Origin of the sequence: Chryseobacterium sp. KLBC 52 (assembly GCF_003347605.1) — a bacterium.
Taxonomy (GTDB): domain Bacteria; phylum Bacteroidota; class Bacteroidia; order Flavobacteriales; family Weeksellaceae; genus Chryseobacterium.
Genome location: NZ_QDFZ01000005.1, coordinates 1 through 57,671 on the forward strand (window position 1 = coordinate 1; position 57,671 = coordinate 57,671).

Consider the following 57,671-nt stretch of genomic DNA (forward strand, 5'->3'; position numbering starts at 1 on the left):
ATCCACGTACATTAAACGCACACAGAAGGATTACAGTTTAAGTTTAAAACTTCAAATCGTGAAAGAAGTTGAATGTGGAGCATCCACTATTACTAGTTGTCGTAAGAAATATGGTATTCAATCTCATGGTACTATTTTAAATTGGCTGAGAAAATATGGTAACTTTGATTGGGAAAACCAAAGACCTTATGCCATGGAAAAAACACCTGAACAACGTATTATGGAATTAGAAGCCCAGGTAAGGCTTCTTGAAAAGCAAAAGGCTTTTTTAGAAAAGCAGGCTTATATTGCAGATAAGAAGTCCATATTTTTTGATATGATGATTGATCTGGCTGAGAAAGAATATCACATTGATATTCGAAAAAACTCACCACCCGAACAATCGATTACTTCCGCAGTAAAGAAAAAGAAACTTTGATTTTTACTTGTGGATTGTTAGGGTTAAATAGACAAATCTATTATAGAAGTATCAAGCGTACGAAAGTTTGTAAAGATAAAGCTTCAGAGGTAGTAAAGCTGGTAGAGAATCTTCGTGTTAAGATGCCCCGGTTAGGAGGCAGGAAATTATATTTTATTTTACAGAGATCCTTAAGCTCCATTAAGGTAGGGAGAGATAAATTCTTTGCCATCTTAAAAGCTAATCATTTATTGATTGAACCTCGCAAAAGCTATCACATTACAACCAACTCTCATCATCGTTTTAGAAAGCATAAGAACCTGCTCCTTGACTATCAGATAACAAAGCCCAACCAGGTATGGGTTGCAGATATTACTTATATAGGGAACCGAAAAAATCCAAGCTATTTAAGTTTAATAACTGATGCGTATTCTAAGAAAATAATGGGACACTTTGTTGCAGACAATTTAAATACACAGAGTAGTATTATAGCTTTAAAAAGAGCTCTAAAGAAGTATAAAGGTATGAGAGAATCTTTAATCCATCATTCCGATCGTGGTTTACAATACTGCTCGAATGAGTATCAAAGACTTTTACAGAAACATCAATTAAAATGTAGTATGACACAAAACTCTGATCCTTATCAAAATGCAGTAGCAGAGAGAATAAATGGTATTTTAAAGCATGAGTTTGATATTGATAAACATGATATAAACAACAATTTAAGGAAAAAGATAGTAAATGAATCTATCGAAATCTACAATAATTTACGCCCACATTTTTCAAATCATTATCTAACTCCAAACCAAATGCATAAACAGTCACAAATTAAAATGAAAACCTATAAAAACAAAAACCAAAGCAATAGTAAAATTACTCTGGTTTAATTATTTATTTTTGTACTATAATCTGTATCAGATTTTCAGGACTAGTCACATTATTGAAATATAATATCTTAGAATCTCAAAGTCGCTGCAACAGACCAGGTTCTTCCAAAACCAAGGAATCCTGTATTGCCGTCTGCAACACCCTGATATACTCTGCCAGCTTCCTGATATGTTTTTCCGGCATCCGGACCATTGGCAATTTTATCGCCTGCGAAAATATTGGAGCTCAATTCAGAAATGTAATATTTGTTGAATAAGTTGTACACGTTCGCTCTCAATGTTAGAGATTTTTTCGCATCCAAGGTAAATTTGTAAGAAGCACCAACATCAAATAAATGGTAGCTTGGCAATTTTACAATTCCTTTTTCTCTTGCCGCTTCAGTAAGGAAGTTGATCGGGTTGAACTGAGCATAAAGCTTGTCGTAATATTCCCAATTGGCATCAATACTGAATGCTTTGGTGATATTGTAATCAGCTCCAATGCTAGCAGTTGTTTGAGCAGCATCTCCAACTTTCAGGTCTTTGATATTGATCACTCCTGTAGCTCCAGCTATTTCCTGGTTGGTTTGAACATCCAGAATGTTGAAATTAGCATTTCCTTTATATTTCCAGTTACCCAATGATACCATTCCTCTTAATCTAAGGTTAGTAAAAGGTCTTGCCTTTGCTTCCAATTCTATCCCCTGGTGTACCTGTCCTACATTCAGTGCATTATAGAAATAAGCATTTCCAAGGCTTAACTGAGAGAATTTCGCAACATCCGCTGCTGTAGCATTGAATGTTCTTGAAATAAATCGGTCATCCCACTGCGTTCTGTAAGCATTGATGTTCACATCGATATAACGTGATTTGAAACCATATCCTAATTCCACAGAGAAGATTCTTTCATTCTTTGCATCATTATAGATATTCTGGTTGGACGGGAACAAAGCATTGAACAATGGCTGTCTTGAAATAACTCCTGTATTGAAAAATACATTATGGTGGTCATCAATATTATAGTTGGCACCTCCTTTTACGATATAACCTGTTTTGTGATACCATTTTGTTTCCTGATTTCCCGGAGTATATAACATATAATCTCTTCGCTTATAATATTGCTCGGAAACAGATCCCTGAACGGATGCACTAAGCTTTTCAGAGCTGTATTCAACCATTCCATAAATACCAGCCCATTTTACAAGTCCTTCGTTGTGAATAGAAACTTTCTGAGCATCTTTAAGTTTGGTAAGAGGTTCAGGTTTTACCGTCTGGTTGATATAATATCCTTTTGGAGCATTAGCTGTACCAGGAACAAATAAAGCATCAGATCCTAACATATCCGTTACAATATCATATAAAGCTCCTTTGTACGTTTTAAGATCGATACCTCCGTTGAAAGTCCAGTTGTTTTTCTTGTAATTAAGGTCTGCAATTACCCCGTACCAGTCATGAGCATTAATACTTTGTTTTCTTACGATACCGTTGGTTCCGTTCAGAGTTGCTACATATTGACCGTTGTAATCACCGGGAGATCCTGCAGGAGCAGTGAAGGTTGATTTCTGGAAGCTGTTTCCATTATAATCGGTTACCATACCGCCTCTGTTGTAGCGATAAATCATATCCCAGTTGATCGTACCATCTCCGCCAGCACCATAATTCATGAAATTCATGGTTTGTCCGGCTGCGTTTTTGATAGAACCGTTAAGTCCGGTACCACCGCCGCCACGTCCCCATGAACCATAAAGAACGGTAGATAATTTCAGATTGTCATTCATGGTCCAGTCCCAGTTCAATGAAGCGATAGGTTTGTGATAGAAATTAGGAGCTAAATTGAATTGAGAACCATTCAGCATTCCTGTTTGTGGATTGTATCTTCTTCCGTACGTTTCAAATTGCTGTAAAGTGGCAACATTGGCTCCGGTTGCAGAAGACCTTCTCGTATCGTGTACCTGTGGTGCTCCGGTTGCAATTAAATTGAACGCATGTTTTTCATTAGGCTTAAATCCTGTAGAGAAAAACCATGAGTAACCTTCTCCTTTCGTTCCATTGATGTATCCGTCACCTTGCCAGCGTGAAAGCAATACGGTTGTTCCCCACTTGTTTTTTAATCCCGAAGAGTACATTGCTGATATTCTGGAGTAGTTGTCATTTCCAACTTCCCCTTTAATCATTGCCTTTTGCTCAGAATCGGTAGCTTTGGTTACAATATTGATGGTTCCTCCCACAGAAGGAACAACAAATTTAGATGCTCCCAAACCTCTTTGAATCTGAATATTACTGGCAATATCAGCCAAACCGGTCCAGTTGGACCAGTAAACGGTACCTCCCTGCATGTCATTCACCGGCTGTCCGTTGATGATCACAGCAATGTTAGCTCCATCAAAACCTCTCATGTTGATTCTGCTGTCTCCGAATCCTCCACCTACTTTGGTCACGTACACGGATGGAGTAGACTTCATAATTTCAGGGAATTCTCGGTTTCCCAGTTTCTCCTGAATTTCTGCAGCCTTAATATTGGAAACTGCAACAGGTGTTTTTCTCTCTTTGGCTGTTTGGGAAAGGTTTCTACCTACCAACATAACCTCATCAATAGATTTAGATTTCTCTAAAGAATCCTTCGTACTCTGCCCATAATAGATGGCAGCCGTAGGTAATACAAGCGCTATAATTAGTCGCTTTTTAAAAGTAATGCTCATGAAATAAACTAGCGTGTTTGATTTTTAAGGCTGCAAAGATGGATAATTATTTTTTAATTAAGTATTAAATCTTAACGAAGTGATTTTATTCAGTTTTTAGAATGTGCTTTATTTCTCACTTTTTGGTATATGTTAATTATTCCACATCTTTCGTTTACAATTTGTTATAATAGAGAATAATGAAAAAAATGGTTTGTTTTTAACGGGTAAAAATAATTATGCGGTTCTCCACATTTTTAAACAAAATTAAAAATTGTTGGAAAATATACTATAATAATAGTAAGTAGTAAAAAGCATAGGTGACTTTAATCATAATTTTTATACTGTTGTTTTGATAACTTGTATTACCATTTTATTCAAAATCGTATTATTTATGAAAAAAAAATTTTTTGAAAGGTTTTCAGACCGTGTTGTCTGTATAACCGGAAGTCCGGGTGCTTTTATTACAGCAAGTTTACTGGTTGTTGTCTGGGCTGTATGTGTTACCTTATATACTCTGATAATTTTAGATACCACATCTTTGTATTTCAGGTAAAAATGGTCTTATAGTTGCAGATTTACCACCAATCAAACACTAAATTATTATATTATGGAAACTAAAACGGCAACCAAAAAATCACCAGCCAAAAAAACGACAACAGCAAAAGCAACAACCAAAACTCCTGCTAAAAAAAATGCAGCCAAAAGTTTGGAAGATCTTTTTGAAGATGCGCTGAAAGATATCTACTGGGCTGAAAAAGCACTATTGAAAGCGCTGCCGGCAATGATGAAAAATGCAACCAGTGAAAAGCTTAAACAAGGAATTGATAAGCACATCACGGAAACGGAAGGCCATGTGGAAAGACTGGAAGAATGCTTTAAAGCATTAGGGAAAAAAGCCCAGGCAAAGAAATGCGATGCTATGCAGGGACTACTGGATGAAGGAAAAAGCATCATGGAAGAAACAGAACCCGGAGCAGTAAGAGATGCAGGAATTATTGCAGCAGCACAGAAAGTTGAACATTACGAAATCGCCACTTATGGAACACTTGCTTCATTCGCTAAAGTATTAAAAGAAGAGGATTGTCTTAAAAACCTTTTAAGCACACTGGAAGAAGAAAAAAAATGTGATGAGCTGTTAACCAAAGTTGCTGATACCAACCTTAACAGCAAAGCAATGTAAATACAATCTTTAAAAAAGGAGACCTGATTTTTTCAGGTCTTTTTTTATTGAAAACCAGAAAGGTTTAAAATGCAGCATTTTTATTATGATTGATTTTGTATCAGTTTTAGTATATTTGTAGATATTATTTGTATCAATTTTGTTTTTGATAATGAACTGTAATTGAATACCAAAACTATTATATTATAAAAGAAAACTGTATTCTGCCATTTATAAAGTTTAAAAATGACACAACTTAGCCTGTTTGACTCAGCAGATCTGTACGAATTTCCAAAAGACCTTCTGGAATACAGAGAACATTTCCTGAGCCAGGACGAAGCAGACCAGCTTAAAAACCATTTACTTGAAACAGCTCCCTGGGAACAACGCACCCAGAAAATGTACGATAAGATGGTCCTAACACCTCGCTTAACCGCCTGGTATGGGGATCCGAAAACGGATTATCCATCAGGAGATGGTGAAGTGGAGAATAACCTCTGGACCCCTGAACTGTTTTCCTTAAAAGAAAGGATAGAAGAAACATTCGGTTATCAGTTCAATTCTGTATTGCTTAACCTTTACAGAGATCACAATGATTCAGTTGCCTGGCATCGGGATAAGGAAAGCAGATACGGAAAACGTCCCGTGATTGCATCGGTAAGCCTTGGGCAGACCAGGAATTTTGATTTCAGGAAAAAAGACCATCATCAGAGTAAATACAGTTTACCACTTCCTCACGGTTCATTATTGATTATGAAAGGAGATCTTCAACAAAACTGGGAACACCGTATTGCTAAGTCTCTAACCTCTATGAAAGAGCGCATTAATCTTACATTCCGGTTAGTTAATAATTCGTAAAATATTTATTCATAACGTTTTATGATTGGTTTAAAAGCGTTGTGATCAGTTTTTTGGCAGATAAATTGTTGCATTTATAAACAAAGTCATTGTTTGACTTCATTTATATCACCACTTAAAATTTATTATTATGAAAAATCTTGTAGTAACAATTTTTGCATTGACTGCTTTAACGGCCTGCAAAAAAAACGAGCCGACAACCACGAGTCAATCTGAGGAAAGTACCACAATGTCTGCACCTGCAGAATCCGGAATGACGGTAAGCGACTCCACAAAAATGACAGACACCAGAGAACAGAAAAGTACTCTCAGTGATCAGGACAAAAAGTTTGCAGATGCTGCAGCTATAGGAGGACTGATGGAGGTCATGATGGGAAAACTCGCCGCAACAAACGCTGAAAATTCAGTAGTAAAATCTTTGGGAGCAATGATGGTAACCGATCATTCCAAAGCGAATGACGAGCTCAAAAATTGGGCTTCAGGAACAGGGTACACCTTACCAACAACTTTGGATGCCGAAAAGCAGAAGATGTATGATGATCTGAAAGCTAAGAAAGGAAAGGACTTTGACAAAAAATATACAGATCTTATGGTCAGTGATCACAAAGAGGATGTAGAAGCATTCAAAAAAGAGTCTTCAGAAGGAACAGAGTCTTCATTAAAATCTTTCGCAGCGAAGACCCTTCCGACCCTTGAACATCATTTAAAGGAATCGGAAAAAGCTAAAAATGCAGTCAAATAATATTCAGCTTATATGACCTGCATCATAAATATGAACAGAAAGTATTTAATAATTTTGATTTGATTAAATATTATTTTGTTCTTGATTATAGTAAGCTCCTCTTTTCAGAGGAGTTTTTTAGATTATTCTTTCTTTTTGTATTCTTCAATTTTCTTAAACTGTCTGTAAGAATCTTTAAGAAGACGAAGCTGTTCAGATACAATCTCAGTACTTTTTGGGCTGAGATCACCTGTGTCCAGGGCATTTTGATAGGCTTCGATAGCTGCTTTTTCGCCAAACACTACATTTTCTAAGGTAGACTCTATCAGATTTCCCATAGTAAAAGAATTTTTAATGTCAATCCATGTTCTGTGAACAGCTCCTGCCAGGGATGTTGGGTCCTCCGGAATACCTTGCTTTTCTGTGATGAGGTTAACCAGTTCATTTTTCATAATTTTAGTCTGCGAAATCATATGTTCGTACTCATCTTTTACATCCGGATACATTTCCCAGACTTTTCCATCAACTTTTTCAAAACCTTCCTTTCTGTCGTTGGTAATGTGAAGTAAGTCATTAAGTACTGATATTTCCTGATTGTCCATAATATAATTTTTTAGGTATCCATAAAATTATAATTTACTTCAGCGACTCTTTATAATCGTGATCATATCCTGTAAATAAAAAGCCAAAGTCCTTTCTTTTTCCACCAAAAAAACGCACCTTTGCCGAACAATGGGGTGCTACAGAACAGTGGCTGAGATGATACCCAGGAATATACTTCCACACCTGATCCGGATAATACCGGCGTAGGGATTGCTTACTGATCATCTCATCATTTGATTTCTAATAATTAGTATGATGCAGGACATTTTAAAACAAATTACCTTACCGGAATGGTTCGGAGTCTTATTTTCAGTCATTCAGGTTTTACTGGCCCGTAAAAACAACGTCAACAACTATCTTTTCGGAATCGCGGGGATTCTGCTTACGCTGTATGTGATGCTTACTTCCAAGCTCTACGCTGAATTTACCTTAAACCTTTATTATCTGATCATGAGCATCTACGGATGGTTATACTGGAAATTCGGGAAACAAAAATCCGAAATGGAAATCTCTGTTACCACCACCACAGAAAAATGGATTACCGGAGGGATTGTTTTGGGTACTTTTATCTTATTCTGGTCTTTTCTTACTCACTTTACCGATTCGGATGTTCCTGTTTGGGATTCTCTGGTAAGTGCTTTTGCGTGGGCAGGAATGTGGCTGATGGCGAGGCGCAAAATTGAAAACTGGGTGATACTGAATGTCAGCAATATCATTTCGATCCCTTTGATGATTCACAAAGAATTATATCTCTATGCTGCTTTAACCTCATTTTTATTTCTAGTAGCTATTTCCGGATATATAGAGTGGCAAAAATTGATTAAATCCAAAGCTAATGCTGAGCACTAAAGATATCAGACAAGAACTTCATGGAGCTTCCAGAATCTCTGATGAGGTAATGCAATATATTCATGAAGAAGGATTACTTAAAATATGGGTTCCCCAAAAATACGGAGGGCTGGGCTATCGTTTTGAGGAAGGACTTAAAGCATTATTTGGATGGGCTCAAACCGATGGCAGTTTTGGCTGGATGCTGACGCTGTGTGCCGGAGCCAATTATTTTTCCAGAAATGTAAAACCTGAAATTGCTGAATTATTGTTCACCCATTCTGAAACCTGCTTTGGTGGCAGCGGAATGGTGGGAGGAACTGCAGAAAAAATAGACAACAGCCACTATCTGATCAACGGTTCATGGAATTTTGCAACAGGAGCACCTCATCTTACCCATTTTACATTGAATGCCAAGATGACGGAAAACGGGAAACCAATACTGGATGGCAATGGCAATGAAATAGTTCGGTCATTCATTATTCCGAAAGAACAGGCTCAAGTGATTCCCAACTGGAAATCTATGGGAATGAAAGCCAGCGGCACCTATTCATTCACTGTTGAAAATGCTATTGTGAGTGAAGAATACGGTTTTGTTTACGATATCTTTTTCACCAATGATATCCTGGACAGCATTCCGTTCCGGGTCTTTGCAGACTTGACGCTGTTGGTCAATTATTTGGGAATGGCTTCTCATTTTATTGAAGAGGCCGTATTGATTCGTCCTGAGATCCATTTCAAAAGTTTCGCAGAGTCTGTTGAAAAGCATTTGGAAAAAGTATTGCAAATTGCCGGAGAAGTAGAAAATATACTCGGTGATCACAAAGATATTTCCGAAGGATATCAAAACGAAATTCACCAATATGGAGTAGAGCTGGTTCAAAAACTATCCCATCAGATCCTTACGGTCTACACCCAGTTAGGAATCCGGGCAACGGATACTAATTCTGCAGTATATCAGGTGTTTTGTGATTACTTTACAGCTGCTATGCATTTTAATTTCAGACCTTCTGCCAATGATCTGGATTTTTCTTTCTGAGTATAAAATTGCTTGTTAATACACTTTTTATCGCATAGGAATATTCTTTTATGACTGGCGTCATAAAGTAATTTTTTGTTATTTCACTATATTTGGAATAATAAAACTAACCATGAAATAAGCCAACATAAAAACTTGTTAAACTAAAAAATAGAAGATTATCAAAGATTATGAAAGACTTATTTTCATTAAGCGGCAAGAGGAAGGATCATGTTATTATGCACCTAAAAAATGAGATGTATCCCATGATTGAAAATGATAACTGGATTACGGTTACAGTTAAAAAGTGGTGTCATACAATGATTGTATCCTATTTGATTTGCAATGGTTTAGTTGCTTTAACGATTGTAAGAACAAAATTTCTTCCATTTTATGAAAAATATACCGTTTTGTAATTTTTTCTTTTTTGAGAATATAGTTATAAGATCTTAAATTCTTCATTATTTAAAACAATACTGAAATGAAATTGAAAATATTATCCATCGTTTGGGGCGTTGTGGATTTAAACAGAGCAATTGCATTTTGGTGTGAAGCTTTGCATTATAAAATAAAGAATGAGCCTGATGCTGATTTCGCCATTCTGATCCCAAAGGAGGGAGATGGAATACAGCTGTCATTAAAAGTAACCAGTTCGGAAGAGCCCAAGAGACATCATATGGATCTGATAACGGATAATCAGCAGCAGGAAGTAGAGCGGCTTCTTAGTATCGGGGCTGGAAAAATGCCAGGCTGGAATTACGAAGACGATGCTGATTATGTGGTTCTTCTGGATCCGGAAGGAAATTCATTTTGCGTTGTACAGCAAAACAAATGATACCTGAAAAGCATCTATTCTGTAACCCATTCTTCACGAAGAACTGCATAAATAATATCATCCACCCATCTATTTTTCCAGAACAGACTTTTCCTGAAATGTCCTTCCTTTCTTAAACCGATTCTTTCCATCAGTTGAATAGACGCTGTATTGTCAGGATCCACTGAAGCTGTAATTCTGTGTTTGCTCAAATCATTAAAAAGATAATTAATAACACCCTTTAAAGCCTCGGAAGCATATCCTTTACCATGAAAAAAGGTACTCAATGTAATTCCCAATTCCACCTGTGCATTTTCATCTCCTGTAAAATGAACTCCAATATCTCCAATTACTGCTTTTGAATCTTTATCTGTAATCAACAGTTGGTACCAGCTTTCAGGCTGATTGAATTCTTTTGTATTTCTTTGGATAAAACTTTCTACTTCTTCCAGTGTTTCAGGAATCCAGCCTTGAAATTGATTCGCTTCTGCATCGGAACGGTAATCAAAAATGTCCTGTTTGTCATCAATCGTAATATCCCGTAAAAGTAATCGTTCTGTATAAAGTTGCATGATTCTAATATAATTTCAGACAAAAATAGGATTAATTGGGAAGCTACTCAATGGAAAGTGATGGATTTTATAGTCATTGAACCTGTTTTCTCTAATTTTAATTCAATAAAAATGATAAAATAGTTGCAGATATCATTTAAATACTTACTTTTGTACCGCCTTACAATAAAGACGGGGGATTGGCGCAGTTGGCTAGCGCGTTTGACTGGCAGTCAAAAGGTCACGGGTTCGAATCCCGTATTCTCCACTACAGCAAAGCCCTTTTCTTAAGGGCTTTTTACATATTCAGGATTTTGAAACGCTCCGTTTTTTCTGGAAAAATAGAATAAGATGTCAGGAAAGTGACTGTATAAAGGATAAGCAGCGAAACTCTGAAGAAGTTATCCAAGAATTACAACCTGATACTGTCAACTTTAAAAATCTTCACAATAAACCTTAAACAGGAACAAAGTAGGGGAATCATTATTAGAAAAGATAATTAATTCAATATCTTTGAAAAGAATAAGCAGATGATGATTCTGCTGTATACAGAACCTTGCATTTCCTAATAGAATATGGAACAGATTAAATTAATTGTGACAGACATGGATGGTACATTTCTCAATTCCAGCCATGAAATGAGCCCTGAGTTTTCAGAAGTTTACAAAGAACTGAAAAAAAGAAACATTGTATTTGTACCCGCAAGCGGAAGACAGATGCCGGGCATTACCCATTATTTCGGAGATATAGAAAGTGAGATCGGTTTTATTGCTGAAAACGGAGGCTACGTGATCTATAAAGATCAGGAACTTTTTGCCGATACGCTGGAATACAAATATATTGTTGAAATCATTAAAGCTGTCCGTGAAATACCAGGTGCCAAAGCCGTATTATCAGCTAAGAAAATGGCTTATTATGAAACCGAAGACCAGGAATTTGTAGATTTCTTCTCAAAGTATTACACCGAAAATATGAAAAAGGACGACCTGACGGAAAAAATTGATGATACCGCCTTTAAAATAGCAGTGTATCACCCTGAAGGTTCTGAAAAATTTTTGTATCCGGCTCTTAAAAGATTTGAAGAATTTGGTCTGGAAATAGTTATTTCAGGAGCGCACTGGCTGGATGTGATGAATAAGGATATCAATAAAGGAAACGCTCTGAAAATCCTTCAGAAATCATTAAACATTTCTCCTGAAAATACAATGGCTTTCGGAGATTATATGAATGACATAGAAATGCTGAAGAACGCCAAATATTCTTACGCAATGAAAAATGCCCACCCGAATGTAAAAGAGGTCGCTAATTTTGAAGCATGTACCAATGACAGCTTCGGAGTTCTTAAAACGATAAAAGATTATCTGCATGTGAATTAATTCATCCCTAAAAACTATAACCCAATATGAATAGGAGTAAATCAACCCAAAGGAAACCTGCTAAAGCATGCTATGAGCATATCGGCGGAAAATTAGGCCAGCTTCTTTTAGAACAATTCCTGGAGAAAGGCTGGATTGCTAAAGAAAATCCGGCAGACCGCCACTACTACATTACGGATAAAGGACAGGAGGAATTTACAAAACTTGGTCTTGACCTTTCAAAAATAAGGCTGAATAAGAAGTGAAAAAATGGTGAAACTATAAAGTTTTGCATTTCAATGTATTCTATTGTATTAAATAATAAAAAGATGAACCTTTCAAGGGTTCATCTTTATTGTTTAGAAAACAATTGGAATTTATGATCTGATAAATTCCAAAAGGTCTTTGTTGATGGTTGGATGTTCCGTAGTCGGCATGCCGTGAGGGAACCCCGGATAAGTGATCAGCTTTCCGTTCTTTAATAATTTAATTGATTTCAATGCTGCATTGGCAATAGGAACAATTTGATCATCTTCACCATGCATCACAAGGACAGGAATATCCACTGCTTTTAAATCTTCGGTTAAATCTGTTTCTGAAAAGGCTTTGATCCCGTCATAATGAGCTACGATTCCTCCCATCAGACCCTGTCTCCACCAGTTTCTCTGAACACCGTCTTTTACATGGGCACCTTCTCTGTTGTAGCCATAGAAAGGGAAAGTCAGATCATAATAAAACTGGTTCCTGTTGTTTAATGTCTGTTCCCTGATATTGTCAAAAACTTCCATGGAAACGCCGTCAGGATTATTCTCACTCTTAACCATTACCGGTGGAATGGCACTGATCAGTACTGCTTTCTTAGCTCTTCCATTGGAATATTTATTGACATAACGGATGACTTCAGCACCGCCTGTTGAGTGACCGATGTGTACAACCTCCTTCAGATCTAAAAAATCAACCAGTTCTGCAGCATCAGAAGCATACTGTTCAATAGTGTGATTATAAATATTCTGACTGGAACGTCCGTGGCCTCTTCTGTCATGGGTAACCACTCTGAATCCTCTCTGTAAAAAGAAAATAACCTGTGCGTCCCAGTCATCAGATGATAAAGGCCATCCATGGTGAAACATCAGTACAGGTCCCTGTCCCTGATCTTTGTAAAAAATTTCTGTTCCGTCTTTTAATGTTAGTGTGCTCATATTGTTTATTTTTAATGTTATGATGGATTGTATTTAAAATAATAGGATTTGATTAATAGGCAGTATTTTCACGTACCAGCTGGAAAAGGTCTTCGGCACTGCCATTGAATTTATTTCCGTTAATGAAAAAAGAAGGAGTTCCGTTCACTCCGCTCATGATCCCACTTTCAAAATCTGTATCTACTTTTTCTGCCAATTCCTGTCTATGAATATCTGCTCTGAATTGAGGAATATCTAAACCCAGTTTTTCTGCAAGCTTTAACGGGAGCATGTCATTCAGAAATTCCTGGTTTTCATAAATAGCATCATGCATTTCCCAGAATTTTCCTTGTAAAGAAGCCGCTTCTGCTGCCAGTGCTGCCGTTCTTGCATACTGATGCATTTCTGACAGAGGAAAATTTCTGAATACAAATCTGATCTGGTCTCCGAATTCTTTCATTAACTCTTTAAGAACCGGATAAGCTGCTCCGCAGAAAGGACACTGATAATCTCCATATTCTACAATGATTAAGCTGGCATTTGAGTTGCCCTGGGTGTGGTCAGCATTGCTGACTGATGGTTTAAGTGACATAATTATTTCGTGTTAAGGTTTTCTAACGCTTCTAAAATTCCGTCTGCACCGGGATTGATCGCGGTGGGAGAGAGGTAGCTCCACTCGATGATGCCGTCTTTATTAATGACAAAAAGAGCTCTGTTGCATTCTCCTTCTTCGTCATTGTAAACACCATATTTCCTGGCTGTTTCTCCTTTGGCTTCAAAGTCTGCAAGCAGTGGGAAGTGCAGGTTTCTGGATTGTGAAAATGCCAGGTGGCACCATTTGCTGTCTACGGAAATTCCGAAAATCTCCGCATCATATTTTTTGAAATACTTCAGCATTTCGTTGTATAATGCCATCTGGTCACTGCACACCGGACTCCAGTCTGCAGGATAAAATACAAGGATAACATTTCGTCCTCTGAATTCGGATAAGGTAATTTTCTGATCCGGGGTTGCAAATAATGTAAAATCAGGGGCAATCTTATTTTTTTGTAGCATAGGTTAGTTTTTAATCGTTGGTATTATTAAGGTACAGATGAGTAGTAAGCCGGCCGGAAACATCAGCGTCCAGTTTCCTAAATAAAAGAGTAGAAAAGGAGCTGCTGAAGCACCGGAAAGAAAGCCTGTCCATAAGAATAATAAATGGAAAATATTCTCTTTGTATTCATCCCTCTTGTCGGCATCATTACTCATCATAAGCAGGGCAGCAGTTTTTGCCAGGCTGTTTAAAGTTCCCGTCACAAAATCGGTATTGATCTTTTGATTACCCACCGAAGTGACGATGGTATTCATAAGGCCCATCGAAAAACCGATTACTGCTATAGACACTCCATGGGCAATATGCTCATAGTAATCAGTGATACTGTAAAGGATCATGATGCCGGAAACTGTGTAGAAGATCATCTTTGTGCTTCTGAACTTCTTTGATAATGATAGACACGTTCCTGTATAAATCCCTGCCAGAAAAAAGCTGATTACAATGGCAGAACTGATGATAACACCATATTTTTCACTGAAAACTGCTGCACCTAATTGGGTTGTATTGCCGCTCATAAAAGAAACATAGGTTTTCCATTGTATCAGCCCTGTAGCATCTGTATATCCTGCAATAAAGGCCAGAAATACTGCTAGTTTCTCCTGTATTCTGACAGAAATATCAGAGACACGGAGCTTTGTTTGCGGAAGCACAGGTGTTATTTTCCAGGTTTGATGAATACTTTCTTTTGGGGAAACTTTTCTATTTCTCCTTCTTTCAGTCCAAAATTGGTGATCACCACATCTTTAGGGTTTCCTGCCAGCCATTCACTGAGATCAATCGACTCGTAGGTACCGCTATTAAATCCGATCAACACTTTACAGACTGTATCTCCTGTATTTTTGATATAATGTCCGGCTCCCATAGGCACATATCCTACATCACCTGCATTGAACTGTTCGGTAACAGAAACTCCTTCTGCCAAAAACACCGACATTTCTGCCTGTCCGGAAATAAAATACTGCCACTCGTCTGCATTCGGATGCCAGTGCATTTCTCTTAAAGCTCCGGGTTGCAGCTCCAGTACAGAACCTGCCATTGTTGTGCTGATAGGAAATTCTTTATGGGTAACCAGTCTTTGCAGACCTCCACCGGGAATGATTCTTGGCTGTTGGGAATGCAGAGGATATCGGTGAAGGCTTGTCAGCTCAATGTCTGATTCCTCGGGACGGGCTGCTGCATTCACGGAGAGTTCGTCAGGAACAACTCCTGCTGCAAAGTAAACTTCTTTCTGAGGGAGTTCTGATACCTCGTCAAGACTCAAACCTAAATTTTGTGCAACGATTTCAGGAGGCATACTTGAAACAAAATCTGTAACACTGAAGGTATGGTCTTCCGAAAAATTACCATTATCAAAAATCAGGATAAAGTGGCATTCCTCTGTCCCGGTAGCCTGGATGGAATGTCCATAACCTTTCGGGAAATACCACACATCACCAGGTTCAAAATTATCAGTATAACTTTGCCCGTCCGGGTGAATAATCGTGGTGCGTACTGTTCCTGAAATTACATAAGCCCATTCTGCAGCGTTGGCATGCCAGTGCAGCTCTCTCATACTCCCGGGCTGTAATCTCATGGAAACCCCGGCAATACCTACAGAGGCCGGAAATTCCTTTACAGAGGCTCCTCTTGTTGTACCGCCGTCATTGGTGCGGGGTTCTTTTTTTTCTAATTCGTATTTGAAACTTAATGATGAAGGATTCATAATATTATTTTTTTGTGATTAATTCTTTGTTTTTGCTATTGTAAAGCTACCCTGAAGTCTTGCTTTTTTTTAAGATCATTCGGTGAAAAGGCAAATTGAGTCGTTGGAAATATAGCTGTAGTGCCCATATTTAAAAGGTTGGTTATATTGACCTGTTAATGCTTTGTTTTCTATGCTATTTGCAAAATTTGGAGTTTCTTCATGATTGTGAGCATCAGAAGCAGCTTGCCTTGATGCAGCGGCATCTGCGAGGTTGATCCCGTGTTCTTTCATATATTCAAACATTTCAGGTGTGGCTGTCGCATGAATTTCATTGGTGTAAAGACAGGTATTTTTATCAATCTCTGTCACTTTCAGTTCCCATAAGACCTGAACTTTTGTGCGTCCGTTTTTAGTAATTGAATCAGAGATGGAAAGCATGCGGCAATAGTCAGGACGATAAATATCTGCAATATAATGCTGTACCATCAGTGCATCTCCAATGGTTTCGACATTTAAAGACACTGGTTTACCATCAAAAGTCAAAGAAATAGCAGCTCCGATATGCTGGGTAGAGCAACGCTGATATTCGGCATCCGGTAGGTTAAGCAGCCAGTCTGCAATATTCACTTTTTCAATAGGTGCATTGATGATGGCACTTACGCTGGAATGGGAGAGTGCGTTTTCGGGAGTTTGTAAGATTTCCATAGTCGTTGGTTTTGATTGTTTTATTATTAATGATGTAAAGCTACCAACAGACCATCATAATTTTTACTGCTGTTCGGTCAACAGGCGAAAAGTATCGTTGAATAAGCTGACACAGTTTAAATGTTAAGGAGATAAACATTATGAAAAACAAAAAAATCACTGTGGGTTACAGTGATTGAGGAAGGGTAATTTTTATAGGTGGTTATTTATACAGCCATTTTCTGATCAGCCTTGTATAATAGGGCATTACGGCAAATACCATCAGAAAAACAATGATTCCGGAATTGATGAGCCCGTCAGAATAATGATTGGCCGGAATAGCAAAGAACCGTAAAACAGGAATTATCAAAGCCGGAATAAGAACAGACAGCGGAAAAATCGCAGACCATGTCGCGAGAAACTGTTTCCAGCGTACCGGAACTTTATTGCCTTCATTTTCCCCGGTAAAAAGAAAATCCAGACCGGATCTTATCTGGTAATGGTCATTTTTTCTGAAGAACGGACTGGCTTTCCCTATCAGTTCTTTCCGATCCTCTGACTCCATCCAGTTTTTAAGATGATTAATCGTATCAAAACGGATAATGACGGTATACACAAAAGTGAGATCAGGAATAGGGCGAACAATCTGTAGATCGATAAAGCCTTCAGAATGTCTTGTAATAGGGATAATTTCATCCAGCCATTTTTCATACTGAGGTTGTTTCCCATCCAGAATATGATGAGTGATCACTACGGAAGCACCTTGATTTTCCATCATTGATTTTTACGGTTTTGTTTAATACGCTCTTTTATACTGCCACGGAATTTCTGTTTCAGCACCTAATGCTATGGCTGAATGAATGGCAAAATAAGGATCTCTCAGATGCTCACGTGCGATGATGACCAGATCGGCATCTCCATGGGCAATAATCGTATTGGCCTGTTCTGCTTCTGTAATCATTCCTACAGCTCCTGTTGAAATCCCGGTATGTTCTTTAATGGCTTTTGCAAAAGGAACCTGATATCCGGGAAATACTTTATCCTTGCTTACATTGGTAAATCCTCCGCCGGACGCCGTAATGAAATCTACACCGTTTTCTTTAAGGATTTCGGAAAGTCTGATACTGTCTCCCAAAGTCCAGGCTTCCCCCGATTCTATATAGTCGGTAGAAGATATTCTTACAAAAAGAGGCATTGCAGCAGGAATAACTTTCCTGATTTCCTGCACGGTTTCCACAAGAAAACGGATCCTGTTCTCAAAACTTCCGCCATATTCATCCTTTCTTTTGTTAATCACTGCAGAATAAAACTGATGAAATAAGTAGCCATGCGCTGCATGAAGTTCAATGGTATCAAAACCTGCTTCGATGGCACGAAGGGCTGCTTTAACAAATTTCGTCTTCAGCTCCTGTATCTCATCAATCGTGAGCTCTTCCGCAAAGACACCGTTGAATTCCTGTGCTGAAGAAGATTTTACAGTCCAGCCTCCTTCTTCCCGGGTGAGGGGTTTCATTCTTTCATTCGGGTGCTTAAGGCTTCCTTTTCCTCCTGCATGCCACAGCTGAATTCCTATTTTTGCGTCCTGTTCATGCACAAAATTCACGATGTTTCTCCATGCATTTTTCTGTTCCTCGTTCCAGATTCCTACATCGGATAATGTAGCCAGACCTTCTTCTGAAACGGCTGTACATTCGGTGAGAATTAATCCGGCTCCGCCAACAGCACGGCTTCCGAGATGGACAAGATGCCAGTTGCCCGGAACTCCGTTTTGTGCGCTGTACTGCTGCATGGGGGATAAAGCAATCCTGTTTTTTATCGTAAGATTGCGAATGTGTATCGGTGAAAATAAATTCATTTTTTTCTTTTTTTAAATTGTTTTTGAAAATGTGTGAGCTTCGGAAACTGCTTTTGACAGAACTCCCTGCACCTCTGTCAGTATTTTTTGCAATTCAGGGGTTTCTGCTGAAGCTGTTTCAAGAATATCAAGTTTTTCCTTTAAAATAGGATGTAATCCCATGATGGTAATACTGGATTTAAGATCGTGGGCCCATAGTTTCACATCCTGAAAATCCCCGTTTTCATAAGCTATAGTCAGTTTCTGTACATGATTGGGAATGTTCTCAATGAACTGTTGGGTGACCATTTGTTCGAAACTTTTGTCGCCGCCGCTTACCGTCTGCATATAAGTGAGATCAATATAATGATAGTCAGCTGATCGTATTTCGTTTTTCTTTTCGTGACTGCCGTTTTCTTTAAGACCGAATTTTGAAATCAGCATAAAAAGCTCTTCTTCATTCACAGGTTTGGAAATATATTCGTTCATCCCGCGGCTCAGGCATCTTTCTCTTTCACCAGCAAGAGCATGGGCAGTCATCGCGATAATCGGAATATCCAGGCTCAGTTCTTCCCGGATTTTTTGGGCTGCTGTATATCCATCCATATGCGGCATCTGTATATCCATTAAGATCAGGTCGCATGCATTGCTTTTCAGATAACTTACTGCTTCAAGACCGTTCGACGCAATATTAAAATCAATATTCCATTGAGAAAGCAGATGTTTCATCAGGCTTTGATTAATCACATTATCATCAACCACCAGAACTTTCAGAGGCGTGTTGGATTTATCTTTAAAATAATGCGGATCAGCGATTGGCAGCACGGTAAGTTGCTCTTCAGCAATACCGTAAGGAATATAGAAATGAAATGTAGTTCCTTTACCCTGTTCACTGTTTACTTCGATGTTTCCGTTCTGCAGTATAATTAAGCTTTTCACAATGGATAAGCCCAATCCTGTTCCGCCGTAATTTCTTGTGGTCGAATCTTCTCCCTGGTTGAATCTTTCGAAGATTTCTGTGAGCTTTTCTTTGTCAATTCCAATTCCCGTATCTGAAATTTTAAATCCGAGAACAGCAGTTTTCTCAGTTTGCTGCTTGCTGTAGATTTCAACAGAAATATTTCCCTGATGGGTAAATTTTATAGCATTTCCGATGAGGTTCACTAAGATCTGGGTCAGCCTTGTAGCATCTCCTACCAAAGTGTCAGGTATCGAAGGATCAATGGTACTCGAGAGGGTAAGATCTTTTTCCTTTGCTCTTTCTGCAAAGAAGGTTTCTACGGAATTAACCAGCCCATTAATACTGAAAATTCCGGAGGTAATGCGCATCATCCCGGCTTCTATTTTGGATAAATCAAGAATGTCGTTGATGATCGCCATCAGATTTTCCCCGGAACGTTGTATGGAAGAGACAAATTCTGCTGAAGTTTCATCCATCGGACGTTTTTGAAGCAAATTGGTAAAACCGAGAATTCCACTTAACGGAGTCCTGATTTCATGGCTCATATTGGCCAGGAAATTTTCCTTGGTCTGCGCTGCTACCAACGCTTTTTTCTCGGCAATATCAAGTTCATTGATCAGCAGTCTCTGACGTTTAAACTGTCTGAGGATATGATATCCTGCAACAGAACCACTCAGGATCAGTAAGACCAGCAGTGAAATATCATAAAACCTTGCTTTTTGTCCCATTTCTTCACTTTTCTGGCTGAGTTCAACCATATTCAGCTTTCTGCTTTCATATATTTCAGCCGTGATTCTGGTAATTTCATTGGAGATATTTCTCGCACGTGGATTGGCAATGGAGGTATTGTCATCCATATTTCCCAAAGTCATATAACGCTTCAACAGCCTGTCTTTGGTTGTTTTCTTTTCCATCGCAAGAACGCTTAACCGGTGGATCAGTTTTTCTTCCTCAGCATTTACATTATCTCTGGATAGAGAATCCAGGAAATTTTCGATCTGATTGATTTTTTGATCGATGCCTTCGAGATGCGTGGTGTCATTTGTTGCAATAGAAGCTCTGATTCTGCTTTCCACCCCCAGAATATCCCGGTCAATCTCCCGTAAATGATTGCTTGAACGCAGTTCGTTCAGCAAAGTATTATTATTTTGAATCAGCGCCTTGGTATTTCCCGCAGAATTGAGCTGAACAGCGATCAATAGGAGTGAGCCCGCAATAAATGTCAGGATAATAAAATAGCTGAATCGCTTGTTATCCATTACTGAAGATATATTTTTCATAATTAACGGTCTGATTTAAAATAAATACAGATGGAGGTTGATTACCCCTCAATTGTTAAGGGATTAAGATCAAAAGCAGAGTGAGATTTCTGATGGCCTGCTACGGCTAAAAGACATTCATTCTCGTGTTGAGTGCTTTTCTATATGCATCTGCCACGGGAATGAATTTACCATTAATCATAATACCGCCGTCCTGAAGGGTGTCGATTTTGCCAACAGAAACAATATAGGAACGGTGGACTCTTATAAAATGATCCTTTGGGAGACGTTCTTCGGCCGTTTTCATTTTACCATGAATGGCAAACATCTTTTCTTTGGTATAGAACTTCACATAATCACCCATGGCTTCTGCATAGAAAATGTCATCCAGCTTTAAGCGTCTTGTGATATTGGAATCTCTCACAAAAAGAAACTCATCCCTGGTGATTTCCACATTTTCTTTTCTGCTTTCAAGAATCGTCTGAGCCTTGCTTACTGCCTGCAGAAATCTGACCGGCATAATGGGCTTCAGAAGATAATCTGCAATATTAAGCTCAAACGCTTCCAATGCATATTCTTTTTTTGAGGTCGTGAAAATGATGATAGTCTCTTTACCGGAAAGCGTTTTCGTGAGTTCAATTCCTGTCATTTCCGGCATTTCTATATCGAGAAATATGAGATCGACAGAATTGGACTGAAGGTAATGATACGCTTCTATGGCATTGGAAAACTCGCTGACAATGGAAAGATCCGGAACCTGTTTTGCGAGATGTGCCAATGTTGTTCTTGCAATATCATTATCATCCACGATTAAGGCTTTCATAGGTATAGTTGTTTATGATTTACACAAAGATAATTATTCCTTTTTTATTTTGTGTTATCTGAAATAGGAACGGATCATCCAGGCCATTTCCTCATGGGTTTCCATAAGACCTGTAATGAAATCACTGGTACCATAATCTTTATACGTTTCTGCAAATGGAGTAATATTTCCGCGGAGAAATTCGATGATGCTTTCATGATCACTTAATAAATCTTTCATGTACCCTAAACCATCGTTTGTTCTTTCGCTGTATTCTGTTAAATGAGTCAGTTCCAGATAGGTTTTCATTGTTGCCGGAGCATAATGCCCGATTTTACGCATTCTTTCCGCAACATTGTCAATCAGTTCATCCAGTTGTTTATACTGTTCTTCGAAGAATATATGGTGGGCATGGAAGTTATCGCCGGTTACATTCCAGTGAGCGTTTCTTGTTTTGATGTAAAGAAGCGTTTCGTCTGCTAATAATTTTGCTAATTGTTCTGCAACGGCTTCTGTATTTTTTTCTGTAATTCCGATTTTTGTTTTCATAATAATAAGATTTTAGTTGAGCATTATTGCTTTTTCTGAGGTAAAGGTCTTTCATAATCTGATAAAACGATCTTTATTTTCGGCGAACGGGCAGAATCAATCGGTGAGAAGTGGATAATTTCCGCTTTCTTTAAGTTTCAAAATAATATAACAGATAATCTTATGTTCTAGTCCCGTATTCTCCACGTGGTACAATTCATAAAATCTTTATAAAGTACAAAAAGATAGATAAATCCTGCAAAAATTGATTTTTTGTAGGTTTTTTTTGTAAAAGAAATGATATAGCTTTCAAATAGACTCATAATTTTTGTGGCAAAATCGTGGCAACTTTATTTTTTTTAAGTTCAAAAAACAAATCTACTCGTATAATTTATGTTAGGATAGCCATAGATGGCAGCTTCCACGAAAAGAAAATGGGATATTAATCACTGAGACCAAAAAGAAGGAAAAGCCATAGATATAAAAGAAGATGTAAGATCCTTAAATGCTTTACATTTTTATTCTTTCTCTCTAAAATTCTATTTGAAATATTTTAACATGAAATATACCTCTTACCAGTCCGGGATAATGGATTTTATTTTTTTAAGTTGTCTGATTTGTTATATCATACAGCTTATTATTTGATAGGAACGTTTGTGGATATTTTTCCACAAACCTGTACATGTATTTCCACTGCATTTGGAAAATTTTTACCTCTCTATTAGCATACCTTTACCTCGTCATAATATCAGTTACGATATGTAAAACAATAATGAATGGTTAAAATTTATACAAAATTATTTGTAGCCGTATTAGCTTTAAGTCCAACTTTTGCTTTTGCCCAGGCAGGAAATGTTGGTATTAATACTGCAAATCCAGGTTCCACTATGGATATTAATGGATCATTAGCAGCAAATTATAATGCTGTCAATACAAACTCTTATAATTTGAATTCATCAGATTTCCATGTTTCTTATAACGGTAGCTCCAATGCTGTGTTTAATCTCCCTTCTGCAGTCAGTGGGGCCGGGAATTATAGAGGACGTATTTATAGGATTAAAAATAATACAAACTTTAGTATTACAGTAAATTCTGCATCTCCAGAGACTATTAATGGAAATCCCAACGTTCTTGTCCCAGCAAATCAAAGTGTAGAGTTAATCAATACCGGGCTTACGGGGGCTTCTTCTACATGGGAAATACTTTCAAAAGGAAGTTCTTCTACAGGAGATTATATTATAGTAAAGCCAAACGCTATTCAAACAGTATCTACTGGATCGGATGTTACATTTGGTTCTGTAATTGCAACCAATAATATTACTTATAATGCTGGTATTTTTAATTTGAAAGCCGGGAAAACCTATGTTCTCCGTTGCCAATTGCATGCTACAGAGTTCTCACTAGCTGGAGGTTTCTTCGTCTATGAATGGGTTGATGCTTCAAATAATTCCGTTCTTCCCTCCAGTACAACCGGTGTTGTTGATGCAATAAATAATTATCCTGCTACTTCAATAGGAGGCCAGCCAGAGGCCTATGCTATTTACAGGCCTACAGTTGACACCTCTGTAAAAGTACGATTAGGAGGAGCAGGAACAGCTCAGTTGAATCCTCAAATAGGATTTATGACTGTTACAGAACTTGCCGGAGGTAACGGAAACGGAGGAACAACGATTATTAATAACAACATTACCGCAAGCAATGGTCTTACATTATCAGGTACAGATGTAAAATTGGGAGGAACCCTTTCACAAGCTACAGATATAGCAATGGCGGGAAACAATTTAAGTATTAATGGTACAGGAAAAGTTCTGATGGGGACCAATACAGTGCCCACGGGCGCATCAAATGCAAAAGTTATTATTGATAATGGGACTACCAATGGTGCTCTTCAAATTAAAGATGGTACTCAGCAGTTGGGGTATGTCCTCACCAGTGATGCCAATGGTTTAGCAACATGGTCCTCCACTGTTACTACAGCGTTCGCTAATAATTGGACACCATATACCGGAACATTGATAAATCCTTATACGGGCGGAACCGGAGCTGCAGGATTGAATACGGGAGTTCAGGTCACTATCCCTGCAAAAGGGTGGTATTTTTTCCGATGTGGAGTTGCTATCAATTCTGATTGTAATGATTACTTTTTTTATATTAATGGTATTGGTGATGTCTGGAGAAGCTACTGTGGATCAAACACTGCTGCATTCATGTTTCCAAGAGATCAGAACCGTGTATTATATTTTGCTACACCAGGAACCTACACTGTGTTAGCTGGTAAAACAAATGGAGTAGTTCCAGCTTCATTTAACGCTGGAAACCCTTCTTTTTATCTGGATTTTGTAAAATTCCAAAATTAAGATAGCAGCTTTTTATTAAGGTCCAGCGATTCTAAAAACACATAAAAAAACTGTAAGGATTATTTCTTTGCAGTTTTTTCATGGATGAAAAATGAAAATCTTTTTAATACTGTGGAAAAAGTAGTGATTTTATGTGATTTCTATTGTTTAATTTTACTATTCTTTTTACTTCCCAGGATTTTTAAATCCAAAAATACCAACAGAATACCCTAGATTTGAAAAAAAAATAAAACATGGAATTTTCTCCTTTTAATCCTGTGATCAAGCTTTGTCTGCAAGGGATGGGTTTTGAAGACAAAGGAATGCCTGAAGAAGCAGCTCAACTATTTTTACAAGCCTGGGAGAAAGCTTCCGATGATCATGAAAAGTTTCTGGCAGCTTATTATGTATCACGTCATCAGAAAACCACTGCTGATCGGTTGAAATGGCTGGAAACTTCCTTAGAGTTTGCCTTGAAAATTAATGATGATACCGTTAAAAGTGCCTTGCCCTCTCTTTATCTGAATATTTCCAGATCCTATGATGATGTAGGAGATACTGAAAAATCAAAAGAAAATGCTGAATTGTCAGAGTTAGTGCAAAATCATCCTTCTGATAAGGGCCCTTTTTACCATGGAACAAAAGCCGACTTGCACATGGGAGATTTCTTGACAGCGGGAGGAAATTCTAATTATAAATCTGAATTCAAAATGAATCATATTTATTTCACCGCTTTAGCCAATGGAGCAGGGCTAGCTGCTGCTCTGGCAAATGGTGATGGAGCCGAAAGAGTATATATTATAGAACCCACCGGAAGTTTTGAAAATGATCCCAATGTAACAGATAAGAAATTTCCGGGCAATCCAACCCGTTCTTATCGTTCGGAAATGCCCTTAAAAATTATCGGAGAAATTACAGAATGGAACAGACCAACTCCCGAAGATCTTCAAAAATTTCGCGAAAAACTTGAAAACAGTAAGGGAGATATCATCAATTAGCCTTTACGTGTGATATAAACTATGGAAAACAATGGATTATGACTACACTCATAAAAGCCTGTGAGGATATTTCATACATTTGGGATAAGTTTTTCATTCATCCAATAATAGTTTTTAGCCTCTTTTGTAGAGGCTTTTTATGTAAAATGCTAAGGATTTTCTTTTTAACAAAAAAACAGCCACAATGAAAATATTGCGGCTGCCTTTTGAAATCAAATATCAACTATTATAAAGATCTGGAGCGGGCAATATTAATAAGGTACACAAGGTGTGCGTACATGCTTCGCTTTACAGACTCTACTTTTATATCTCCGGTGGTCTGGTTGATGGTAGTGACCAAATCCGTATTACACTGACCCGCAAAGTTTCCACTTCCTAAATAGTTCACTGTATTGGTACTTGGATAAGAAATTCTGGGATAGTCAGGTGCTGTCTGATTAGCCACAGCAGCTGTGTTTGCAAATCCTTTATTGTCGACATATCGGGCTGTCCATGTTCCTAGAAATTGTCCGTTTCCTGTATTAATTCCTTGTCCTACAATAATCTGAGTGTCTACAGGGTTACTGAATCCCGCACAAGAAGAGTAATGGTTTACAGAAACTGTACAGGACGAAGCATTGTCGCCAGGTAGGAAACATTTTCCTTCGTAGACTGTGAGTCTTTGTTCACTGGAAGAAGTTGATGTGTTCAATATAGCCTTTGGAGCAAAAATTTCTTCAGGGGAAATAAGCGTTAAAACTCCCTGTGCATCTGCCGCAACAATCTTTTTTTCAGCATTTGAAAGTCCTCTTACTCTTACCAGGCCATTTACGTCTAAAGTATGACTCGGAGTGGCGGTATTAATCCCAACCTGTGCTGTTGAACTTCCACAAATAGCAAGTGCTGCCAAAAATAATGTTTTTGTTTTCATGTAATTTTTTGAAAAGGTTAAATTTTTCACTAAGGTAAGAAATATCTTTAAAATAGAAGACAAATGGGCTGAAATCTAGTATAAACTAATTGTAAATGAATAGTAAACATATTAATACCAAGTTTTACGTATAAATTTAAAATAACTCAAAATTTATAGAGACTCTATTTGTTTGAAAAATATTTGTATTTTAGCCGAAATATGTTGTTTTTTAATAAACATATTGGGCGCTAATTAAAATTCAGATAATTTGAATGAAAAAATTAGTAGATTTGCACGAACAAAAAAATAATACATATTAAGCAATATTCTCTCTGACTGAATTTTTAGAAGAAAAGTATAGGAGAATAACAGGATTTAGGTTATAAAACTACTGAAACTATGAAGAAACTTTTTTTACTTTTATTAACGGCGTTTTTATTTATCGGTTGCAGCTCTGATGATGATACTATTTATGATTATGTAGGAACATGGTCTGGTTCCTATGAAGGAGCAGATAAAGGAGTTTGGAACTTTGTGGTAGATGAAAGTGGTAAAGTGGTAGGAACAATGCATTCGGATGTTAATAATGAAAACTACAGCATTACCGGAAATTTAAGTGAGACAGGAGATCTTAACGCCAGAGTAGGACTTCCTTCACAAGGAGATTTCAAAGGGACGTTAACAACAGAAAAAAAAGGAAACGGAAACTGGTCCAACTCACTTCCAACACCTTCCGTATCAGGAAGCTGGAAAGGAGAAAAGAAATAAAAACAAGAAAGTCTGCAGAATATACTGCAGACTTTTTTATTTATACAAATCCCATATGGGTAATCTTATCATTTTCATTCTTTAATGCTACAAAATAGATTAGAATGTCATCTTCAGAGAAATACTTTTTAAAAGACTTGTCTTGTTGCTGATTCCAATGGACTATTTCTTCACTACTTTCTATGCTATAATTTTCAGCATCCAGTTTCATCGTCATAATCACAGCATATTCTGATCTACAGAGTTCATTTTTATACAGAACATGATCTTTCATTCTTACACAATCAGAAATATCATGAAACGTGCCTAATTGAAATTCTCTCAGGAGTTTTCTTCCATCTTCAGTCTTTAATCCATTTTCAACTGTTCTTTTTCCTCTTTCAGAAAGGGTATCTAAATCTTTGATGGTAGTCATCACCTTTGCAAACTTCTGGTAGAGGAGGGGATCACCTGCTTCTTTAATATATACTTCCAGGCTTTTCCTAATAATCTTCCCTATTTTGGAACAATGCCCGAATTCAGAACTATTCTGTCTTACTTTCTCATAGGACGGATTTTTTTTAAACGCAGCTTTATTGAACCCGCTTTTCTTCCGAACCACATTTTTGCCATTCAGAGTATAAAATACCAGATCGCCCACTGCTCCGGTGATCTTGATTACACTTTCATAGGTTGCCATATCTTCAAAATAGAAATCAAATATACAGATAAATAATGAAATTCAAAACTTTAACATATATTTATCATATAGTTGTAGTATAGTTATATCGTAATTAAATTATAAAATGTATATTTGTGGTAGATTTTGTTAATTAATTATAAATCAGAAGAATATGGGAACGGAATTATTTCAACAAAAAATAAAAGTAAAACAGATGGTGGTTGTCCTGACAGCCTCTGTTTTTGTGGTTTCCTGCGGATCCTCGAAAAGTGTTTCTGCGAGCAAAAAATCAAATACAAAGGCGGTAGCGAAAGCTGAAAATCTCAGAAAACTGGATTCAAAATTTAGTGGCAGTGTTTCCAGATCCATCAATGATATTTTGAAAGATGCAGAAAAGTATATCGGAACACCTTATAAATTCGGAGGAAATACTTCGTCAGGATTTGACTGTTCCGGATTTACCGTAAAAGTATTTGAAGAAAATGATTTTAATCTTCCCAGAAGATCTTCTGATCAGGCCGATGCCGGAAAGAATATTGATATCAAGGATGTAAAACCAGGTGACCTGTTGTTTTTTGCAACAGCCGGAGGAAGCAGAGTTTCTCATGTGGGAATTGTTCATGATATTGGTCCTGACGGAGAAGTGAAATTTATTCATGCTTCCACCTCAAAAGGTGTAATCATTTCATCCCTGAATGAAAAATACTGGAATAAGGCCTACCTTCATGCTCAAAGAGTTCTGTAAATCTTTAAAACGTACTAACAGGAATTAATATTTTGTCATGCAGGGAAGGGTTGAAATTCAATAGAAACGGGCTTTAGCCCGTTCAATAGAAAAATCAAACAATCAATTGGCTTTAGCCAAAACTTATAACTATATTCTTTAACCACCCCGTCAAAAATTCTTTGAATTTTTGCCACCCCTGCGGTGGAGGGGAATTGCCAGGTTTACAGCTTCGCATTTCTGCAAATCAATAATATTCTTGTCATTGCAATAGCATTGCATCACGAAACTTTGCAAATTTGCCCAAAACTATTATCAAATGGCAGATTTCATCAGATTTTTTATCCCTTTTTACTTCATCATTTTCTTTTTGGTCTCTTTTGTAGGCATTAGCTGCAAAGTGGCTAAACAAATTGGTAAAAATCCTAATGTTCTTCCCAAAGATGATTCCGCATACGGATTGGTGGGATTATATTTTAAGCTGGTTTTATTTGCTTTGTTTATCTATACCATACTTCTTTTATTTTTTCCGAAAGACATTTTCTCTGCTTTTAAAATCAATATTCTGGAATATGACATTTTTCAGTACGCAGGAATTGTATTAATGATTTTCGCCTTGATTTGGGTGATCATAGCACAGTTACAAATGAAAAATTCATGGAGGATTGGAATTGATAACTCAGCAAAAACAAAACTGATAACCCACAGATTATTCAGTTTTTCAAGAAATCCTATATTTCTGGGAATGACGGTCAGCCTTGCCGGATTTTTCCTTGCATTCCCGACTGTCATTGCTTTTTCTTTTCTTCTGATCGGAAATATTTTAATGCAGATTCAAATACGGATGGAAGAAGAGTATCTCCTAAAAGAGCACGGACAAATGTATCTGACCTACAAAAAGAGGGTGAAGCGCATGTTCACGCTTTATTAAAACATAATGTTAAAAACAGTTTTGCTGAACTTTTTTGTATCTTTGGGCGGTATAATTTTAAATAAGAAACATGTCGTTACAACAAACTATTGAAAATATCTGGGACAACAGAGAATTATTGCAGAATGAAGACAGCCAGAAGGCGATCAGAGAAGTTATTTCTTTAGTTGATAAAGGGGAACTTCGTACTGCAGAACCTACAGAAAACGGATGGCAGGTAAATGAATGGGTAAAGAAAGCTGTAGTAATGTATTTCCCGATCCAGAAAATGGAAACTATTGAAGTAGGTCCGTTTGAATTTCATGATAAAATGCCTTTGAAGAGAGGTTATGCTGAAAAAGGAGTGAGAGTTGTTCCGCATGCAGTAGCGAGAGAAGGTGCTTACATTGCTCCTGGAGTAATTATGATGCCATCTTACGTAAACATTGGTGCTTATGTAGATTCCGGAACAATGGTAGATACATGGGCAACGGTAGGAAGCTGTGCACAGATCGGTAAAAACGTTCACCTGAGCGGTGGTGTTGGTATCGGTGGGGTATTGGAACCTTTACAGGCTGCTCCGGTAATCATTGAAGACGATTGCTTTATCGGTTCAAGATGTATCGTTGTAGAAGGAGTTCACGTAGAAAAAGAAGCCGTATTGGGCGCTAACGTAGTACTGACTGCTTCTACAAAAATTATCGATGTTACAGGAGATACACCAATTGAAATCAAAGGAAGAGTTCCTGCACGTTCAGTAGTTATCCCTGGAAGCTATACAAAACAGTATCCTGCAGGAGAATATCAGGTTCCATGTGCCCTGATCATCGGTCAGAGAAAAGAATCTACAGACAAGAAAACATCTCTGAATGATGCATTGAGAGATAATAATGTAGCTGTTTAAGATTAATATTTTAATCTAATACCACAATCTTGAAAGAAAAATTTCTTAAAATACTATTAAACCCTAAATATATATTTGGGGTTTATCTTATTATATCCGTTGTTACAGCAATTTCCAAATACCTGAGAGGAGATTATGCGATCAATAACTATCTGATTTTTAAAAATGTATTCTTTAATACCATTCATCAGAAAAACTTATTTATCCATTATCCTGATCTTTATTTTGATCTGAACCATTATGGTGTATTTTTTAGTGCATTGATTGCACCGTTTGCCATGATGCCGGATTGGCTGGGAATCTCACTCTGGAATATTGCCAATACTTTCATTTTTATCTACGGAATTTATAAACTGCCTTTTTCAGACAGCAAGAAAGCGATTTTCGGATTGCTTTGTCTTCAGGAATACATTACTGCGGCTTTAAGTCTGCAGTTCAATGTAGCACTGACAGGTCTTTTACTGTTATCTGCAGTCTATATTTACGAAAGAAAAGAAGTGAAATCTGTAACCGCAATTTTAATAGGAATATTTGTGAAAATCTACGGAATCGTAGGATTAACGCAGTTTTTCTTCATTAAAAATAAAACTAAATTTATTCTTTCAGGAATTGGAATTGCCCTATTGTTTTTTGTACTTCCGATGGCCTATTCAAGCCCGCAGTTTGTCATTCAGTGTTATTCGGACTGGTTTCAGTCTATTGTAGAAAAGAATAGCGAAAATCAGGTGTTAGGAAATATGCAGGATATCTCATTAATGGGCTTTGTGAGAAGAATTTTAGGAGATGCATCCATTTCAAACCTTGTGTTTTTAGCAGGCGGATTGCCTCTTTTTGCTTTACCTTATATCAGAATTAAACAATACAAACATTATGCTTTCCAATTGATGATTCTGGCTTCAACATTACTATTCCTGGTATTGTTCAGTTCAAGTTCAGAATCTCCAACATATATTATTGCGGTGGTAGGAGTACTGATCTGGTTTTTCCTTCAGAAAGAAAGAACCCCATTGATCATTGGATTGTTGGTTTTTGTCATTATTTTTACCTGTTTCTCCACTTCGGATCTGTTCCCGAAATTTGTAAAAGAGAATTATATCATCAAATATTCATTAAAAGCCGTACCTTGTATTGTAATCTGGTTGAGAGTGACTTATGAACTTCTGACTAAAGATTTTGAGAAAAATTACAGCCTGAATTAATACATATGAAGAAAATTTCAATTGTAATTCCCGCTTATAACGAAGAAGGAAACGTTGCCATGATCCATCAGAAAATCAAAGAAGTTTTTGATGGTTTGAACAATTATGACTTTGAAATCATATTTGTGAATGATGGCAGCAGAGACAATACTCAACAAAAATTAGAAGAACTTTCCAGTCAATATGATGAAGTGAAATTCATCGAGTTTTCCCGCAATTTTGGTCACCAGCCCGCTGTAAAAGCTGGAATGGATAATGCGCTGGGAAATGCAGTTATTTCTATGGATGGAGATCTTCAGCATCCGCCGGAGCTTATTCCTGAAATGATTCAGAAATGGGAAGAAGGCTATGACGTAGTTTTTACCTTTAGAACATATCCCAAAGAGATTTCATTTTTTAAAAGAAAAACATCAGACCTATTTTATAAGCTTTTATCAAGCCTCTCAGATGTTAACTTAACAAAAGGGGGTGGCTCAGATTTCAGATTGCTGGATGCTAGTGCCGTTGAAGTCATGAGAAATTTTAATGAAGACGACCTGTTTCTTAGAGGATTAACGAGTTGGATGGGTTTCAAACAAACAGGAATCGACTTTACTGCAGCGGAAAGACTCTCAGGGAAAAGCAGCTACAATCTTAAAAAGATGTTTACTTTTGCCTTCACGGGAATCACTGCTTTCAGTGTGAAACCTCTTTATCTCGCGGCTTATCTGGGATTTTTATTCTCGGCACTGTCAGTCATTGGATATGGAGCATACGTTATTCATTCATTTATTGCCAAAACAGAGATTTCAGGTTGGGCATCCTTAATTATGACCATTGTTTTCTTTGGAGGACTTCAGCTGATCATCCTCGGAATCATGGGAATTTATTTAGGTAAAATATTCAAACAGGTGAAAGACAGACCAAATTATATTATTAAAAACAAAAATTTTTAGAATGGTTTTATTGAGTTTTGATATTGAAGAATTTGATATGCCATTAGAGTATAAGGGTGAAATTCCCTTTGAAAAGCAGATTTCAATTTCACAGACAGGATTAGAGAGAATTCTCGATATCCTTAAAAAACATAACGCTAAAGCTACTTTTTTTTCCACAGTAGTTTTTGCAGAAAACAGCAAACATCTTATTGAAAGGTTGCTACATGAAGGTCATGAACTGGCTTCTCACACCTGGTTTCATTCAGAATTTGAAGATAAACACCTGAAGGAATCAAGAGAAAAACTGGAAGAATTATTTTCCACAAAGGTTACCGGATTAAGAATGCCGAGAATGATGCCTGTGGATGAAAAAGAAGTGGAAAGAGCAGGGTATTCTTACAATTCCTCTATCAATCCTACGTTTTTGCCAGGAAGATATAATAATTTAAAAGTATCCAGAACCTATTTCAAAGAAGGAAATGTGACTCAGGTACCGGCTTCGGTTTCTCCTAATTTCAGGATTCCTTTGTTTTGGTTAAGCTTTCACAATTTCCCTTTATTTTTCTACAAAAAACTGGCTTCGGATTGTTTGAAAAAAGATCAGTATCTGAACATTTATTTCCATCCCTGGGAATTTGCAGAAATTAAAGATGAAGCCTTTAAACTTCCTGGATTTACTGTAAAAAATTCAGGAAAAGATATGGTGGAAAGATTTGATAGGTTTGTAGGATGGTTGAAAGAAAAAGGACATACATTCGGTACATTTCAGGAATTTCAAAAACAGATAGAACGATGAAGATTGCCTTTGATGCAAAACGGTTTTTCCACAATACATCCGGCCTTGGAAACTACTCGAGAGATCTTGTAAGAATCCTTTCCGAATATGAACCGGAGAACGAATATCTGTTACTCAATAAAAATAAATCGGAGCGCGGAAAAGATATCCTGGAACGCACTAATGTTCACTTTATTGAAACCTCAAAAGGAAACCTGTCCCGTCAGCTGAAAATGGGTAAAGATGCCCAAAAACAAGGAGCAGATATTTTCCATGGATTATCAGGTGAACTTCCTCTGAAATGGGATTCAAAACCTATAAAAAAGGTTGTTACCATTCACGATTTAATCTTCGTAAGATATCCGCAGTATTATTCTTTTTTTGACAGGAAAATCCATTTCTGGAAATTCAAAAAAGCCGCTGATACCGCTGATAAAATCATTGCGATTTCAGAACAGACCAAAAGAGATATTATCCAATATTTAAAGGTTCCTGAGACTAAGATTGAAGTTATTTATCAGGGATGTCATCATGCTTTTAAAGAACAGCAGTCTCCTGAATTGATGGAAACTGTTAAAGTGAAATTTAAGCTTCCCGAAAGGTTTGTACTGAATGTAGGAACTATTGAAGATCGTAAGAACCTTTTGAACGTCGTAAAAGCAATCAACAGTACAGAAATTCCACTGGTTGTGGTGGGAAGAAAGACCAAATATTACCAGAAAATAGAACATTTCCTGAAAAAAAACAAAATGGAGCAGCAGGTGCTTTTCCTGGAAGGCGTTTCTATGGATGAGCTGGCTTGTCTCTATAAACTGGCAGATATTTTTGTCTATCCGAGCTTCTTTGAAGGCTTCGGAATCCCTGTCATTGAGGCACTTTTCTCCAAAACAGTTGTGGTGACAAGCAATACCAGCTGTCTCCCGGAAGCAGGTGGAAAGGACTCCGTGTATGTGAATCCTGACAACAATCTGGATATCCGAGCGAAAATCAAATTTCTCTGGGAAAATGAATCTGAGAGAAAACGCCGTGAGGAAAAGGGTTTCGAGTTTGTTCAGAAGTTTAATGACGAACCCATTGCCAAAGAGCTTATGAATTTTTATCAAAAAATTATCTGAAAAAACGTTGCATTTTAAAAATAAATCCTACATTTGCATCATAATTCAATACAATGAAACCAATATTTTTAGCATTACATCATTATCATCATCATCTCTGTTAGGCGGAATTGATTGATATAAGTATGTGCTAAAATCAAAAATAATAAAAACCGTCTGAGTAAATAGACGGTTTTTTTGTTTCCTGAATTCTCCTCAGAAATTTCAATAGATCAGTTTTTATTTGCTCGGACCCAAAAAAGGCAAAATGAGTAAATTAAAAATTGCAATCCAAAAAAGTGGCCGGCTTTACGAAGAATCTCTTCAGCTTCTCAAAGACTGTGGAATCTTTGTCAATAATGGTAAAGACCAACTCAAAGTTTCAGTAGATAACTTTCCGATGGAAATCATGTACCTTCGGAACTCAGACATCCCGCAATATCTAGAAGACGGAGTAGTGGATGTCGCCATTCTTGGCGAAAATCTTCTAGTTGAAAAAGGTAAAAACATCAAAACGATCCAGAAACTTGGTTTTTCAAAATGCCGTGTTTCACTGGCTGTTCCTAAAGAAGTTGACACCGATGATATCTCTTATTTCCAGGGTAAAAAAATTGCTACTTCTTACCCCAATACCCTTAAAAACTTTTTAGAAAAAGAAGGAATCGTATCAGACATTCACGTGATTTCGGGTTCTGTAGAAATCGCTCCTAATATCGGCCTTGCGGATGGAATATGTGATATTGTCAGCTCCGGAAGTACGTTGTTCAAAAACGGATTAAGAGAAACGGTTACTTTACTGAAATCGGAAGCTGTTTTAGCTCAAACACCCCAATTATCATCTGAGAAAGAAGCCATTCTTGAAAAATTTGTATTCAGAATCAAATCGGTTTTAAAAGCAAAAAACTCAAAGTACATCCTGATGAATGTTCCTAATGAAAAAATACAGAAAGTAGCCGGTGTTCTTCCTGTATTGAAAAGCCCTACAGTTATTCCATTGGCAGAAGAAGGCTGGAGCAGTATTCATTCTGTGATTGATGAAGAACGTTTCTGGGAAGTCATTGATGAACTCAAAGAAAATGGCGCTCAGGATATTCTAATCATTCCAATTGATAAAATGGTTATTTAAAAAAATCATAATGGTAGATGTTGATTAACGCAAAGGCGCAATGAAAATAAAGTAAAAGAAGTATAACTCCAACACTTGCTGAAAATCTTGGATTTTCTTGCGCCAAAAAGGACATAAAGAATAAAAAACTTTGCGTCTTTGCGATAAACCAACAAAAAAATTCATACAGAAAAAATAAATAAAAAGCACGCAGATTATGCAGATAACGAAGATTTCTATGATAAATTGATACACAATCATCTGCAAAATCAGTTCAATCTGCGAGAGATTAAAAAAAATATCCTGAAAAAAGCATGTAAGCTATAAAGAGTCTGAATAAAATAGCTTCAGCTATGATCTTAAATAAGACTTAACAACTTAAAAGGATCTTAATGGTTCAAAAACTTTTAAAATAGTACAATGAAAATATACAGATATCCCACAAAAGACACCTGGAAAGACCTGTTAAAGCGCCCTGTTCTGGAACAGAAAGAAATTTCAGGTCTGATCACAGAAATATTCACAGAAATTGAAAAAAATGGTGATGAAGCTTTAATAGAATTCAACAAAAAGTTTGATAAAGCAGAAACCCCGAGCATACAAGTTTCTGATGTCGAAATTCAGGAGGCAGAAAATCAGATTCAAGATGAATTGAAACAGGCCATTCAACAGGCGAAGGAGAATATTTCAATATTTCACGCCTCTCAAAAGCAGGAAATTCAGAAAATTGAAACCACAAAAGGAGTGGTTTGCTGGCGGGAAAACCGTGCAGTAGAGAGAGTCGGGATCTATATTCCGGGAGGAACAGCTCCTTTATTTTCTACAGTATTGATGTTGGCAGTTCCTGCAAATCTGGCCGGATGTAAAGAAATAATCCTTTGCACGCCACCGGATAAAAATGGAAATGTTAATCCCGCCATTCTTTATGCTGCAAAACTTTGTGGAGTTTCGAAAATCTTTAAAACAGGCGGGGCGCAGGCTGTTGCAGCGATGACTTTTGGGACAGAGACTATTCCTGCAGTTAATAAAATTTTTGGTCCTGGAAATCAGTTCGTGGTAGCGGCAAAAGAATATGCACAACGGTATGGAGTTGCCATTGATATGCCAGCCGGTCCGAGTGAAGTTCTTGTCATAGCTGATGAGCAGGCTATTCCTGAATTTTGTGCTGCCGATCTTCTTTCACAAGCAGAACACGGAAGCGACAGTCAGGTGGTTTTTATAACCACAAACCTTAAAGTATTTGAAGAGACGATAGAAGCTGTTGGGCAGCAAGTCAAAGACTTACCTAGAAATGAATTTGCAAGCCAGGCTTTGAAAAACAGTTCTTTTATTTTAGTAAATTCATTAGACGAGGCTCTTGAGTTCAGTAATTTATATGCTCCGGAACACCTTATTCTGGCCATCAATGATTTTGAAAAATATATTCCAGAGGTTCAGAATGCAGGTTCGGTTTTTCTTGGAAACTATTCTTGTGAAAGTGCAGGAGATTATGCCAGCGGAACGAATCACACGCTGCCTACCAATGCCTATGCAAAGAATTACAGTGGGGTGTCCCTGGATAGTTTCGTAAAGAAAATAACATTCCAGTACCTTTCAAAAGAGGGGCTTCAGAATTTAGGAAAAACAATAGAACTCATGGCAGAAGCAGAAGGTCTGTTTGCTCACAAAAATGCAGTGTCGATAAGATTGAAATAATTAATTGTTGGAAAACGCAAAGACGCAAGAGAATTATAATGAGAAACCTTTTTAAGAAGCAATGATTTTATCTCCGATAAAATTGAATACCAAATATTTTGATCTCTCACAGATTCTCCAAATGAAGAAGGCAAATATAAAAAATCTGTGAAATTTGTGAAATCTGTGGGAAAAATAATTAATGATCTGAAGATGTTTTCTTCACTATTCTTAATCACTCAATACATCTTAATGGTTTAAAAATAGTTTTAAACAAACAATACAATGAAAAATAACAGTATCAAAACTTTAGTAAGAGAAAATATATTACAATTACAGCCCTACATCAGTTTCAGGGATCACAATGAATTTAATGCTCCGGTAATGCTGGATGCGAATGAAAGTCCCTTTGGAGAATGCAACCGTTACCCGGATTCTACCCAGAAAAAGCTTAAAACCAAGCTTGCGGGGCTTAAAAAAGTTTCACCCTCACAGATTGCCATAGGAAACGGAAGCGATGAGCTGATAGACCTTATTGTCAAAATTTTCTGCGAGCCTAAAAAAGATGCCATTCTGATGATGAATCCGTCTTTTGCGATGTATGGTTTCTATGCAACAATTAATGAGAATAAAGTCCTGAAACTGGATCTCGATGAAAACTTTGAAATCGTTAAAAGTGATTTTTTAAAAGCAGCAGAAGATCCTTCATTGAAAATTTTCTTTTTATGTTCACCTAATAACCCAACGGGAAACAGTGTGGATGATATTGAATTTTATCTTCAGAATTTCAATGGAATTGTAGTGGTAGATGAAGCATATATTGAATTTTCAGAAAAAAAATCAAGTCTGGAGCTGTTGGAGAAATATTCGAACCTGATTGTACTTCAAACTTTTTCCAAAGCATGGGGAATTGCCGGAGCAAGGGTAGGTATGGCTTATGCATCTGAAGAAATTATCAGCTTTATTAATACCGTAAAAGCGCCTTATAATGTGAATGTTCTGAGTCAGGAATTGATTATAAAAACATTAGAGGAAGAAAATAAGCTTCAGGAGAATGTAAGTCTTATTCTGGAAGAAAGAGCATGGCTGAAGCAGCAGTTTGAAGGAATTACATGCATTAAAAAAGTGTTTTCAACGGATGCCAATTTCTTTCTGATCAGAATGGAAAATGTAGATAAAGTGTACACAAGAATGCTGAAAGAGGAAATTTTAACCAGCAGAAGAGATCCGGCTATTTCTGGATGTATCAGGATTAATGTGGGGAGCCGTTCGGAAAATGAAAAACTAATTAATCTTTTAAAAGAAATATAAATATAAACCATTAAGAAAGATGAAGAGAATAAGAAAAATTAAGATTCATCAAAGATGAATAAGCAAGAATATAGCTCAATTATTAGCTTTAGCTATGCTCTTAATAATTCTTAATCTCTTAAAAAGCTTAATGGTTAAAAACAATTTTATAAAAAACATATGAAAAAAGTACTATTTATAGACCGCGACGGAACACTCATCATTGAACCTCCTACAGATTTTCAGGTAGATTCTCTGGAAAAGCTTGAGTTTTATCCGGGAGTTTTTCAAAACCTTGCAAAAATTGTCAATGAATTAGATTATGAATTGGTAATGGTCACCAATCAGGATGGGTTGGGAACTGAGAGTTTTCCTGAAGAAGATTTCATAAAACCACAGGAAAAAATGTTGCAGGCATTTGAAAATGAAGGGATCGTTTTCAGTGATATTTTAATCGATAAAAGCTTTGAATCTGAAAATCTTCCCACCAGAAAACCAGGAATCGGAATGCTGACAAAATACATCTATGGCAATTATGATCTTGAAAATTCCTATGTAATTGGTGATCGAATTACCGATGTGCAACTGGCTAAAAATCTGAAATCTAAAGCTATTTATCTTAATCAAAACTTAAATAGCGAAGCTGAGCTGTCTACAACCCAATGGTCGGAGATCTATCAGTTCTTAAAATCGGGAATGCGGAAGGCAAAAGTATCCCGCAAAACCAATGAAACAGATATTGAAATTGAAGTCAATCTTGATGGAAACGGACAGTCAGATATTTCCACCGGGCTTCATTTTTTTGACCACATGCTGGATCAGATTGCAAGACACGGAAATATGGATTTGACCATTAAAGTGAACGGAGATCTTGCTGTAGATGAGCACCACACCATTGAAGACACAGGAATTGTACTGGGAGAAGTTATTTTAAAAGCTTTAGGAAAGAAAAAAGGAATTGAAAGATATGGTTTTCTGCTTCCGATGGACGACTGTCTTTCTCAGGTGGCTATTGATTTTGGCGGCAGACCATGGTTGGTTTGGGATGCGGCGTTTAAGAGAGAAAAAATAGGAGATATGCCTGCAGAAATGTTTTTTCACTTCTTTAAATCCTTTACTGATGCTTCGAAATCCAATCTGAACATCAAAGCAGAAGGAGAGAATGAACACCACAAAATTGAATCCATCTTTAAAGCGTTTGCAAAAGCCGTTAAAATGGCAGTGAATCAATCGGATAGTAACTACAGTTTACCTTCTACAAAAGGAAGTTTATAAATATGATCGCTATAATAAAATACAACGGAGGAAATGTAAACTCTGTCCAGAATGCCCTTAACAGACTGAAAATAGATTCTGTGATCACTGATGATACCGAACAGATTGTAAAAGCTGATAAAGTGATCTTTCCAGGCGTAGGAGAAGCTTCGTCCACCATGAAACTGCTGAAGGAAAAAGAACTTGATCTTTTGATTCCCAGCCTTACACAGCCGGTTTTAGGAATATGCCTGGGAATGCAGCTGATGTGCAACGAAAATGAAGAAGGAAATACTGAAGGAATGGGGATTTTTGATATCAATGTCAGAAAATTTCCAGCAAAGGATATTGTTCCCCACATGGGTTGGAATACCGTTTCGGGACAGACTTCTCCTTTGTTTTCAGGAATAGGAAAGAATAATGATGTTTATTTTGTTCACAGCTATTATTGTGAACTTTCGGACTTTACCACTTCTGTTTGTGATTATATCCTGCCTTTCAGTGCTTCATTGCAGAAAGACAATTTCTATGCAGTACAGTTTCACCCTGAAAAATCGGGAATGATAGGAAATCAGATCGTTAAGAACTTTATAAATTTATAATGATGAAAATAATTCCGGCTATTGATATTATCGACGGCAAATGTGTCCGTTTATCAAAAGGAGATTACAATACAAAGAAAATATACAATGAAGATCCTGTAGAAGTTGCGAAGGAGTTTGAAAGCTTTGGAATTCAATACCTTCATTTGGTGGATCTTGATGGGGCGAAATCAAAGCATATTGTCAACCAGAAAGTTCTGGAAAATATTGCCCGTTCTACTTCGCTGCATCTCGATTTTGGAGGAGGATTAAAGACTCAGGAAGATATTGAAACAGCTTTTAATTCTGGTGCAAAACAAATCACTTTAGGAAGTATTGCAGTGCAAAATCCTGAATTCTGCTATGAAATGATTCAAAAATATGGCGCTGAGAAAATTATTCTGGGAGCAGACTGCGACAACAGAATGATTAAAACCTCCGGATGGCTCGAAGAAAGTGACAATGACATCATTGATTTCATCCTTCAGTATCAGGAAAAAGGGGTAGAGACCGCTATTTGTACTGATATTGCAAAAGATGGGATGCTGGAAGGACCTTCAACGGGGCTTTATATTGAGATTTTATATAAAACATCTGTTCAGCTGGTAGCGAGCGGAGGCATTTCAGGGATTGCTGATGTGTATAAAATGAAAGATATCGGCTGTGCAGGGACCATCATCGGAAAAGCAATTTATGAGGGAAAAATAAGCTTACAACAACTTCAAAATTTTATTGAAAATGCTTAAAAAAAGAATTATTCCATGTCTGGATATCAAAGATGGGGCTACGGTGAAAGGAATCAATTTTGAAGACCTTAAAAATGCTGGAGATCCTGTAGAACTTGCCAAAAAATATGAGCAGGAAGGTGCTGATGAGTTGGTTTTTCTGGATATTACCGCCACTATTGAGAACAGAAAAACGTTTATAGAATTGGTAAAAGAGATTGCCAAAGAGCTTAGTATTCCTTTTACGGTGGGAGGCGGAATTTCATCTGTAGAAGATGTGAGAAAGCTTTTGGAAGCAGGAGCAGATAAGATCAGTATCAATTCCTCTGCGGTGAAAAATCCGACCCTTATTTCCGATCTGGCTAAAGAATTCGGGAGCCAGTGTGTAGTGGTTGCTATTGATACAAGACAAGTTGGCGATAAAGATCTGGTTCACATCAAAGGAGGAAGAGAAGCTACTGAACTCACTACGGTAGAATGGGCAAAGCAAGCAGAATCCCTTGGAGCGGGAGAAATTCTACTGACTTCGATGGATGGAGACGGTACAAAAAACGGTTTTGATCTTCGCATTACAAAACTGGTTTCAGATAGTATTACCATTCCTGTGATTGCTTCCGGAGGAGCTGGTGCTGTAGGTCATTTTGTTAAAGTATTCAATGAAACGAAAGCTACAGGAGGTTTGGCAGCCAGCATTTTCCATTTTAATGAAATAGGGATTCAGGATTTAAAACAACAGTTAAAAACTCAAAAAATAGAAGTACGATGAAAATAGATTTTAATAAAGATAACGGGCTGGTTCCGGTAGTTATTCAAGACAGCAGAACGTTGCAGGTATTGATGCTGGGTTACATGAATGAAGAGGCTTTTCAGAAAACAGAAAAAGAAGGAATCGTTACTTTTTTCAGCCGTTCCAAAAACAGACTCTGGACAAAGGGTGAAAAGTCTGGTAATTTTTTAACGGTAAAAAGTATTGACATCGACTGTGACCAGGATACCATTTTAATTAAAGCCGTTCCAAAAAATGTTGTTTGTCACACAGGCAGTTTCAGTTGTTTTGGAGAAAAGAATGTCAAAGGATTTCTGTATGAACTGGAAGATAAAATATCACAGCGAATAGATACCAAAGCTGAAGATTCTTATACCTATTCACTCTATCAGAGAGGAATCAATAAAATGGCTCAAAAAGTAGGTGAGGAAGCCGTAGAACTCGTTATAGAAGCAAAAGATGACAATGAAGAACTTTTTAAAAACGAAGCTGCAGATCTGATGTATCACTTCCTGATTTTATTGAAGGCCAAAGGATTTTCGCTGGAAGAGATTGAGGGAATTCTTAAAAACAGAGATAAATAAAGAGATTGTCTCAAAAGTCAAGTAACTTGGCTTTTGTCATTCTGACGAAGGAAGAATCTCATTGATAACTAACTGTATGGGATCCTTCACCGCGTTGTTGAACTATGTTCGCAGACCTTCAGTCTATGTTCAGAATGACACTTTTGAGACTGTTAAGTCAGGAAAAAATTATAAAACCCAATAAAGTATTGGGTTTTTTTATACATGACGATTATCAGTTGATATTGATAAAATAAACTATATAAATATTATTATTGGATTATTTTATTTAAATGTATTTATTGAATTAATTTAAAACTATATCCGGAGAAAGGCTGTTAAAACACCCAAAATTCAAAGGCGGCTAAAAACCGTACTTTTGTTTTTAATTATTCTAAATAACACTAAGTATGAATAAATCTATTTTCTTAATCGGAAGCCTTGTGGCATTTTCTCAAGTCGCTGCCCAGAAAAAAGATTCATTAGAACAGAACAGGCTTGATGAAGTGATTGTTACCGCATCAAGATCTCCGGAAATTGTAAAGAAAACAGCTTCTACCGTCAACATCATCAATAGAAAAGAAATTGCAGAGCAATCATTGATTTCTGCTGATCTTAGTAATATCCTGGCTTACAAAGTTCCCGGATTGGCATTCGGGAATAATCTGGTAAGCAACAGAGGGCAAACATTAAGAGGAAGAAATGTTTTGATTATGATTGACGGAATTCCACAATCCAGTCCGTTACGTAATAACGACAGAGAAATCAGAAGTATTGATCCTTCGGTCTTGGAAAGAATTGAAGTGGTAAAAGGAGCAACTTCCATTTATGGGAATGGCGCAGAAGGAGGAATCATTAATTATATTACCCAAAAAAGTACTTCCGGTAAAGTTTTTTCAGGAAGAACGGTGTTGGGATTTACCAGTCATGATCTGTTTAATAACAAAATGTTTAAATCAGAAGGTGGGGCTGGATACAGAGTTTCACAAAGTTTCTTCGGAAAAGCAGGGAAGTTTGATTACCTTGTGAATGGAGCTCTTACTCAAAGCGGAGTAAAAATAGACGGTGAAGGATTAGTTCAGAATCCACGATATGGATTGGGAGAAACTGCCATCAATAATATCTTTGCCAAAATAGGATATGATTTGAATGACAACAACAGACTGGAAGTGATGTATAATTACTATTCAAGTCTGCAGGACTCCAAATATATTTTGGATCTTGGTAAATACGGAGAACAGCCTTCTACCGGAAAACTAGGAGATCGCGAAGGGGTGAAAGAAGGAACAAGATATAACCACAATGGATATCTTAAGTATATCAATAAGAATATTTTCCGCAATACAACGCTTAGCACAACTTTGTACTTCCAGGACTTTTATACGATATACGATTACAGGAATGCACCGAGATGGAAAACCGGAGGACAATCTGCCATTTTGGAGAAAAAATACGGTTTCAGAGCAGATTTTAATACTGAATTTGGAAAAGAGAAGGGATTAAAAGGTTCATTGACCTATGGTTTGGACCTTTTAAATGAGAAAACAAGTCAGCCATTGGTAGATGGAAGGATGTGGGTTCCTGAAATGAATATGTTGGCTGCAGCGCCTTTCGTACAGGGGAAACTTTTTCTTACTGATGATTTGACGGTAAAAGCTGGAGTTCGATGGGATAAAATGTCCGTAAAAGTTCCTGATTATACTACTTTACCTTCCAACAAAGATGTTCCTTTCAATGTAGAAGGAGGAAGATTAAACTATTCAAACCTTTCTTATAATGTTGGCGTGAGTTATGTAGCATTTGATTTCTTCCAGCCATTCACTTCTTATTCCAGAGGATTTAATATCTATGATTTGGGCCGTGTGCTGAGAGATGCGAAAAGCAATGTCTTAAGTGAAATTAATACAGATCCTGTAGTTATTGATAATTATGAAATAGGTTTCAACAGTAAAATCGGGCAGTATGTAGATTTTTCAGCCAGTTATTTTTATAATTACTCCAAGTTGGGAGCTGATCTTGTTTCTGTAAATGGTTTCTGGACTCCGCTTCGTGCCCCTCAGTACATTAACGGAGTAGAACTGGCAGTAAATATCTATCCGACACAGGGATTAACTTTCGGAACCAATTATACCTATCAGGAAGGAAAAGTAGATGTGAAGAACGACAACAGCTATGAAAAATATTTAAGCGGTTTAAGAATTGCACCCGCAAGGTTGAATTCTTTTGTTAAATGGAATGATAAGGCTCAGAAATTACAACTGGGTGTTTATCACATGTACTCGTTTAAGAGAGATAAGTTTGAACCTGCTGCATCCGGAAAATATGATGAAGGAGAAGGCCCTGTGAAAAGCTTTAACCTGTTCAATGTTCAGGGAAGCTATAAACTGAATAAACTTCTGACCATAGGACTTGGAATAGAGAATGTATTCAACACTTCTTATTTCACGCCAACTTCAATGTATACCGCTCGTGATGCAGAATATGTCCGTGGAAATGGAAGATATTACACGGTTTCTCTTAATTTTAATTATTAATTTGAATCCTTTTTATAAAAATGAGCCCTTTTCATAATGGAAAAGGGCTCATTTTTTAAGTGAAATCTATACTATCTTTCAATCATAATATTCTTAACCAGAGTCTCTTCACCCATTTTCAACACTCCAATATATACTCCATTTTGAAGGCTGGAAACATTGATCTTCCTTTCATTATTGACTTTCAGAAGAGATCTTCCCAAAGAATTGCTGATTTCAAAACTGAAGTTGGCTTCCTTAGAATCCGGTAATTCAATATTCAGGATATTATTGACGGGATTAGGATAGATTTTTACCGCTTCCAGTGAATTTTTAGAAGCTGGTTTGCTCATCGTAGTAGAAGCTGTAGCAAAATGCTGTAATGCTCCCACAGTAGCTTTCCCGATCTTGTATACATAAACAGGATCCATATTAGTGAAAGTATCCTTAGAGCTGTGAGGGTAAGTACTTCTTATCCTTTCAAAAAAACCGGTAATCACTTCACCCTTCTGCTCAAAAGGAATATAATCTGTATCAGCAGCTGGATCTACAGCGGTCAAAAGAGGAGAGTAGAGTGCTGTACAGTTTCTCAGCTGTTGAGTGACAGCTGCAGAAGCGGCATTGTTACTCGAAACACCTCCCTGATCTTCATCACAATATACCGTTGTATTGTTGTTTCCTTTCACGCCACCTACCTGATCCAGATTGAAGACCAGTTTGATATCCAATTTGCGGACACCTCCCTGATAAACTACATTATTCACATAATGGCTGCTTCCTTTTAATCCTTGTTCTTCCCCGGAAAAATGAATGAACTTAATAGAATATTCAGTAGGAACATTTTTCAGAATCCTTGCGGCTTCAAGGATAATAGACGTTCCGCTGCCGTTATCATTTACTCCCGGACCATAAATGGTGTCGAAATGCCCGCAGATAATGACATACTTATTAGGATACAGCGTTCCGGTTTTGGTAATGATTAAATTTTTAGAGCTGGTACTTCCAAAGGTAAAAGGACTTTCTTCTATCTGGCTCGCAGTATAGCCGTAAGAAAGATATTTGTTTTTGATCCAGTTCAGAGTATTCGTATTTGCTACTGAACCTGTAGTTTTTACTCCTAAATTACTGAATTCCTGAAGATTGTTGGTAATATTGGTTTGGGTTACCAAATCCGCTCTGTCTTTGTAAGCCTGAATAAAAGTTTGAGCCGCAATACTCTGCATCATCAATGCAGAGCATAAAAGTGTTGTTAATTTTTTCATATAAATAATATTATTTTGGTAACACGAATGTAGTAAATAAATCACAACGAAGTGTTTAATGTTGTAAAATAAAAGAATATTTATTATGAATGTCACATTAATCATCACTGATGTGTTATAAATACTGTAATGTGGATCGGGTGTGAAAAAATAAAAACCTTTGAACTATTTCAAAGGTTTTTATTTATAGTTTCTTACATTGAATTATCTTTCAATCATCACTTTTCTGACAACCTTTTGGTCTCCAATTTTTAAAATTCCGATATAAGCTCCGTTTTCAAGTGAAGAAACGTTGATTTTTGTTTCATTGTTTCTCTTGAAAATAGAACGTCCCTGGAAATCAGTGATTTCAAAAGTGAAGTTTTTAATTCCGGAGTCCGGAAGTTCAATATTGATGACGTCTTTTGCTGGATTTGGATAGATTTTTACACTTTCCAAAGTATTTTTCACAGTAGTTTCATGTGTTCCCAATGTGCCGGTAGCAACAGCGAAATGCTGTAATGCTCCTACAGAAGCTTTTCCTATCTTGTAAATGTATACAGGATCTGTATTGGCAAAAGTATCATTCACCGTATGCGGATAGGTACTTCTTATTCTTTCAAAGAAACCTGTGATTACTTCGCCTTTCTGCTCAAAAGGGATGTAATCCGTATCAGCAGCCGGATCTACAGCGGTCAAAAGAGGAGAGTAAAGTGCTGTACAGTTTCTCAGTTCCTGAGTTACAGCAGCCGAAGCTGCATTGTTTGTTGAAAGTCCGCCCTGATCTTCATCGCAGTAAACAGTATTGTTGTTATTTCCCATCACACCGCCTACCTGATCCAGATTAAAAACAAGTTTAATATCCAGAAGACGGACACCACTCTGATACGCTACATTGTTTACATAATGTTTACTTCCCAGAAGTCCTTGCTCTTCCCCGGAAAAATGGATGAATTTTATAGAATATTCCGTAAGAACATCTTTCAGAATTCTTGCAGCTTCAAGAATAATAGAAGTTCCACTTCCGTTATCATTGATTCCCAGGCCGGTAATACTATCGAAATGTCCGCAGATGATTACATATTTATTAGGATACAGTGTGCCTGTTTTGGTAATGACCAGGTTTTTAGAATTATAACTTCCTGCAGTGAAAGGATCTTCTGCTAGCTGGCTGGCTGTATATCCGTAAGAAAGGTACTTGTTTTTGAGCCATGTCAGGGCGTTGGCATTAGCCGTTGAACCTGTGGTTTTCACTCCTAGATTAGCAAATTCCTGAAGGTAGGTTGTGATATTGGTTTGATTTACCATATCCGCTCTGTCCTGATAAGCCTGAATAAAACTTTGAGCTCCAATACTTTGAAAAGCAATAGAGGCCAATAAAAAAGTAGCGATTTTTTTCATTGTATGAAAGTAATGCTGAATATTCCTGAATATAAAACGGATTCAGAATATTCCACCTGACATTATTTATTAATGATTATTTTTTTTGTGGTATTTCCTTTATCGGTTGTAATAGTAAAGGTATAAACCCCGTTCGTTAATCCGGAAGTATTTATTTTTTCCTGATTTTCAAGGGTTAATACAGTCTTTCCAGACATGTCGTTGACTTCAACTTTAAATTGTTTTACTTTTTCCTGAAATTCCACCGTCACAAGATCTTTAGCCGGATTAGGATAAACCCTTATGGCTTCTGTTGAGTGTTGTGCTGTATCTTTAGTGCTTAAAAGATTGCTGGAAGTAGAGGCAACGGCAAAGTGTTGTAAAGCTCCTAAAGCGGCTTTTCCTACATTAAAAACATAGACAGGGTCCAGATTGGCAAAAGTATCGCTTACCGTATGCTCGTTTTCACTTCTCAGATACTCATAGAATCCGGTAATGGTATATCCTTTCGCTTCAAAAGGCATATAATCAGAGCTGTAGGCATACGAAAGATTCGTCTGAAGAGGAGAGTACAGGGTAGTACAATTCATCAGTTCCTGTGTTGCAGCAGTAGAGGCTGCATTGTTGGAAGACACGCCACCGGTATCTCGTTCGCAGGTAATCGTATTGTTATTATTTCCGATAAGTCCGCCTACCTGGTCTATATTTAAAACCAATTTTATATCCAGAACCTGGCTGCCATTCTGATAAGCTACATTATTTACATAATGATTACTTCCTACAAGGCCTTGTTCTTCCCCGGAAAAATGAATAAACTTGATGGAGTATTCTGTGGGAACATTTTTCAATATTCTTGCTGCTTCCAGAATAATGGAAGTTCCGCTTCCGTTGTCACTTACTCCAGGACCTACAATCGTATCATAATGTCCGCAGATAATAACGTATTTGTTAGGGTATACTGTTCCCGTTTTGGTAATAATTAAATTTTTTGAAGTGTTGCTTCCGTAGGTGAAAGAATCTTCGGACATGTTAGTTGCTGTATAGCCGTAAGACAGGTATTTGTTTTTAAGCCAGTCAAAAGCATTGTTATTGGCTGTTGTACCTGTTTTTTTTACTCCAAAACCTGCAAATTCCTGAAGGTTTGTACTAATATTGGTTTGGGTAACCATATCTGCTCTGTCCTTATAAGCTTGAATAAAACTTTGTGCACTTATATTTTGCAGTGCGATGGAAGTGAGCAAAAAAGCTGCAACTTTTTTCATTTTTGATACTTTCTTTAGAGATTGCTAATATAGCAATAAACCAGCATTTATTGTTATTTTTTTAATGTGATAGTGCTTATTTGCTTGGTTTATTAATAATAATATATCTTTTTATTAAATTTATTATTTTGATAGTTTAAAATTCATCAAATAAATAAAATTTAGGTAAATTTTTCTTTTTTAGTAATTGTATTCAATGATAAATTCAGGTTTTATTAATTTTATCTAATAAGTTTTACTGCTGATATCACAATTACAACAGGGTTTGAAAGAGTATCATCTGGATTTTTAACAGCTTGAAAGATGAAAAAATATATAACAAAAAAATCCCGGGAAAACCCGGGACTTATATTGATAACAAAATCTATTCTACATTATTTTACTTGATCTACAACAGCTTTGAAAGCTTCAGGGTGATTCATTGCTAAATCTGCTAAAACTTTTCTGTTAAGTTCGATGTTGTTCTTTTTAAGAGCTCCCATAAATTGAGAGTAAGACATTCCGTGCTCTCTGGTTCCCGCGTTGATACGAGTGATCCAAAGTGCTCTGAAATTTCTCTTTTTCTCTTTTCTACCACGGTAAGCATATTGCATTGCTTTTTCTACCGCGTTTTTAGCTACAGTCCAAACGTTCTTTCTTCTTCCGAAATAACCTTTAGCGTGCTTAAAAATTTTCTTTCTGCGAGCTCTTGAAGCTACGGCATTTACTGATCTTGGCATAATTTAAATTGTTTTTTTGAAAAGGGCGGCAGTGTTATTGCTCTTGTTGGCACCGTTTCAGGGTTAAAATTGTGAATTTGTTTGAATTCTTATAAACCGAATATAGATTTATAAAAACTACTTAATTGCTAATTGACGTTGAACGCTTTTCTCATCCACTTTAGCTACGTAAGAAGTAGACGTAAGATTTCTCTTCTGCTTAGTTTCTTTCTTAGTTAAGATGTGGCTTTTGTAAGCGTTTTTTCTTTTGATCTTACCTGTTCCGGTAAGAGCAAAACGTTTCTTAGCACCTGATTTCGTTTTTAATTTTGGCATTGTTTTGCTTTTTTATTGTTTTTGTTATCAATATCTGTTTTGGCTACTCCTAAAGACATCAGGAATAATAGTTTGCAAAATTACGAAAAAAAAGTGATCCGTGAAAGTTTTTTAATAAGCATAAACAGGTAAATACCTATTCTAAAAATGAAAAGACAAACCTGCATTACAAACAGGTCTGTCTTTTATCAATGATTTTTTACCAGAATTGATCTGATATCTGTAAAAATTTAGGATTTAAAAAACTCCAGAAGATCTCTGTTAATGGTTTCAGCCTCTGTTGTCGGCATTCCGTGAGGGAATCCAGGATAAGAAATCAGTTTTCCGTTTTTAAGAAGAGTAGCGGCAACCTTACCTGTTGTTTCAAAAGGAACAATCTGATCATCTTCACCGTGCATTACCAATACAGGAACATCTACACTCTTAAGATCCTCCGTAAAATCTGTCTCAGAGAATGCTTTCACACAATCATAATGTGCTTTGATAGAGCCGTTCATTCCCTGTCTCCACCAGTTTCTCTGGATTCCTTCTGAAACTTTAGCTCCTTCTCTGTTGTACCCATAAAAAGGGAAGGTAATATCGATGAAGAATTGCTGTCTGTGTTTTGCAGTATTGTTCCGGATATCATCAAAAACAGAGATGGGAACTCCATCCGGGTTGTTCTCATTCTGAACCATAATAGGTGTCACTGCACTTACCAGAACGGCTTTTGCCACTCTTCCGTTACCGTGTTTTGCTACATATCGGATCACTTCGCCGCCGCCTGTAGAATGTCCTACATGGATCACATCTTTTAAGCCCAAAGCTTCAACAATTTCTGCCACATCAGATGCATAGGTATCCATATCATGCCCGTAAGGCGTCTGTTCAGATCTTCCGTGTCCTCTTCTGTCATGAGCAATTACTCTGTAGCCTTGTTCTAAAAAGAAGAACATTTGCGCGTCCCAGTCATCACTCGATAATGGCCATCCATGGTGAAAGAAAACCGGTTGTCCTTTTCCCCAATCTTTGTAATAAATTTCTGTTCCGTCCTTTAATGTAAGTGTACTCATTGTTTCTTTTTTTAATAATTAATAAATAGTGGATTTGATTTTTATACTCACAAATGTAGATAGAAAATCTTCACAATGTCTTGATCTGAGATAATAATTAATTAAAAATTTACAAACAATAATAATATATAAATAATATTTTAAAAAAAACAGATTGAAAATCTTTATATTATGAATGGAATCAGCCAAAAATTCAAAAATTAATTTTACGTAGCATCTGAAAAAATCTTCTTACTATCAAATATAGCTGATAATCGGGATTGCCATATTTTCAGATTCTCTCTACTATTGATGATGAATACAATATATAAATTAAATTATGCTTTCATCTGCAGATTTACACCTTGAAAGAGCATTATTCCTTGCTGTCTTCATTATATTTTTGGGAGTCGGGTTTTTGTGCACATTGATTACTTTTATCATCAATTTTCTGCAAAAGAAGGAGAAGAATGGTAAGTATTATCTTCTTCTATTTACTATTTCTGGACTTCTTGGAGTAGTTTTAACTGCATTTTATGTTTACATGATATTATTCGAGCAGGCCCAAACCTATAGGCCTTAAAAGAAAATGTGATGCTGTATATCTTCAAAAGAGAGGGGTGTAAAAACCCCTGTTATCAGGGATGTTTTTATAGTATCTCTATTTTTATCTTTGGCTCATCAATTTACTGAAGATACAAAGGTTGAAATCTTTCATTGATCACTTTTATAGCTTTCTTTTTCACACCCAATTCAATGATAAATCCTTATTTCGAGCTAACACAACATTAAAAACATGGGTAAAAACAATAACAAACTAGAATTGAGTGAAGAAGAAGCTGTGAAAGTATGAGGCCAAACTTATTTTATAATGAAAAAGTAAATCAGACAACAGCACTGATAAAAATATGTTGGGAATCAATAATACAGATTCAAAATGAATTAGAAGCTATTTACTTATATTTACGTCCTTTACTATAATGCAACTTAATAAAGATAAGGGTTTGGTATACAAGGTATTATTTATATTGACTTTATTGGTTTGTCCGCTTTTTACTCAGGCACAGGAGGTTTTGAACAGATTGGAAAGAGAATACAGCCATGCTTCAAACAATACGGCAGAGCAGCTGAATCTTGCTCCTAAATACGCTACTGCTTTATTTTTCCATAATCTTAAATCTAAATCTTACCAGATTTTAAATACCAACATTTCCATCGCCGCAAAACAGACCGATGGAAAATATGCTGCTATCTTATATGCCGTTCAGGCGATGAATTATCGCCTTGATAACAAAACAGCTGAATCTTTAAAAAGCCTGGATATGGCAAAGGCCTACAGCTTAAAAACGAATAGCAATGAAGCAAAAGGTTACTTTTACTACGCAAAAGGCTGGATTCTTACAAGGGATAATAAAACAACAGATGCTGTTGCAGCCTACTTAAAAGCGATTGAATATTATGAAAACTCGCCAACAACTTCCACACTATATGGAAGATTGGGTAATACGGCCAAGGAATTATCTGCCATTTATTCTGACCTGAATGAATATCAGCTGGAAGAAAAATACAGCAAACAATTTCTATTGTTAGCTTCCAAACAAAATGATCCCAATCTTATCTTTGATGCTTACATGCGGATGGGGTACGTATATGAACAAAAATATACACAAGATCCATCTAATACAGTGTTTAGGAATAAAACAGAACAATATTATTTACAGGCTATTGCTACTTTTAATAAAAATAAAGATGCGATGCTTAGCAGAAACAGCCTTTCATATGCTGCCATCAATTTAGCGAATTTATATACTGAGTTTGACAGCAATAAGGCAATGCAATATGCCCAGTTGGCGAATAAGGTGAGTCTGGAAATTGGTGATGCTATTCACATTGCTTCGTCATTTGGGATTTTAGCAGAATTGGCATTGCAGGATAAAAATTATGATTTAGCCAAGTCCTACTTTCTGAAAGCTTCTATGGAAATTGGAAAAAGCCCGGTGAGAAATCATATGATAGAATTGTCTATCCTTGAATCTTTATCCAGAATCAGTGAAGAACAGGGTAATTACAAAGAAGCGCTCACGTATTATAAAGGGTATTTAGATAAATATAAAAGCGTTTATGATCAGGAAAAACTGGATATTACCAAAAGATTGGAATCTCAGTTTGATAAAGAACGACAGGAGCAGAAGTACATCAAGTTACAGCTGGAAAGTGACAAGAAAGCACAGGAAATTAAGTTGATTAATATTTTGCGTGCACAGCGTGAACAGGTGTACAACAATTTAAAACTGGTAGAAGAAAACCAGCGCGAAAGGCTGAAGTTCTCAGAACTTGAGTCAGAAAAAAAAGAACAGCAGCTTCGCCTGGCAAAGTTGGAAACCCAACAGAAAAATAATGATATTGGTAACTACAAAAAGCTGTTGGCCTTCAAAGAGAAGATCAATACCTATTACATCTTTTTTATTATTTTCTTTATCGTTTTAATCTTGTTACTGCTTTATGCCTATAAACAACGTGCAAAGTCTATTAAGCGAAGAGACGAACTGCATGCTTTAGCCTTGGAACAGGAGAAACAGAACTCCAAAATTTCTACCCTTACCGCATTGCTTAAAGGGCAGGAGCAGGAGCGTGGCCGGCTGGCCCGTGATCTCCACGACGGGCTGGGAGGTTTGCTTTCCGGAACTAAGCATCAACTTTCTTATTTAAATCCTCAGCAATCAGAAAATATTGAAGAAGGAATTTCAAAATCAATTGAACAGATTGATGGGGCGGTAGAAGAGTTGAGAAGGGTGGCACATAACTTAATGCCCGATTTATTATCAAAATACGGACTGGAAGTCGCTATTCAGGAGTTTGCTTCCCGAATTTCCAACAATGCATTGGAAATCCATACCGAGTTTATCAATTACAGCAATTCCTTATCGAAAGAAAAGCAATTGATTATTTACAGGATTATTCAGGAATTGGTCAACAATGCCATAAAACATGCCGATACTTCCGAAATTATTGTTCAGATAAGCGAAGAGGAAAACCTATTGAATCTCACAGTAGAGGATAATGGTAAAGGTTTCGATCATACCAACTTAGACGTTAGAAAAACGGCAGGTTTTCACAATATAGAACTCAGGGTCCAATTTTTAAAAGGAACGATGAATATCACCTCCGAATTAAATATTGGCACCAGTATAGAACTTCAAATCCCTATTCATTAAACATGATAAAAGTAGCCATAACAGACGATCATCCGCTTCTATTGGAAGGACTTAAAAATATTTTAGGAAACAGCGAAACAATAGATGTTGTTGATTGTTTCAAAAACGTTCAAGAAATGAATGCAGGTCTTGCCAAACATGCAGTTGATATTCTGTTGCTTGATATCAATCTGGTTGATACCAACAGTATTGAACTCATCAAGCCTTTAAAGAAAAAGTACAATGACCTTCAGATTATTATCCTTAGTGTCCATAATGAACTGCCTGTAATTAACAGTACTCTGGCTGAAGGGGCTTTAGGATACATTCAAAAAAATGCTTCAGTTTCCGAAATTATTGAAGGAATTAATGCTGTATACAGCGGTAACAGGTTTTTATGCTCTCAGACAAAGTCTGTTTTGGAGAAAAAATCGACTGACGGATTGAGTCAGGTTCCGAAACTCACCCGAAGGGAAAAGGAAATTCTGGGGGAAGCAGCAAAAGGACTTACCACCAATCAAATGGCGGAAAAGCTTTTTATAAGTCCGCACACCGTAGAAAGCCATCGAAAGAATCTTATTGAAAAATTTCAGACATCCAACCTGAGTTCAGCTATAAAGTTAGCCATAGAATACGGTTTGATTATCGAATAAAATATTCATCTACAAAAAAGGCCTGCTTACATCGTAAAAGCAGACCTTTTTCTTATATAATCAAATAATCGGTGTGTTTGTTTTAATCTTTGAATTTCAACGCAGCCTGAAACAGGTTTTTCTTTCCTGTTAAATCATATTCGTCGTTATATTCAGGCTGATACATCAGGATGAAAACTCTGCCGTCAAAATCTTTTAAATTGATAGGCTGGTCTGCCATGATATCATAAAACCTTGTTATAGTACGTGTGGCAGTCCATTGCTTTGTATTACCTTTAGGATTTTTATCAAATCTGTGATCTTTCGCATCCGTATAATACCAATAAGAAGGAGCAGAATCCATCAGAAACATTTCTTTGTCCTTGTTATAAAGTTCCTCCGCCATCCCTGTATTCTGAAACCATGGAACTTCAGTATTTAAAACACCCAAAGCTGCACCATAGATCTCTTTATTTGTTGTAGCGCCCACTAGAAAACCTTCCAGATCGGCAGAAGTAATTTCAAACAGGAAAGGCGATTTTTTCAGTTCATAGACTTCATTTACCGGCTGTACCACTTTTCCGTCCTGTTTAATAACTACTTTTAGCGATTGTGCAAAAGTCATAAGATTTAATAGACAAAAAAGGACGGTCAAACTTAATTTTTTCATTGTATCTCTTTAAATAATTGCAGCAAAGATATTAGACTTTATTTCCCTGTACACTCGCTGATTTCAGGGGTTTTTATTATTGAAATTGTTAAAATTTTTATCTAATAAAACCATTAGGAAGAGCTTAAGAAATAAAGTATAGTTAAGATGAATCATTCTTATCTTTTAAGCGTAAAGCGAAGCTTATCTTAATATTCTCAACATCTTAATGCGATCTTAATGTTTCAAAATATAAAAGTTTACACAAGTTCATCCCTTTACATGTAAAGTGTATTTCCATTAAGGTCCTAATGCTCTCAGTTTTCTTACTAAAACAGATCAGCCTTCAACTGGATTTTTATATAAGCCGTTTTCTGCTTTTTACCATTGCCAGAAGCTGAATTAAGAGGGTAGACTTCTGCATAAAAGGTATCGTTATCGGTCCAGAATGCTTTCTTTTCATCTGCTATTTTGAATTTGGTGAAATTCACATACAAAAGATTATCCTGTTTCTTTGTTTGTGGAAAATATTTAGAGATAATAAAATTGCTGCCCACATCATTATTCGATGAAATGCAGGTAACCCAGCTCTTGGTTGGGAGAATTTGTGGATAACCATCTGTACCCAATTCAAACAAAACTGCATTTTTTATATTGTAAAAAGAATAGTAAGAATCTGCCACTTCATCAGAATTTTCTTTGAAAACTTCCAGGTTTAGGTAAGGTGATCTTCCTACATATTCATTAGCAAGCGGTCCGGTTTCTGTAGATATATTTTCATGCTGGGTAATCACTTCTTCTCTGCCATTTTCTTTATATACCCAGTTATCATCCTGTAGTTTCATATTCGGATTTCTCACTAATGTTTCATTGATTTTGGCTTTGGAGTTGGCCTTAAATTCCTGTTCTGAAATCTCAATAATTGTTCCGTATTTACTGAAAGACTTATTCTTAAAATCATCAGATTGTTTAAATGTGCTGCTTCTGATCTCATAAAGATCCACACCATTTAAAGTTAATGTAAATGACGGAGTGAATTCGGATTTCAAGACAAAAGCTTCAATGCTGTTCGAAATATTATTATTAATGCTGTAATGAATAGAGTAGAAGTCCTCAAATTCTTCGAATCCGTAATAATTATCCAGCTTATTATAAGCGATTTTCAGATGAGCAGCCTCTTTATTCGCCGTTACAAAAAACTGTACAGAATCCAGCGTGGTAAATAATTGAAACGGTACCTCCTGTACATTATCTACCCCTTTGATTTTTTTGAAGTCGGCGAATGTAACGACTTTTTGCTTAACTTCAGTTTTTGCTGTTTTAGTTTCTGATGTTTTATTCTGTTGATTGCATCCCACAAAAACAACCATACATGATATAAAAATTTGATTAAGTATTTTCATTTTCTATATTTTTGGGCAAATGTATCAGTATTCAGATCAGAAGCCAACAAAACCGACTGATATAGGGAATAAATGGCTGAAAACAGGGATATATTGAGTACTGGATTTTGGAGAATTTTACCAAACGATAAATTAGATATTCTAAACTATTTTAAAAAATGAAAAACGTAATAACCAGCTTTTCAATTGTGATTACTTTATTAGCTTCGTGCTCACCGGCTACAGAAAAAAAAGGGAGTAAAGTTGATTCTGTAAAGGTAACAGCAAAAGAGATTTCAACTCCTGATCCGGTAAAGAATGTGGCTGCAGTAGCAGAGATTCCGGGTGATTTTTCAACATTGGTTCCTATTGATGTATTGAACAACAAAAGTACAGAGGTGTACGAGAAATATGGGATAGAATTTTCGGGTAACTGTTATTCATGCGATTTGGCAAGTTTATCAATAACAAAGGAAAAAATAATTTGGACTAACGTCTGTGATGAAAAAGATACTTTTGAAATTGATGATTTTTCTTATACTATTGAAGGAAATAAAACGATCTTTAAAACACTGGAAAGAACATATATTTTAACTCAAATAGATAAAGCACCTGTTTATGAGCTTAGCGTGGAAGGTAAAAAACTGGAATTAAAAAACAAAAGATTGTCGAAGTATTTTACAACCAAAAAAGCCCTGCCTCTTTTTGCTGAGCATGATTGTGGCGATTTTGAAGGGTAGAACTTTTCCATGAAAACGTACAAAATAACCAGTCCTGAAATAGGTTGACTCGTGTAATATTAAAATCAGAGTAGAAAGTTTTCTATTCTGATTTTGTTTAAAACGGAAAAAGTCCTCTAAAATTTAGAGAACTTTTTAATTGTATTCTGAAAATATCAAAGATGATAATATCCTTACTTTTGGATTATCAGTTTTTAATAAACTTGGAATTATACGTTTCTTTTTTGTTTTTTACCTGAATAAGGTAGTTTCCATGTATCAGCTCAGAAACATCAATACCTTTTTTTCCATCTACATCATCTTTTGATAATATCAGTTGCCCGTTCGTATCATAGATCGTTACTTTTCCTTCGGTATTGAATTTTAGAATATCCTTTACAGGATTAGGATAGAATAATAAATCATTTTGAGTAGGAGTACTTTCTTTAGTAGATAAATTGTTGAAATTATTTTTAAACTTCACGAGAGCCGTTTTAATAAATGAATTCGTTGCTGAATTTTTAAGATTTGCACTTACATAGATTTCTGTCATATCAGAATTAGTTCCGGCATCTACAAAAGTTTCAAAAGCTGTAGGGTCAATGTCATGTACAACATAGC

58 protein-coding genes, 1 tRNA gene and 1 riboswitch (1 of these 60 running past the window's edge) are annotated in these 57,671 nt (G+C 36.6%); of the genes, 34 read left to right on the forward strand and 25 right to left on the reverse strand.

Translation table 11 applies throughout. The annotated features are described in order from the left end of the window. Both DDF69_RS22265 and DDF69_RS06285 read left to right on the forward strand, forming a co-directional pair. The coding region (locus tag DDF69_RS22265) for a transposase (RefSeq protein WP_410494286.1) at window positions 1-418 on the forward strand (418 nt) is incomplete at its 5' end. Continuing rightward, complete coding sequence (locus DDF69_RS06285) at window positions 415-1,284, forward strand: IS3 family transposase (protein WP_228411904.1); 870 nt, start codon at window positions 415-417, stop codon at window positions 1,282-1,284. The genes DDF69_RS22265 and DDF69_RS06285, both read left to right, overlap by 4 nt. 68 nt (window positions 1,285-1,352) lie before the next feature. On the opposite strand, the gene DDF69_RS06290 is transcribed toward DDF69_RS06285, so the two are convergent. Beyond that, window positions 1,353-3,962 carry a TonB-dependent receptor gene (locus tag DDF69_RS06290; RefSeq protein WP_114820022.1) on the reverse strand — a complete coding sequence of 870 codons (2,610 nt, stop codon included), beginning with the start codon at window positions 3,960-3,962 and terminating at the stop codon, window positions 1,353-1,355. 373 nt (window positions 3,963-4,335) lie between these two features. Here DDF69_RS06290 and DDF69_RS22170 point away from each other — a divergent pair, with 373 nt between their 5' ends. The 4 genes from DDF69_RS22170 (at window position 4,336) to DDF69_RS06310 (ending at window position 6,703) form a co-directional block, all read left to right on the forward strand. Next, window positions 4,336-4,497, forward strand: a complete 162-nt coding sequence (locus DDF69_RS22170; protein ID WP_185144322.1) for a hypothetical protein — start codon at window positions 4,336-4,338, stop codon at window positions 4,495-4,497. Between the two features lie 54 nt (window positions 4,498-4,551). Further along, window positions 4,552-5,124, forward strand: coding sequence for a ferritin-like domain-containing protein (locus tag DDF69_RS06300; RefSeq protein ID WP_114820023.1), 573 nt, complete (start codon window positions 4,552-4,554; stop codon window positions 5,122-5,124). A gap of 225 nt (window positions 5,125-5,349) precedes the next feature. After that, window positions 5,350-5,961 (forward strand): alpha-ketoglutarate-dependent dioxygenase AlkB family protein, encoded by a 612-nt coding sequence (locus DDF69_RS06305; RefSeq protein ID WP_114820024.1) that lies wholly within the window; start codon window positions 5,350-5,352, stop codon window positions 5,959-5,961. 130 nt (window positions 5,962-6,091) lie between these two features. Beyond that, on the forward strand, window positions 6,092-6,703 hold the full coding sequence (locus DDF69_RS06310) for a DUF4142 domain-containing protein (RefSeq protein WP_114820025.1): 612 nt from the start codon (window positions 6,092-6,094) through the stop codon (window positions 6,701-6,703). A gap of 122 nt (window positions 6,704-6,825) precedes the next feature. Here the strand turns inward: DDF69_RS06310 and DDF69_RS06315 are convergent, their stop codons facing one another. Beyond that, the gene (locus tag DDF69_RS06315) at window positions 6,826-7,284 is read right to left on the reverse strand and encodes a PA2169 family four-helix-bundle protein (RefSeq protein WP_114820026.1); all 459 of its coding nucleotides are present in this window, start codon (window positions 7,282-7,284) and stop codon (window positions 6,826-6,828) included. 121 nt (window positions 7,285-7,405) lie between these two features. Then, window positions 7,406-7,512, forward strand: a riboswitch (TPP riboswitch). Window positions 7,513-7,537: 25 nt separating this feature from the next. Between DDF69_RS06315 and pnuC the strand changes: the two genes are divergently transcribed. The 3 genes from pnuC (at window position 7,538) to DDF69_RS06330 (ending at window position 9,966) form a co-directional block, all read left to right on the forward strand. Beyond that, the gene (gene pnuC, locus DDF69_RS06320; RefSeq protein WP_114820027.1) at window positions 7,538-8,134 is read left to right on the forward strand and encodes a nicotinamide riboside transporter PnuC; all 597 of its coding nucleotides are present in this window, start codon (window positions 7,538-7,540) and stop codon (window positions 8,132-8,134) included. Next, window positions 8,121-9,152, forward strand: a complete 1,032-nt coding sequence (locus DDF69_RS06325) for a hypothetical protein (protein WP_114820028.1) — start codon at window positions 8,121-8,123, stop codon at window positions 9,150-9,152. Before pnuC ends, DDF69_RS06325 begins: the two co-directional genes overlap by 14 nt. Before the next feature lie 460 nt (window positions 9,153-9,612). Continuing rightward, on the forward strand, window positions 9,613-9,966 hold the full coding sequence (locus DDF69_RS06330) for a VOC family protein (RefSeq protein WP_114820029.1): 354 nt from the start codon (window positions 9,613-9,615) through the stop codon (window positions 9,964-9,966). A gap of 14 nt (window positions 9,967-9,980) precedes the next feature. On the opposite strand, the gene DDF69_RS06335 is transcribed toward DDF69_RS06330, so the two are convergent. Continuing rightward, window positions 9,981-10,517: a GNAT family N-acetyltransferase gene (locus DDF69_RS06335; RefSeq protein ID WP_114820030.1), complete on the reverse strand. Its 537-nt coding sequence runs from the start codon at window positions 10,515-10,517 to the stop codon at window positions 9,981-9,983. 173 nt (window positions 10,518-10,690) lie between these two features. On the opposite strand from DDF69_RS06335, the gene DDF69_RS06340 reads away from it, so the two are divergent. From DDF69_RS06340 to DDF69_RS06350, 3 genes are all read left to right on the forward strand, one after another. After that, window positions 10,691-10,764, forward strand: a tRNA-Ala gene (locus tag DDF69_RS06340). A 307-nt stretch (window positions 10,765-11,071) separates the two neighbouring features. Beyond that, complete coding sequence (locus DDF69_RS06345) at window positions 11,072-11,872, forward strand: HAD family hydrolase (protein WP_114820031.1); 801 nt, start codon at window positions 11,072-11,074, stop codon at window positions 11,870-11,872. 26 nt (window positions 11,873-11,898) lie between these two features. Next, window positions 11,899-12,117: an ArsR family transcriptional regulator gene (locus DDF69_RS06350; protein WP_114820032.1), complete on the forward strand. Its 219-nt coding sequence runs from the start codon at window positions 11,899-11,901 to the stop codon at window positions 12,115-12,117. Between the two features lie 111 nt (window positions 12,118-12,228). Here DDF69_RS06350 and DDF69_RS06355 read toward each other — a convergent pair whose 3' ends face one another. From DDF69_RS06355 to DDF69_RS06405, 11 genes are all read right to left on the reverse strand, one after another. Then, a complete protein-coding gene (locus DDF69_RS06355) occupies window positions 12,229-13,050 on the reverse strand; it encodes an alpha/beta fold hydrolase (protein ID WP_114820033.1) in 822 nt (273 codons plus the stop codon). A gap of 52 nt (window positions 13,051-13,102) precedes the next feature. Further along, complete coding sequence (locus tag DDF69_RS06360; protein ID WP_114820034.1) at window positions 13,103-13,621, reverse strand: DsbA family protein; 519 nt, start codon at window positions 13,619-13,621, stop codon at window positions 13,103-13,105. Window positions 13,622-13,623: 2 nt separating this feature from the next. Next, entirely contained in the window at window positions 13,624-14,085 is a 462-nt protein-coding gene (locus DDF69_RS06365; RefSeq protein WP_114820035.1) for a redoxin domain-containing protein, read from the reverse strand. Between the two features lie 3 nt (window positions 14,086-14,088). Then, window positions 14,089-14,775 (reverse strand): YoaK family protein, encoded by a 687-nt coding sequence (locus DDF69_RS06370; protein ID WP_162800879.1) that lies wholly within the window; start codon window positions 14,773-14,775, stop codon window positions 14,089-14,091. Window positions 14,776-14,780: 5 nt separating this feature from the next. Then, window positions 14,781-15,827: a cupin domain-containing protein gene (locus DDF69_RS06375; protein WP_114820037.1), complete on the reverse strand. Its 1,047-nt coding sequence runs from the start codon at window positions 15,825-15,827 to the stop codon at window positions 14,781-14,783. 75 nt (window positions 15,828-15,902) lie between these two features. Next, on the reverse strand, window positions 15,903-16,514 hold the full coding sequence (locus DDF69_RS06380) for a hypothetical protein (RefSeq protein WP_114820038.1): 612 nt from the start codon (window positions 16,512-16,514) through the stop codon (window positions 15,903-15,905). Between the two features lie 202 nt (window positions 16,515-16,716). Further along, window positions 16,717-17,271: an antibiotic biosynthesis monooxygenase gene (locus DDF69_RS06385; RefSeq protein WP_114820039.1), complete on the reverse strand. Its 555-nt coding sequence runs from the start codon at window positions 17,269-17,271 to the stop codon at window positions 16,717-16,719. A gap of 18 nt (window positions 17,272-17,289) precedes the next feature. After that, window positions 17,290-18,348: an NADH:flavin oxidoreductase/NADH oxidase gene (locus tag DDF69_RS06390; RefSeq protein ID WP_114820040.1), complete on the reverse strand. Its 1,059-nt coding sequence runs from the start codon at window positions 18,346-18,348 to the stop codon at window positions 17,290-17,292. 12 nt (window positions 18,349-18,360) lie between these two features. Beyond that, window positions 18,361-20,568, reverse strand: coding sequence for an ATP-binding protein (locus DDF69_RS06395; protein WP_114820041.1), 2,208 nt, complete (start codon window positions 20,566-20,568; stop codon window positions 18,361-18,363). A gap of 106 nt (window positions 20,569-20,674) precedes the next feature. Then, entirely contained in the window at window positions 20,675-21,370 is a 696-nt protein-coding gene (locus DDF69_RS06400) for a LytR/AlgR family response regulator transcription factor (protein WP_002978774.1), read from the reverse strand. Between the two features lie 54 nt (window positions 21,371-21,424). Next, window positions 21,425-21,898 (reverse strand): Dps family protein, encoded by a 474-nt coding sequence (locus DDF69_RS06405; RefSeq protein WP_114820042.1) that lies wholly within the window; start codon window positions 21,896-21,898, stop codon window positions 21,425-21,427. Window positions 21,899-22,653: 755 nt separating this feature from the next. Between DDF69_RS06405 and DDF69_RS06410 the strand changes: the two genes are divergently transcribed. Next, the gene (locus DDF69_RS06410; RefSeq protein ID WP_114820043.1) at window positions 22,654-24,234 is read left to right on the forward strand and encodes a hypothetical protein; all 1,581 of its coding nucleotides are present in this window, start codon (window positions 22,654-22,656) and stop codon (window positions 24,232-24,234) included. Window positions 24,235-24,797: 563 nt separating this feature from the next. Continuing rightward, entirely contained in the window at window positions 24,798-25,211 is a 414-nt protein-coding gene (gene arr / locus DDF69_RS22490) for an NAD(+)--rifampin ADP-ribosyltransferase (protein WP_410494287.1), read from the forward strand. Window positions 25,212-25,437: 226 nt separating this feature from the next. Here arr and DDF69_RS06420 read toward each other — a convergent pair whose 3' ends face one another. Then, window positions 25,438-26,121 carry a hypothetical protein gene (locus DDF69_RS06420; RefSeq protein ID WP_114820045.1) on the reverse strand — a complete coding sequence of 228 codons (684 nt, stop codon included), beginning with the start codon at window positions 26,119-26,121 and terminating at the stop codon, window positions 25,438-25,440. 381 nt (window positions 26,122-26,502) lie between these two features. Here DDF69_RS06420 and DDF69_RS06425 point away from each other — a divergent pair, with 381 nt between their 5' ends. Beyond that, entirely contained in the window at window positions 26,503-26,871 is a 369-nt protein-coding gene (locus DDF69_RS06425; protein ID WP_114820046.1) for a hypothetical protein, read from the forward strand. Window positions 26,872-26,911: 40 nt separating this feature from the next. Here the strand turns inward: DDF69_RS06425 and DDF69_RS06430 are convergent, their stop codons facing one another. Beyond that, window positions 26,912-27,550, reverse strand: a complete 639-nt coding sequence (locus tag DDF69_RS06430) for a hypothetical protein (protein WP_114820047.1) — start codon at window positions 27,548-27,550, stop codon at window positions 26,912-26,914. Window positions 27,551-27,704: 154 nt separating this feature from the next. Here DDF69_RS06430 and DDF69_RS06435 point away from each other — a divergent pair, with 154 nt between their 5' ends. From DDF69_RS06435 to DDF69_RS06510, 16 genes are all read left to right on the forward strand, one after another. Next, a complete protein-coding gene (locus DDF69_RS06435; protein ID WP_114820048.1) occupies window positions 27,705-28,277 on the forward strand; it encodes a C40 family peptidase in 573 nt (190 codons plus the stop codon). 298 nt (window positions 28,278-28,575) lie between these two features. Further along, window positions 28,576-29,187, forward strand: coding sequence for a methyltransferase family protein (locus DDF69_RS06440; protein WP_114820049.1), 612 nt, complete (start codon window positions 28,576-28,578; stop codon window positions 29,185-29,187). A 70-nt stretch (window positions 29,188-29,257) separates the two neighbouring features. Further along, on the forward strand, window positions 29,258-30,070 hold the full coding sequence (locus DDF69_RS06445) for a 2,3,4,5-tetrahydropyridine-2,6-dicarboxylate N-succinyltransferase (protein WP_034694413.1): 813 nt from the start codon (window positions 29,258-29,260) through the stop codon (window positions 30,068-30,070). 29 nt (window positions 30,071-30,099) lie between these two features. After that, window positions 30,100-31,269, forward strand: a complete 1,170-nt coding sequence (locus DDF69_RS06450) for a glycosyltransferase family 87 protein (RefSeq protein WP_114820050.1) — start codon at window positions 30,100-30,102, stop codon at window positions 31,267-31,269. A 5-nt stretch (window positions 31,270-31,274) separates the two neighbouring features. Then, a complete protein-coding gene (locus DDF69_RS06455; RefSeq protein WP_114820051.1) occupies window positions 31,275-32,204 on the forward strand; it encodes a glycosyltransferase family 2 protein in 930 nt (309 codons plus the stop codon). Window position 32,205: 1 nt separating this feature from the next. Then, window positions 32,206-32,982 (forward strand): polysaccharide deacetylase family protein, encoded by a 777-nt coding sequence (locus DDF69_RS06460; RefSeq protein ID WP_114820052.1) that lies wholly within the window; start codon window positions 32,206-32,208, stop codon window positions 32,980-32,982. Beyond that, on the forward strand, window positions 32,979-34,076 hold the full coding sequence (locus DDF69_RS06465; RefSeq protein WP_114820053.1) for a glycosyltransferase family 4 protein: 1,098 nt from the start codon (window positions 32,979-32,981) through the stop codon (window positions 34,074-34,076). The genes DDF69_RS06460 and DDF69_RS06465 overlap by 4 nt, the downstream gene beginning before the upstream one ends. A 247-nt stretch (window positions 34,077-34,323) precedes the next feature. Beyond that, window positions 34,324-35,181, forward strand: a complete 858-nt coding sequence (hisG, locus tag DDF69_RS06470) for an ATP phosphoribosyltransferase (protein WP_114820054.1) — start codon at window positions 34,324-34,326, stop codon at window positions 35,179-35,181. A 399-nt stretch (window positions 35,182-35,580) separates the two neighbouring features. Beyond that, the gene (gene hisD / locus DDF69_RS06475; protein WP_114820055.1) at window positions 35,581-36,855 is read left to right on the forward strand and encodes a histidinol dehydrogenase; all 1,275 of its coding nucleotides are present in this window, start codon (window positions 35,581-35,583) and stop codon (window positions 36,853-36,855) included. A gap of 264 nt (window positions 36,856-37,119) precedes the next feature. Further along, window positions 37,120-38,145: a histidinol-phosphate transaminase gene (hisC, locus tag DDF69_RS06480; protein WP_114820056.1), complete on the forward strand. Its 1,026-nt coding sequence runs from the start codon at window positions 37,120-37,122 to the stop codon at window positions 38,143-38,145. A gap of 159 nt (window positions 38,146-38,304) precedes the next feature. Next, window positions 38,305-39,399, forward strand: a complete 1,095-nt coding sequence (gene hisB, locus DDF69_RS06485) for a bifunctional histidinol-phosphatase/imidazoleglycerol-phosphate dehydratase HisB (RefSeq protein WP_114820057.1) — start codon at window positions 38,305-38,307, stop codon at window positions 39,397-39,399. A gap of 2 nt (window positions 39,400-39,401) precedes the next feature. Continuing rightward, on the forward strand, window positions 39,402-39,980 hold the full coding sequence (gene hisH, locus DDF69_RS06490; protein WP_114820058.1) for an imidazole glycerol phosphate synthase subunit HisH: 579 nt from the start codon (window positions 39,402-39,404) through the stop codon (window positions 39,978-39,980). Window positions 39,981-39,982: 2 nt separating this feature from the next. Then, window positions 39,983-40,705, forward strand: a complete 723-nt coding sequence (gene hisA, locus DDF69_RS06495) for a 1-(5-phosphoribosyl)-5-[(5-phosphoribosylamino)methylideneamino]imidazole-4-carboxamide isomerase (RefSeq protein WP_114820059.1) — start codon at window positions 39,983-39,985, stop codon at window positions 40,703-40,705. Beyond that, window positions 40,698-41,450, forward strand: a complete 753-nt coding sequence (gene hisF / locus DDF69_RS06500) for an imidazole glycerol phosphate synthase subunit HisF (protein WP_114820060.1) — start codon at window positions 40,698-40,700, stop codon at window positions 41,448-41,450. Before hisA ends, hisF begins: the two co-directional genes overlap by 8 nt. After that, window positions 41,447-42,034: a bifunctional phosphoribosyl-AMP cyclohydrolase/phosphoribosyl-ATP diphosphatase HisIE gene (gene hisIE, locus DDF69_RS06505; protein ID WP_114820061.1), complete on the forward strand. Its 588-nt coding sequence runs from the start codon at window positions 41,447-41,449 to the stop codon at window positions 42,032-42,034. Before hisF ends, hisIE begins: the two co-directional genes overlap by 4 nt. 389 nt (window positions 42,035-42,423) lie before the next feature. Further along, on the forward strand, window positions 42,424-44,547 hold the full coding sequence (locus tag DDF69_RS06510) for a TonB-dependent receptor (RefSeq protein WP_114820062.1): 2,124 nt from the start codon (window positions 42,424-42,426) through the stop codon (window positions 44,545-44,547). Between the two features lie 71 nt (window positions 44,548-44,618). On the opposite strand, the gene DDF69_RS06515 is transcribed toward DDF69_RS06510, so the two are convergent. The 6 genes from DDF69_RS06515 to DDF69_RS06540 form a co-directional block, all read right to left on the reverse strand. Next, complete coding sequence (locus tag DDF69_RS06515) at window positions 44,619-45,788, reverse strand: M28 family peptidase (RefSeq protein WP_114820063.1); 1,170 nt, start codon at window positions 45,786-45,788, stop codon at window positions 44,619-44,621. 204 nt (window positions 45,789-45,992) lie between these two features. Then, window positions 45,993-47,168: a M28 family peptidase gene (locus DDF69_RS06520; RefSeq protein WP_114820064.1), complete on the reverse strand. Its 1,176-nt coding sequence runs from the start codon at window positions 47,166-47,168 to the stop codon at window positions 45,993-45,995. 62 nt (window positions 47,169-47,230) lie between these two features. Further along, window positions 47,231-48,409: a M28 family peptidase gene (locus tag DDF69_RS06525; protein ID WP_114820065.1), complete on the reverse strand. Its 1,179-nt coding sequence runs from the start codon at window positions 48,407-48,409 to the stop codon at window positions 47,231-47,233. Between the two features lie 374 nt (window positions 48,410-48,783). Further along, window positions 48,784-49,128 (reverse strand): 50S ribosomal protein L20, encoded by a 345-nt coding sequence (rplT, locus tag DDF69_RS06530; RefSeq protein WP_002979659.1) that lies wholly within the window; start codon window positions 49,126-49,128, stop codon window positions 48,784-48,786. A gap of 117 nt (window positions 49,129-49,245) precedes the next feature. Continuing rightward, entirely contained in the window at window positions 49,246-49,443 is a 198-nt protein-coding gene (gene rpmI, locus DDF69_RS06535) for a 50S ribosomal protein L35 (RefSeq protein ID WP_034694453.1), read from the reverse strand. A 230-nt stretch (window positions 49,444-49,673) separates the two neighbouring features. Continuing rightward, window positions 49,674-50,495 carry an alpha/beta fold hydrolase gene (locus DDF69_RS06540; protein ID WP_114820066.1) on the reverse strand — a complete coding sequence of 274 codons (822 nt, stop codon included), beginning with the start codon at window positions 50,493-50,495 and terminating at the stop codon, window positions 49,674-49,676. 959 nt (window positions 50,496-51,454) lie between these two features. Between DDF69_RS06540 and DDF69_RS06550 the strand changes: the two genes are divergently transcribed. Then, a complete protein-coding gene (locus DDF69_RS06550) occupies window positions 51,455-53,689 on the forward strand; it encodes a sensor histidine kinase (RefSeq protein ID WP_185144323.1) in 2,235 nt (744 codons plus the stop codon). A gap of 2 nt (window positions 53,690-53,691) precedes the next feature. Further along, window positions 53,692-54,321 (forward strand): response regulator transcription factor, encoded by a 630-nt coding sequence (locus tag DDF69_RS06555; protein ID WP_114820068.1) that lies wholly within the window; start codon window positions 53,692-53,694, stop codon window positions 54,319-54,321. A gap of 82 nt (window positions 54,322-54,403) precedes the next feature. Here the strand turns inward: DDF69_RS06555 and DDF69_RS06560 are convergent, their stop codons facing one another. Together DDF69_RS06560 and DDF69_RS06565 are read right to left on the reverse strand one after the other, a co-directional pair. Continuing rightward, window positions 54,404-54,925: a hypothetical protein gene (locus DDF69_RS06560; RefSeq protein WP_228411932.1), complete on the reverse strand. Its 522-nt coding sequence runs from the start codon at window positions 54,923-54,925 to the stop codon at window positions 54,404-54,406. A 353-nt stretch (window positions 54,926-55,278) separates the two neighbouring features. Next, on the reverse strand, window positions 55,279-56,352 hold the full coding sequence (locus tag DDF69_RS06565) for a resolvase (protein WP_114820070.1): 1,074 nt from the start codon (window positions 56,350-56,352) through the stop codon (window positions 55,279-55,281). A gap of 158 nt (window positions 56,353-56,510) precedes the next feature. Here DDF69_RS06565 and DDF69_RS06570 point away from each other — a divergent pair, with 158 nt between their 5' ends. Beyond that, window positions 56,511-57,071, forward strand: a complete 561-nt coding sequence (locus tag DDF69_RS06570) for a hypothetical protein (RefSeq protein WP_114820071.1) — start codon at window positions 56,511-56,513, stop codon at window positions 57,069-57,071. A gap of 187 nt (window positions 57,072-57,258) precedes the next feature. Here the strand turns inward: DDF69_RS06570 and DDF69_RS06575 are convergent, their stop codons facing one another. Then, window positions 57,259-57,671: the end of a T9SS type A sorting domain-containing protein gene (locus DDF69_RS06575; RefSeq protein WP_162800880.1), read on the reverse strand. 1,159 nt of this gene lie beyond the right edge of the window; only the last 413 of its 1,572 coding nucleotides appear in the window; its start codon lies beyond the right edge, outside the window; it ends in the stop codon at window positions 57,259-57,261.

Excerpts from the sequence above, each read along its gene's own strand:
- hisC (WP_114820056.1), top strand. The coding sequence starts at position 37,120 with ATGAAAAATAACAGTATCAAAACTTTAGTAAGAGAAAATATATTACAA.
- DDF69_RS06345 (WP_114820031.1), top strand. The coding sequence starts at position 11,072 with ATGGAACAGATTAAATTAATTGTGACAGACATGGATGGTACATTTCTC.
- hisD (WP_114820055.1), top strand. The coding sequence starts at position 35,581 with ATGAAAATATACAGATATCCCACAAAAGACACCTGGAAAGACCTGTTA.
- DDF69_RS06525 (WP_114820065.1), bottom strand. The coding sequence starts at position 48,409 with ATGAAAAAAGTTGCAGCTTTTTTGCTCACTTCCATCGCACTGCAAAAT.
- pnuC (WP_114820027.1), top strand. The coding sequence starts at position 7,538 with ATGATGCAGGACATTTTAAAACAAATTACCTTACCGGAATGGTTCGGA.
- DDF69_RS06375 (WP_114820037.1), bottom strand. The coding sequence starts at position 15,827 with ATGAATCCTTCATCATTAAGTTTCAAATACGAATTAGAAAAAAAAGAA.
- rplT (WP_002979659.1), bottom strand. The coding sequence starts at position 49,128 with ATGCCAAGATCAGTAAATGCCGTAGCTTCAAGAGCTCGCAGAAAGAAA.
- DDF69_RS06540 (WP_114820066.1), bottom strand. The coding sequence starts at position 50,495 with ATGAGTACACTTACATTAAAGGACGGAACAGAAATTTATTACAAAGAT.
- hisIE (WP_114820061.1), top strand. The coding sequence starts at position 41,447 with ATGAAAATAGATTTTAATAAAGATAACGGGCTGGTTCCGGTAGTTATT.
- DDF69_RS06350 (WP_114820032.1), top strand. The coding sequence starts at position 11,899 with ATGAATAGGAGTAAATCAACCCAAAGGAAACCTGCTAAAGCATGCTAT.
- hisF (WP_114820060.1), top strand. The coding sequence starts at position 40,698 with ATGCTTAAAAAAAGAATTATTCCATGTCTGGATATCAAAGATGGGGCT.
- DDF69_RS06400 (WP_002978774.1), bottom strand. The coding sequence starts at position 21,370 with ATGAAAGCCTTAATCGTGGATGATAATGATATTGCAAGAACAACATTG.
- DDF69_RS06405 (WP_114820042.1), bottom strand. The coding sequence starts at position 21,898 with ATGAAAACAAAAATCGGAATTACAGAAAAAAATACAGAAGCCGTTGCA.
- DDF69_RS06360 (WP_114820034.1), bottom strand. The coding sequence starts at position 13,621 with ATGTCACTTAAACCATCAGTCAGCAATGCTGACCACACCCAGGGCAAC.
- DDF69_RS06570 (WP_114820071.1), top strand. The coding sequence starts at position 56,511 with ATGAAAAACGTAATAACCAGCTTTTCAATTGTGATTACTTTATTAGCT.
- DDF69_RS06310 (WP_114820025.1), top strand. The coding sequence starts at position 6,092 with ATGAAAAATCTTGTAGTAACAATTTTTGCATTGACTGCTTTAACGGCC.
- DDF69_RS06445 (WP_034694413.1), top strand. The coding sequence starts at position 29,258 with ATGTCGTTACAACAAACTATTGAAAATATCTGGGACAACAGAGAATTA.
- DDF69_RS06300 (WP_114820023.1), top strand. The coding sequence starts at position 4,552 with ATGGAAACTAAAACGGCAACCAAAAAATCACCAGCCAAAAAAACGACA.
- DDF69_RS06515 (WP_114820063.1), bottom strand. The coding sequence starts at position 45,788 with ATGAAAAAATTAACAACACTTTTATGCTCTGCATTGATGATGCAGAGT.
- hisB (WP_114820057.1), top strand. The coding sequence starts at position 38,305 with ATGAAAAAAGTACTATTTATAGACCGCGACGGAACACTCATCATTGAA.
- DDF69_RS06330 (WP_114820029.1), top strand. The coding sequence starts at position 9,613 with ATGAAATTGAAAATATTATCCATCGTTTGGGGCGTTGTGGATTTAAAC.
- rpmI (WP_034694453.1), bottom strand. The coding sequence starts at position 49,443 with ATGCCAAAATTAAAAACGAAATCAGGTGCTAAGAAACGTTTTGCTCTT.
- DDF69_RS06510 (WP_114820062.1), top strand. The coding sequence starts at position 42,424 with ATGAATAAATCTATTTTCTTAATCGGAAGCCTTGTGGCATTTTCTCAA.
- DDF69_RS06395 (WP_114820041.1), bottom strand. The coding sequence starts at position 20,568 with ATGAAAAATATATCTTCAGTAATGGATAACAAGCGATTCAGCTATTTT.
- DDF69_RS06565 (WP_114820070.1), bottom strand. The coding sequence starts at position 56,352 with ATGAAAATACTTAATCAAATTTTTATATCATGTATGGTTGTTTTTGTG.
- DDF69_RS22170 (WP_185144322.1), top strand. The coding sequence starts at position 4,336 with ATGAAAAAAAAATTTTTTGAAAGGTTTTCAGACCGTGTTGTCTGTATA.
- DDF69_RS06550 (WP_185144323.1), top strand. The coding sequence starts at position 51,455 with ATGCAACTTAATAAAGATAAGGGTTTGGTATACAAGGTATTATTTATA.
- DDF69_RS06355 (WP_114820033.1), bottom strand. The coding sequence starts at position 13,050 with ATGAGCACACTAACATTAAAAGACGGAACAGAAATTTTTTACAAAGAT.
- DDF69_RS06440 (WP_114820049.1), top strand. The coding sequence starts at position 28,576 with ATGGCAGATTTCATCAGATTTTTTATCCCTTTTTACTTCATCATTTTC.
- DDF69_RS06460 (WP_114820052.1), top strand. The coding sequence starts at position 32,206 with ATGGTTTTATTGAGTTTTGATATTGAAGAATTTGATATGCCATTAGAG.
- DDF69_RS06410 (WP_114820043.1), top strand. The coding sequence starts at position 22,654 with ATGGTTAAAATTTATACAAAATTATTTGTAGCCGTATTAGCTTTAAGT.
- DDF69_RS06555 (WP_114820068.1), top strand. The coding sequence starts at position 53,692 with ATGATAAAAGTAGCCATAACAGACGATCATCCGCTTCTATTGGAAGGA.
- DDF69_RS06365 (WP_114820035.1), bottom strand. The coding sequence starts at position 14,085 with ATGCTACAAAAAAATAAGATTGCCCCTGATTTTACATTATTTGCAACC.
- DDF69_RS06390 (WP_114820040.1), bottom strand. The coding sequence starts at position 18,348 with ATGAATTTATTTTCACCGATACACATTCGCAATCTTACGATAAAAAAC.
- DDF69_RS06385 (WP_114820039.1), bottom strand. The coding sequence starts at position 17,271 with ATGATGGAAAATCAAGGTGCTTCCGTAGTGATCACTCATCATATTCTG.
- DDF69_RS06520 (WP_114820064.1), bottom strand. The coding sequence starts at position 47,168 with ATGAAAAAAATCGCTACTTTTTTATTGGCCTCTATTGCTTTTCAAAGT.
- DDF69_RS06380 (WP_114820038.1), bottom strand. The coding sequence starts at position 16,514 with ATGGAAATCTTACAAACTCCCGAAAACGCACTCTCCCATTCCAGCGTA.
- DDF69_RS06455 (WP_114820051.1), top strand. The coding sequence starts at position 31,275 with ATGAAGAAAATTTCAATTGTAATTCCCGCTTATAACGAAGAAGGAAAC.
- hisG (WP_114820054.1), top strand. The coding sequence starts at position 34,324 with ATGAGTAAATTAAAAATTGCAATCCAAAAAAGTGGCCGGCTTTACGAA.
- DDF69_RS06430 (WP_114820047.1), bottom strand. The coding sequence starts at position 27,550 with ATGGCAACCTATGAAAGTGTAATCAAGATCACCGGAGCAGTGGGCGAT.
- DDF69_RS06315 (WP_114820026.1), bottom strand. The coding sequence starts at position 7,284 with ATGGACAATCAGGAAATATCAGTACTTAATGACTTACTTCACATTACC.
- hisA (WP_114820059.1), top strand. The coding sequence starts at position 39,983 with ATGAAAATAATTCCGGCTATTGATATTATCGACGGCAAATGTGTCCGT.
- DDF69_RS06325 (WP_114820028.1), top strand. The coding sequence starts at position 8,121 with ATGCTGAGCACTAAAGATATCAGACAAGAACTTCATGGAGCTTCCAGA.
- DDF69_RS06465 (WP_114820053.1), top strand. The coding sequence starts at position 32,979 with ATGAAGATTGCCTTTGATGCAAAACGGTTTTTCCACAATACATCCGGC.
- DDF69_RS06335 (WP_114820030.1), bottom strand. The coding sequence starts at position 10,517 with ATGCAACTTTATACAGAACGATTACTTTTACGGGATATTACGATTGAT.
- DDF69_RS06425 (WP_114820046.1), top strand. The coding sequence starts at position 26,503 with ATGAAGAAACTTTTTTTACTTTTATTAACGGCGTTTTTATTTATCGGT.
- DDF69_RS06305 (WP_114820024.1), top strand. The coding sequence starts at position 5,350 with ATGACACAACTTAGCCTGTTTGACTCAGCAGATCTGTACGAATTTCCA.
- DDF69_RS06435 (WP_114820048.1), top strand. The coding sequence starts at position 27,705 with ATGGGAACGGAATTATTTCAACAAAAAATAAAAGTAAAACAGATGGTG.
- DDF69_RS06420 (WP_114820045.1), bottom strand. The coding sequence starts at position 26,121 with ATGAAAACAAAAACATTATTTTTGGCAGCACTTGCTATTTGTGGAAGT.
- hisH (WP_114820058.1), top strand. The coding sequence starts at position 39,402 with ATGATCGCTATAATAAAATACAACGGAGGAAATGTAAACTCTGTCCAG.
- DDF69_RS06290 (WP_114820022.1), bottom strand. The coding sequence starts at position 3,962 with ATGAGCATTACTTTTAAAAAGCGACTAATTATAGCGCTTGTATTACCT.
- DDF69_RS06560 (WP_228411932.1), bottom strand. The coding sequence starts at position 54,925 with ATGACTTTTGCACAATCGCTAAAAGTAGTTATTAAACAGGACGGAAAA.